The following is a 57,671-nucleotide window of genomic DNA, read 5'->3' on the forward strand; positions in this document are numbered from 1 at the left end:
TACAATACATGGTACCATTATGGTATTCTTTGTATTAACAGCTGGTTTAAGTGGAACGTTTAGTAACTTATTAATTCCATTGCAAGTGGGAGCTAGAGATATGGCTTCGCCATTCTTAAACATGCTTTCTTACTGGTTTTTCTTCACTGCTTGTGTGATCATGATGGGTTCATTCTTTATACAAACAGGCCCTGCAAGTGCGGGTTGGACAGTATATCCACCTTTATCAGCCATACCGAAAGCAATCCCAGGATCTGGATTAGGTATGACGATGTGGTTAATTAGTATGGTGCTTTTCGTAGCTTCATCACTAATGGGTGGTATTAACTATGTGAGTACTATCTTAAACATGCGTACTAAAGGTATGGATCTTTGGAAAATGCCTTTAACAATTTGGGCATTCTTCTTAACCGCAATCTTAGGTATTTTATCATTCCCTGTATTAGTTGCGGGTGTGGTTTTATTAGTGTTCGACCGTAGTTTTGGTACAAGTTTCTACCTATCGGATATTGTTTTCGGTACACAGATTTTACCTAATGAAGGTGGTTCGCCGATTTTATGGCAACACTTATTCTGGTTCTTAGGTCACCCAGAGGTATATATTGTAATTATGCCAGCAATGGGTATCTCATCAGAAATTATTTCAGTAAACTCGAGAAAACCAATTTTCGGTTACCATGCAATGATTTATTCACTAATTGGTATTACCATATTATCATTTATCGTTTGGGGTCACCACATGTTTGTAACCGGTATGAATCCGTTACTAGGTGGGGTGTTTATGATCACTACATTGATTATTGCAGTTCCATCAGCAGTAAAAACATTTAACTGGTTAGCTACTTTATGGAGAGGTAATATTAGATTTACACCAGGAATGTTATTTGCTATTGGTATGGTTTCATTCTTTATCTCTGGAGGTTTAACTGGTATTTGGTTAGGTAATGCTGCATTAGATATTAACTTACACGATACGTATTTCGTAGTTGCTCACTTCCACTTGGTAATGGGTTCAGCGGCAATATTTGGTATGCTTGCAGGTGTTTATCACTGGTTCCCAAGAATGTTTGGTCGCTTAATGGACAAAAAATTAGGTTACTTACACTTCTGGATTACATTTACGTGTGCATACTTGGTATTCTTCCCATTACACTTTTTAGGATTAGATGGAGTGCCACGTCGTTATTACGCATTTACTGAATTTGCTTTCATGGAAAAATGGTTAACTGTGAATGTATTGGTAACATGGTCGGCTATTGTAGCTGGTTTAGCTCAAGTAGCATTCTTGTTTAACTTCTTTTATTCGATATTTAAAGGTAAAAAATCAACACAAAACCCTTGGGGTGCAAATACTTTAGAATGGACTGCTCCAGTTGAGCGCATACATGGTAACTGGCCAGGAGAAATCCCAACAGTATACCGTTGGCCATATGATTATAGCAAACCAGGTGCTGAGGAAGATTTTATTCCACAAACTATTCCTTTCTCTCAAACCATGAGCTCTAACTTGCCACATGATTTTGAAGGAAATACAGAAGCTGAAAAAATCCAGGCAGATTGGGAATTAACTTATAGACCAGCCAAGGACGCAGAATAGCAGGTATTATTCTGTATAATAATATAGATAAGGTATCTGCTGAAGTAATTTAACTTGCAACAGATACCTTATTTTTTTAATCTATCACACATCAAATGATTGCTAAATCTGAAAATAGATTTATTAGATTAAACTTTATTAGTATTGTTGTAACACTAATGGTCATTTTGGCTGGAGGAATTGTTCGCAGCACTGGCTCTGGTATGGGTTGCCCTGATTGGCCAAAATGCTTTGATCAATATATACCACCAACTTCTGCATCACAATTACCTGCTAATTACAAAGAAAAATACGTAGCGCAACGCTTAGCTAAAAACGAACGTTTTGCTAAAACTTTAGAAAAATTAGGCAAAACTGCTTTGGCAGATAGTATTAGACATGATACTTCCATTGCACAACCAGAAGCTTTTAATGTTGCGAATACTTGGACAGAATATGCAAATAGGTTAGTAGGTGTGGTAGCGGGCTTTTGTCTGATTCTATTAGTAGTCTATTCATTCGCCTTTAAGAAGTCAGCTAAGAGAATAATCGTACTCAGCATTTTAAACCTATTACTTATTGGTTTTCAAGGATGGTTAGGGGCTATTGTAGTATCAACTAACTTAACACAATGGGTAGTAACAGCGCATATGTTAATTGCCCTAGTTATTTTGGGAATTTTAATTTATACCTACAATTATGCAAAAATGCTGCATAAAGAGCGCAGTGTAATTATGTATCGTATTTTATGGTTGAAAGGATTTTTAGCTTTTACCATTATCATCACAATCATACAAATTATTTTAGGTACTGAAGTGCGTGAAAGTGTAGATGCAATTGCCAAATCATTACAATTTAATGGGCGAAATACCTGGATTGGTAAAGTTGGTTCGGTATTTTCATACCATAGAGATTTAGCTATTTTAGTAACCGTTTGCAATTTTATTGTATACAAAATGGTGATAGATCGTTTTAGCGGTAAAGGTTGGCCTTTATTAACCGCTAATTATATTATGGTAACGTTGGTGGTTCAAATAGCATCAGGTTTTTTATTATCGTACTTATCGTTACCACCATACGCACAAGCAATACACATATTATTTGCCACACTATTATTTAGCCTACAATATTATTTATACTTATTAGTTTACCGTACAGCTACTTATAAACCCAATTAAATTGAAACAATTTTTTTCAGATTTCTCAAAACTAATCAAATTCAGACTTACCTTTTTGGTAGTGTTTTCTGCGTCGGTTACGTTTTTAATTGGCTCTAAAATTCAGATTGATAGGAATATTGTAGATGGGATTAACTGGACCAATTGGTTAATTCTTATTGTGGGTGGATTTTTGGTTACAGCTTCGGCAAATTGTTTCAATGAGATTATTGAAAAAGATTTGGATAAATTGATGGCTAGAACCAAAGATAGACCAATGCCAGCTGGTAGAATGACCACAGGACAAGGTTTAGTACTTGGTTTAATTATGGGAATGGCAGGAACTTCTTTATTGGTTAAATTGAATCCAGAAACAGGTTTGCTTTCTGTTTTCTCTATTTTGTTATACGCATTTGCATATACACCTCTAAAGCGTAAATCGCCAATTGCAGTATTTGTAGGCGCAATACCAGGCGCTTTACCACCACTTATTGGATATATTGCTGCGATAGGCGGGCAATCAGAAATTGGTTATGTTCCTGTAGATTATCAAATCGCATTAATTCTATTCCTTATTCAATTTGTATGGCAATTCCCTCATTTTTGGTCTATTGCTTGGGTATTAGATGATGATTATAAAAAGGCTGGGTTTAGATTATTGCCAACCAAAAAACGCGATAAAACAAGTGCAGTATTTACTTTTGTAAGTACATTGATTTTGATACCTGTAAGCTTATTGCCAACCTTTTATGGTTTTGGTGGATATTATATTGCCGGGGTATCTATACTAGCTGGACTTGTTTTTAGCTACTTCGCCTACCAAATGATGGTGAAAATGGATTTGCCTAGTGCAAGAAAAGTGATGTTCTGTTCGTTTATTTACATCCCTTTAGTACAAGTGGTTTTATTATTTAATTTGATAGTTTAACAATATTAAAATGGTGCATACTTTGCAACAAAAAGAATTTAAGTTTGATGCCAAACCCAAAAAGTTTGTGGTGTGGTTATTTGTGGTTTCATCTACTATTATGTTTGGTGGCTGGACAAGTTATTACATTGTATTTGCGGCCTCTAAAGGTAAAGGGCATGGCTTAGTATTGCCAGATGCTTTTATGTACAGCACCGCAGTATTGGTAATTAGCAGTGTTACGCTTTTCTTGGCTTCAAGAGCTTTGAGAAATGGGAATAAAAAATCACAACAATTATTTTTATGGCTTACTTTTGCATTGGGGCTAGTATTTGCCTATCTCCAATTTCAAGGTTGGACAGGATTATATCGTAGTGGAGCAGTTTTAATTAATAATAATGCTGCTATTTCATTGATATATGTTGTATCAGGTTTCCACTTATTACACATTTTTGCAGGTATTTGCTTTATTTTAAATGCTTTAATTGGTTCTTATAAAGAGATCCCATTAGAGAAAGCGATTTATCGTCAAGAAATTACCTCTATTTTTTGGCATTTTATAGATATATTATGGATATATCTGTATGTTTTTTTACTTTTGAACAGTTAGATTTTTTAACAAACTATTATACTATTACTAAATGGATTCATTATCGAAATTAGACCAAGTTAAAACCACTCCATGGGCTGGCGGACATTCTCCCTGGAACGTAGAATATGGTAAAATAATGATGTGGTTTTTCTTATTATCAGATGCCTTTACATTTTCGTCATTATTGGTTTATTATGGTGCACAACGTTTTACTAAATTTACTTGGCCTGCACCAGACAAGGTTTTCCAATCTATCCCAGGCGTAGCAGAAAGTGGTGCTCCACTTGTATTTGTGGGTATCATGACTTTTATTTTGATTATGAGTTCGGTTACTATGGTGCTAGCAGTAGAAGCTGGACATCGTCGTGCTAAAAAAGAAGTAATCGGCTGGATGATCGCAACTATTATTGGTGGTTTAATGTTCTTAGGCTGTCAGGCTATTGAGTGGACACACTTACATCATGATGGTTTTTGGTGGGGTTCTATTCCGTCTGCAGAAGAATTAACACATTTCTTTAACGGGCCTGTCTCTACAGTTGCAGCCCAACAATTTGCAAACTTATTCTTTACCATTACTGGTTTTCACGGTTTCCACGTATTTAGTGGTGTGGTTATCAATATCATCATTTTATGTATGACAATTAACGGAACTTTCGAGAAACGTGGTCATTACTTAATGGTAGAAAAAGTTGGTCTTTATTGGCACTTTGTAGATTTAGTTTGGGTGTTTGTATTTACATTCTTCTATCTAGTTTAATTATTCTTTAAAAAAAATATTATGTCAGAACAACACATACATACTACAGATGAGCATGCACATGGTGAGCATGAAGGAATGACGAAGAAAAAGATCTGGAAGGTTTTCGGTATTTTATTACTGATCACTGTGATTGAGTTTATCATCGCTTTGTGGGCAATTCCTCAAGGTCATCTTACACAACATACAGGTAATTATATTTATATCGGCTTAACCTTGCTTAAAGCATTTTACATTGTAGCCTACTTTATGCACTTAAAGTTCGAAAAACTAGGGCTACAATTGGCGCTTTCAGTTTCCTTTATATTTATTATCTATTTCATAACATTAATGCTAATTGAAGGTGGTTATCTTCACGTTCATATGCCAAAGGTTTAATGAAATACCCCATAAAAAAAATATTAATCCTGGTCACCATATTAGCGGTACCGGGATTTTTATATTATTTACTTCAGGAAAAGGGTAAAAATAGATACAAACCCTTAGCTATTTATGGTGCAAAGCAAGTTGCATCAACCTTTCACTCGGTAAGAGGAAAACAAGTTCCGGATACCATTTATCACAAAGTGGAAGACTTTAAATTGGTTAACCAAAAGGGTGATACTGTAAGTTGGAAAAATTACGAAGGCAAAATTATTCTTACTCATCTTTTTTACACGAATGGAGGAATTTATGGGATTGATGTTGCTAATACAGCTTTAAAAACTCTGAATAAAGAATATGCAAAGAATACCATGGTTCACTTTGTAGGTTTAACTATGGATGCTGAACATGACCAACCAGCTGTTTTAGCTGATTACGCCAAAAAACTAAATGCTAAACCTGGTAAATGGGATTTATTGACAGGTGATAGCACAACCATACATCAATTTATTAAAAATGGATTATTATTAGATGCATTGAAATCCACTGAAAACGGACAAACTAAATTTACGTTTAGTAATATGTTTGTTTTGTTAGATCCACAACATAGAATAAGAGGGTATTATGAAGCTACCAATCAAGAAGCATTGTCTAAACTAGATGATGAAATTAAAGTGCTGATTGCCGAAGAGCTAAGAGATATGAAAGATGGCCGATAGCCGATCAAAAGAAATTAAACACAAATGAATACAAATACATCAGTAGAACAAAAATATAATAAATGGATAATTGTATTATCTGTAGCAATACCACTAGTGGTTGCCTTGCTTTTTGGAGTTAATTTGAGAAAGCTAGGTTACGATGTACAACCACTTTCTTTTTTACCACCTATTTATGCAACTATTAATGGGATAACAGCTGTAGTGCTTGTTATTGCAGTTTGGGCAATAAAGAATGGTAAAAGAAAGTTGCATGAAAACCTAATGAAGTTTGCGATATGTCTTTCTGTTTTATTTTTAGGAATGTATGTTGCTTATCACATGACATCTGATTCTACTAAATTTGGTGGTGAAGGGGCTATCAAATACATCTACTATTTTATTTTAATTACACACATCTGTTTATCCGTAATTATTATTCCATTTGTATTGGTAACCTACGTTAGAGCTTTAGCGCAACGTTTTGATAGACATAAAAAGATTGCGAAAATCACATTTCCAATGTGGTTATACGTTGCAATAACGGGTGTAATTGTATATCTCATGATATCGCCATATTATAATTTTTAAAAACAATTTTAGCTTTTAATAGGTATATTTGTAACCATGAAAAAAGGAATAGTTTTTCTATTTATTATCCTATTGAGTTTTTCGTTTAGCCCAGCAGTTAAAGCGCAATGTTCTATGTGTACCATCAATGCCGAACAAGGCACTAAAAATGGAAATACACAAGGAAAAGGACTTAATTCAGGCATCATTTATCTTTTAGCAATTCCGTATCTTCTAATGACAGGAATTGGTGTGTTATGGTATAGAAATTACCGTAAAAAAATGATGCCTACGCATTTTAATCACTAGGTTTCTTCTTCATCAATTTTTTACTGCTATGGGTCATTCTATAAAGAAAACACCTAAACTCTATGCGCTTCTAACTGGAAAATGCCCGCATTGTAGAAGAGGAGCAATATTTACAGGCAGTATTTACGGTTTCAATATTCAACGTACTAATTATAAATGTGCGCATTGTGGACAACGCTTTGAAATAGAACCAGGCTATTTTTATGCAGCTATGTATGTGAGCTACGCCATGAATATGGTTGAAATGATTACCATGGGTTTTGCAACCTATTATCTCTCTGGTGGAAGATTAGATTTCGATTCATTATGGCTTTATGTTGGCGTCATTTTTTTGGGATCACTTTTTTTATCTCCCTTAAATTATCGATATTCACGTATAATTTTACTGCATTTGTTATCGCCTAAAATTAAGTACAATGCTAATTTTGATAAGCCATGATTAAACCAAAAACCTTATCCTTTTTAACTGAACTTGCTGAAAATAACAATCGTGAATGGTTTGCAGAAAACAAATACTTGTATGAAGAGGCAAAAGCAGATTTATTTCCATTCATAGCAAAGCTGATCAAAGAACTCGCTGCAATTGACCCACAGTTCTCTGCAGATACTGAGCCTAAGAAAGCATTAATGCGAATTTACCGCGATGTACGATTTAGCAAAAACAAAGATCCTTATAAAAAGAACTACGGTATTGCATTTGATGTAAAAGGATACGGACCAAATACAGCGGCCTATTACCTTCATTTGCAACCTGGAAATTGTTTTTTTGGGGTAGGTTTTTGGCAACCAGAGTCTTCGGTATTAAAAATGATTAGAGAGGAAATTGATTACAATACTTCTGAATTTTTGGACGTTATCAATGCAAAGGAATTTAAAAGTATATATAAACTTAGCCAAGAAGATAAACTTAAAAAAGCACCAAAGGGATATGAAATTACCCATCCTGAAATTGAATTATTAAAATTGAAAAGCTTTATCGCAATTTATTCAATACCTGATGCAGAGTTTTTTAAACCGACAATCGTTGATAAGTTAATAACTGCTTTTAAAACTATCCAACCATTTGTTTTATTTTTGAGAAAAGCCACTACGGCATAATAAAGCTGGCAGTTAACAATAAAACATACAAACAATTCGTAAATGAAAAATACTTTCCTAGCAATAGCTATCTTTTTATTCGCTTCAACCATTAGTTCTTGTGTAATATTATCACCAAAAAAATATAAAGCTTTATTAGCGAAACAAGATTCTTTAAGTACAGGTTGGACAGAATCTCAACTTAAAAATGAAAGTTTAGAACAGTTAATTGCTCGTTTAAAAACAGATACAACGAACTTAAACGGCCAGCTAAGTGACTTAAAATCTCAGTATGCTGAAATGGATGCCAACTATAATAAGCTGCGCAGCAATAGTTCAACTGAGATTAACAAACTTTCGGATGATTTAAAAAAACGCGAAGAACGTTTAAAAGAAGTGGAAGAGGTTTTGCGTAAACGCGATGAAGCCACCAATCAACTAAAAGCAAAATTACAAGAAGCATTATTGGGCTTTACCAAAAATGGACTAACTGTTGAGATTAAAAATGGTAAAGTATACGTTTCATTAACTGATAAATTACTATTCCCATCGGGTAGTATTATTATTGATGAAAAAGGTAAACAAGCCTTAACACAATTGGCGTCTGTATTAAAACAACAGCCAGAAATCAATATCGCTGTAGAAGGCCACACCGATTCACAAAAGATTACTAACCTTGGTCAAATTAAAGATAACTGGGATTTAAGTGTACTTAGATCGACGTCTGTAGTTCGTTTTTTAACAGACGAACAAAAAGTAGAAAGTGTTAGAATGACAGCAACTGGTAAGGGAGAATATCAACCGTTAGGTCCAAATACTACAGCGGAAGGTCGTAGCAAAAACCGCAGAATAGAAATTGTATTATCACCTAAATTGGATGAGCTATACGATTTGATAAAACAATAAATCTTTTTGTCATTCAGAGCGAAGCGAAGAATCTCTATTAAACAGGTTAGAGATTATTCGCTTTTCTCTTATTAAAAAGGACTTACTAGAGATTTAAAATCACTTAATATTAAGTCTTTATCAGATAATAAAAATTCGCTTGCATTAACTTGTCCACTCCAGTTTATATTTAAAGTTGGATCGTTCCACATCACTCCAATTTCAGAGTTCTTATCGTAATAGTTAGTTACTTTATATGTGAAAATGGTATTGTCTTGCAACGTAATAAAACCATGTAAAAAGCCAGGTGGAACCCACAATTGCTTATGATTTTCACCGCTTAATTCTATTGCAAAATGCTCACCATACGTAGCTGAGTTTTTACGAATATCGACAGCAACATCTAAAACACTTCCTTGTATAACACGAACTAATTTACCTTGCGCAAAAGGAGGCGCTTGTGCATGTAAACCACGTAAAGTGCCTTTCTGAGAAAAGGATTGATTATCCTGTACAAATACTGCATTTATATCTGCTTCGGAAAATAATTTTGCACTATAACTTTCGTAGAAATAACCGCGTGGATCTTTCCAAATTTTAGGCTCAATTACAAAAAGGTCTTTTATGGGGGTCTCTATAATATTCATATTTAGGCTATAAATTCCATTAATGTACGAAAAGCAACAAATCTATTTTCGAATTTACGTTGTAAGTCTGCTGTTAAAGCTGGGGCATAATTTTGCTGATAATCGTCATAATCTTGAACTGTTTCTGCAACATACTGTATGCAATATGTTATGCCTTCGTTTGGTGAATCTAGTACTTTCAATAAGCGGTTGGAAACGAATTTTCCTGTTGCCATTACTTCGGGGATATGGATTTCTAACATCCATTGCAACCACTCTTCTGCAGCTGCATCTTCTATAATTATGGTTACGTTGTATAATAACATAGAGCAAAGATATAATTAAGTCCCTACATTATCACCACGGATATTTCTAAAACGTTTTCGAGCTTCCGCATTAAACATGCTTCCAGGATAATCGTTCATTAATTGCTGATACAGTTTTTTTGCCTCATCCGGATTGTTCAATTTTTTCTCTAAAATATCCGCTAACGTAAATAAGGCATCATCAATCCAAATGCTATTATTTTGAGTTGTTATTAATTCTTTTAACGTTGTAACCGCTTTATTTAGCTCATTAGTTTTGATATAAATTTTAGCTTTCGCCATTAAAATATCATCAATTAAACTATTATTGGGGTAAGCAATATCAATGCTGTCTAATTTCCCCAAAGCTTGATCAGAGAGATTCATAAATTGCATCATTTCTGCATCAGCATACATTTTTAGCGCTAAACTATCGTTTTTACTTTGCAAGTTATCTGATAGTAAAAGACTTAAATTTAAGGCGTCATTTGCAATTAATTGTGTAGTAGATGCTTTTAAAACATCCGCTTGAGATTTCGCATAGTCAAAATCGCCTACATAAAAATTAAGCCTTGCAGAGCGATAACGAGCTTCATTCCCAATTGGCTGATTTTCGAATTGTTTAGCTACTTGTTCATATACCAAGATGGCTTCCCAAGGTTGTTTGGTTAAAATATAAATATCGCCTAAGTCTATTTTTATCTGACCGATATCGGCGTTAGAAATCCCTTTAATCTGTAATCCTTCTTCTAAAGTAGTTTCTGCTTTTTTTAAGTCGTTTAAATAGTAAGCTTGCAAATAAGCTAATCTTTTTAAAGCGAAAAGTGTCTGTGGAATTTTACCATATTTAGTTAAGATTTCTTGGTACTCGTTCACTAAAGCTTGTATTGCTAGTTTATCAAATTTTCCTGCAATTGCTAATTCATATTTAGCGTTAATCAACTCAATTTTAGCGGGAAGATACAACTCATTTTCTGGCCCTTTTGTTAAAATATATTCGTACGCTTTTATAGCAGTCGAAAAAGCTTTGTTAGCAATAAAAGTTTCAGCAGAATTAAACAATAATAATCCATCACCTTTAGTGCGTTTATCTTGTGCAATTAATTGCCGTAGTGCCATTTCATAATCCTGTTGTTGTATGTATTGCCAGGTGAGTAGCTCTGTATAAACTTCTGTTTGTGGTTCTTTTTGTATTTTTTTAAGTAAAGCGGTTTGCAATAATTGATAATCTGTATTATCCTCAAATACTGACGATAAAACATTTTCTGCTTGCGATAATAATTGTGGGGCGCTAGGTAAAGCATTCAAATATTCTTCAATTAGCAATCTTTTATCTTTTTTAAGTCTATAAATGCTAAGTAATTCATAAACAAATAGCTGTTCATTACCAAATAATTTTCTGCCTTGCAAAAAGGCTGAGATTGCCATATCATAAGCTTCAAAACGGTAAAAACTATTAGCTAAATCTCTAAATCTATATTCGTCTTTTGGTGTGTTATTTATGGCATCCTGAAATGATTTATTAGCATCAGCTAAACGACCGTTTTCTTGGTAAACCCTACCTAATGCAATCGCATATTGTGTTTTTGTAGGATTTTGTTTAATCAGTTTTTTGAGAAAACTTTCTGCCTCAGCGTATTTTTTTATTTTAATGAGTGATGTAAAATAAAGTTCGAAATATGTATCGTTCTTCGTAGCATTGAAAAGCTTCTCAAGTAAAACTGCAGCTTTCTCATATTCTGCCTGCTGATAATATTGATAAGCCAAAGCCTCATCTACATTATCTTGTGCATGTAGTAAAAAACATGCACAGGTTAGGAAACAGACTAAGAGAAACTTCTTCATTAAAATGAATAAACGTTTTGTTTAAATTTAAGTATTTGGAGTATAGTTTAGGCTTGATTGCTAAAATAACGAAAATTGTTTAAGCGTATTCTAAATGTTACTCATATTTTATTTGAATAAAGTACAATGTTGCTACATTGAGACTCTGAAGGCTGTTTTAAGAATAAGTAACAATGTTACTATTTAGTGCCTTTGGCAGATAGGGTTGCTTATTTTTGTATACGATTTAACTATGATGATGATCTTGAAGAGATATGTTTGGATAATGCTTGTTGCATCCTTTTTTGCTTGTAAGCAAGAGAATAAGGTTGCGATTATTCCTGTTAATGATTTTTTTAAATCGCAGGATAGAGCTACTTATCGTATTTCTCCTGATGGTAAAAGTCTTTCTTACTTAAAGTCGCAAGACAAAAAGCAAAATCTTTTTGTAGAAGATATTGTTACAGGAAAAGTTATTCAGCTCACGCATCTTCATGAAAAGAACATCAGCTTTTATTCATGGGTAAGCGCTAATGAGTTAATCTATTACAAAGAAAAAGCTGGTGAACGTTTTCAATCTGATCTTTTTATTATCAATAAGGAAGGTACAAAAGAACGACAACTAGGCGGCAACGAAAAGAGTAGAATTAGGGTTTTAGAAGATCAATTAATTGAGGATAAATTTCTATTAGTGCTTTCTAATAAAAGAGATTCTACAGTTTCTGACGTTTATCGTTTAAATGTTAGAGATGGAAAAATGGAAATGGCGGCTCAAAATCCAGGTAATATTACCAATTGGGTGACAGATTCGAGAGGTAAACTTCGTATGGCGGTTTCAAGCGATGGTGTAAATGAAACTGTGTTATACCGAGAAAATGAGGAACAGGCATTAAAACCTATTCTTACAAATAACTTTAAAACAACGCTATTCCCAGTTGCATTTTCTGAAGACAAGCCAAATATTGTTTATGCCATATCTAATGTAAATAGAGATAAAAATGCTTTAATAGAATTAGATTGTACTACAGGAAAAGAGAAAAGTGTACTTTTTGCAAATGATACCTTGAATGTTGTGGATGCACAATATTCTAGACAAAAAGGCAAAATGGCTTACGTAGTTTATGAAAATTGGAAAAAGGAAAAACATTATTTAGATAATGATGCTAAGGTTCTTTATCAGAAATTAGATAAACTATTGCCAAAAACAGAATCAAGAATAATCGATAGGGATAAAAATGAGAATGTATTTGTAGTTAGAACATTTACAGATAGAAATCCTGGGTCTTATTATTTATATAGTGCTAACACGGGTGCCTTAAAAAAGCTGAGCGATATTAATTCTGCTATTAATGAGGAGCAAATGTGCGAAATGAAACCCATAAGTTATATCGCTAGAGATGGTTTAAAAATAAATGGATATTTAACACTGCCTTTAAATTCAACCGCTAAAAATTTGCCTGTTGTAGTAATGCCACACAATGGCCCTGGTCAACGCAATACATGGGGGTTTAATGCAGAAGTACAATTTTTAGCTAACAGAGGCTATGCGGTTTTACAGGTAAACTACCGTGGATCTACAGGTTATGGAAAGAATTTTTATGCTGCAGGATTTAAACAATGGGGCGCTAAAATACAAGACGATGTTGATGATGGTGTGCTATGGTTAATTAATAGAAAGATCGCTAACCCTCAAAAAATAGCAATTTATGGTAGTGGCTTTGGTGGTTATATCGCATTAAATGGTGCTATTAAAAATCCAAAGCTGTATAAATGTGCAGCATCAAATTCTGGAGTACTTAATTTATTTAGCTATTTAAAGTCTATTCCACCGTATTTTAAATCGAACTTGCAAATGTATTACGATGTTTTAGGTAATCCAGATACCGATGTAGATTATATGCGCCAAGCTTCTCCAGTGTTTCACGCCGATAAAATTAATATTCCTATCTTTATTACTCAAAATATTAAAGACCCACGCATTAATTCAAGTGATGCGATACAATTCGTTAAAGAATTAAAAAAACGTAATGTGCCGGTTACTTATTTTGAAAAGGACGAAACGCCTTTTTCTATGAACCGTGAAGAAAGTCGTCAAAAGGTTTACACCGCTTTAGAGCAGTTTTTAGAAAGTAATTTGAAGAAAAAATAATCCGTTAAATCAAAAAATGATTTCAGAAAAGGATAGTGGTTATCGCAAGAATTTTTCACTGATAGTAACGTTTATTGTCTTAATTTCTATCTTATTTATCCTTTCTCTTTTCTTAGCATTTAACTTTAGTAAAAAGAATATAGAAAATGATTTTGTATCGGCCAAAGCCAACGTACTCGAAGAAAGTATTAAGCCATACAATGATTTCTTTTTAAACAAGCTTCCTGAAATCTCATACTACAACGGTTATCTAGATTCGGCAACTGCTTCTAAATTTGTAGATACAGTATTATTGCAGTATCCATTTGTATCTAAAGTGATTTTTTATGATACACAAGTAAGAAATGTAAAATATGAAGAAAATGGTCTTAACATAGGCGATTTTTCCATAGGGATGAAAAGTGTATATCAGTTTGGAAGCCTAGTGCCTAAAGATTCGATAAAGCTTTTTGGTGAAAATGAGGTCCATAAAAATGTAAGTTTAGATGATTTTACAGCTCTTTCTATAAAACTGATCAATTTTATTCAAAAATTAGATACCACTAAAGTTCCAAGTCAGGAGGAGTTATTTAGTAATTTTACAAACACACGCTCCAATCACATCGATTATTTTAATATACCTAGTCATGAGTTGTTGAAAACCTATAAAAAAATGGTAACAACTAAGCTAGAATCAAATCCTGTATATGAGCAAGATATGCTCTCTTTTGAGTTGGATCCCTACAAAATCAAGATCAAGAATTCTAGACCTTTGTTATATCAAAACATCCGAATTGAGCCTGTAACCTACGATCCTTTAGATACTTCATCAGAATATATTACAGGAGAAATTACTTTGGGAGGGGCGTTTTCAGATTATAAACTCTATTTCATTTCATCTAAATCTTTCGTAAAAAAAGAAATATTTAGCTATTTTTTGCCAATTGCTGCATTATTATTGTTGGTTTATGGGGTTTTAGTATTGGTTGCTTTTTTAATTTATAGAAACTTAAACATCAATCATAAAATGTTTAAGCTACAATATGATTTCGTGACTAATCTTACACATGAGTTTAAAACGCCAGTAAGTGTGATTAAGATCGCTGGGAATAATATTAAAAGTGCCACAAGTTTAACCCAGCGTGAGCAGCAATTATATGGGAAAATATTAGATGAGGAAGCTGATAAACTGAATGGTTTGATGAATAAATTGCTGGCATTTACACAAATAGAAAATAAGGCAATTACCTTAAATCAGGATGAAATAAATATGGTGGAATTTATTGAAAGTACAATTGATGTACACCAATTAAAACATCCAGATTTTGAATTTACCTATGAGGTTTCTGGCTTTAAAACATTTATAACAGATCCGGTTTTATTGGGTAGTTTATTCGATAATTTGGTAGAGAATTCTTACAAATACTCCCCTCCAGATCGTAAAAAACTACACATTAGTGCTCGGTTAATTAAAGATAGAGTTGTACTTCGATTTAAAGATGCTGGTATAGGTATTCCATCATCAGAAATAAATAATATCTTTAAAAAGTTTTACCGTATTCAAAACCGATACAATCAAAATGGAAGCGTGGGTTTGGGTTTGGCTTTTTGTAAGGAACTTGTTAACTTTATGAACGGTGAAATTTCGGTAAAAAGTGTTGTAGATAAAGGAACAGAGTTTAAAATTGTACTACCCTATACTAATTAAATGTTGTAATGTTTTAACGTTGTAATGTTGCTGGTCAGCTTTCCAACTTTTCAACCTTTCAATCTTAAAACAAAGAAATATGTCTAAAGGAATTAAAATACTGATAGTTGAAGATGATGAAAATTTACGTTTTTTAGTAGTTCATCGTTTGCAAGCAGAAGGTTATCAAGTACTAGAAAATAGCGATGGTGTAACTGCTGTAGAAACAATTATGGCAGAAAAACCTGAAATTGTACTATTAGATTGGATGTTGCCTGGCAAAGAAGGTGCAGAGGTTTGCGAAGAAGTACGTAAACAAGGATACGAGGGGTTAGTTATTATGATGACTGCAAAAGCGCAAGATGTAGATAAAATTGATGCCTATAATTTTGGCGCTTCAGATTATGTAACTAAGCCTTTTAATATGGATGTTTTGGTAGCGATGTTAGATAGTAAAGTTAAGTTTTTACTGAACAATGATCGCTCAGAAATTCATCGTTTTGGTAACATGGAGCATCATCCAAACATCCATACGTTATATCGCGATGGTAAAAAAATTGAGCTCACTATCTTAGAGAATAGAATATTATTATACTTTTTACGCAATCCTAATAAAGTAATTAATCGTGATGAATTGATGTTGGTTGTTTGGGGTTATAACTCTGATGTGAATACACGAACACTTGATATGCACATTGTTAGATTACGCAAAAAAATAGAACTTAATCCAGATAATCCTCAGTTGTTACAAACAGTACGTGGTATAGGCTATCGCTTTAACGCTGGATAATATTTCTCCTGAATTTCTTAACGATTTGTGATCCTTGATCAGATTTATGTAGATGAAATTCAGGGTTTTTTATGCCTTTTCATTTCATTAAACGTGTACTACCGAACTTAAATAGTGAATGGCAAACAAAATTACAAATTGTAAAAGCATTGTTCCATCTAAATAGAAAAAGTAGTAATATTCGTTTCTTTTAAAATTCGATTTAAAAATCAACCATCCTGTTAAGAAAATAGTTAAAGCTAAACCAATTACATCTAGATTAATGTGTTTAGTGAAAAGAACTAGCAAAATTAAATAGGCCCCAAGTAAAGCTTGACAAAAGATCCAGGCTTTTTTTTCGCCTAACATTACCGGAATAGTCTTCAATTCATAAAGTTTATCCTGAAAAAGATCACGAATATCAAAAGGAATGGTAATTGCGCAAATAAATAGAAAACGCTTAGCCACCAATAATAAAGTTTCTCCCAAAGGGATAACTACATTACGGTTATTTTCAAGTTCTACAATTGGTAAAAGTACACAACTTATCGACCAAACAAATGCTATTAAAAACAGTTTGATGCCTGGTAAATTTCTTAATCCAATCTTTTTTTGATTTAAACTTAAAAAAGGAAAGTTATAAGCGACTGCAATCAAGCCCACAAAACCCATTAATAATTTAGCCTGAAAACTTAAATACAGTAAGCCTAAAGGGATGATACAAAGTATAGCAATTAATGTGATAGAGATGATTAATCGGTGATGAGAAAAAATCCATCGTACTCTTTTGAACGGTGATTTTTGCGGCTCTTTTGGCTTGGATAACAACATACTTAAATTGTATATCAACAAGGTTGAGAAGAAAACGAATGCTAAAACGTAAATATCCGGTGGAAGCTTTAAGAGATAATAGGTGACTAAACCTTGAGCAACGGCGCAAACAGCAATGAAAAGATTGCTAAAAAGCAGAAAATCTAAAATAGAAAAGAGTGCTTTTTTTAACATAGTATAATCTAGCGATTAGTAAATTGGTTGGTTTACTAATTAAGATCGCTTTAATTCAAATATCGTAATTTCTGGTAAAATTCCTACACGTCCTGGATATCCCAAAAAGCCATAACCTACGTTCACATATAGTTGTTGTGCTTTTTCTTTGTAAAGTCCAGCCCATTCTTTGTAAATATATTGCACTGGGCTCCATTGAAATTCTTTTAGTCTAACACCAAATTGCATACCGTGAGTGTGGCCGCTAAACATGGCGTCTATATCTTGATATTTTTCTAAAACTTCACCACGCCAATGCGATGGATCATGTGAAAGGAGTAATTTAACTGGCAAATCTTCGGTGTTTTTATGCGCTAATTCCATCTTCCCATATTTAGGAAAACGGCCCATCCCCCAATTTTCAATGCCTAAAATACCAATTTCTTCGCCATCAACTTTTAAGCGCCTATTTTCGTTCATTAATAAGTCGTAACCCATTAATTTATGAGTTGTAATCATGTCTTGTAAGTTTTTAACTTTTGCTGGAGAGTTTTCCCTTCCAAAATAATAATCACCATAATCGTGATTACCTAACGTAGAATACACACCTAATGGCGCTTTAACTTTAGAGAAAATATCTTGATATTCTCTTACCTCATTCGTTAAGTTATTGACTAAATCGCCGGTAAAAAAAATGAAATCTGGCTTTTCTGCTAAAAGCATTTCTACACCACCTTTAACCGCTGTTTTATTGTAAAAGCTACCAGAATGTATATCTGATATTTGTCCTAATTTAATACCGTCAAAAGCTTTTGGTAAATTAGGAAGAACGAGTTTTACCCTTTTTATTTTATAATCATAAGCCCCAGAAATAATGCCCCAACTTAAAGAACTTAGCGGAACTGCCGCTGCTACAAGCCCAGCTTTTACTAAAAATGAAGAGCGACTTATGGGTTCGCCAACAATAGCTTCTTTAACAGGGTGATCAGCTTTTTTTCGTATTAATCTAAATAATTTAATAAAAAATCGTCTTAAATCATCGATAAGCAAAAATGGAAGCATAAAAACTTTTCCAACGCTTAATAGGAAAAAAGCAACTAAGATGATAGCTCTAACTGTTAATAATAAATTTAGATAAATGGCTGCAAAAACACCAATTACTAATAAAATATTAATCGTCCACCAAGCAATAGTAAAATTCCTTTTGGTTTTGACCGACCATTTTTTGAAAACGCTAATAATAGCTTTGTAACAGTAAAAATCTAATAAAAGAACTATTAAACAAAGTATAGTTAAAAATCCTGTTCTTCCCATTATGGCTTAAAGTGATGTTATAATAAATGTATGTTGAAATAATTAACGTAAGCAATTTGATTATCTAAAATCATCTTCGTCCTCATCGGTTAAATCTACATTAAAAAGGCTATCAAACATATCTGAAAAACCAAAACCACCAGTTAAGAAATTTTTGCTTAATTGTGAAAATTCTGCCAAACCATGCAATACAAATTCCATAAGCAGAAGTGTTTGGTTTTCGCTTAATTTTGGATGAAATTTCTGAACTAATTCATGCAATCCCTCCACGTCCATTAACCTTTTTTTGTACTGATCCGATTTCAAATCATCAGCAATATCGATCGTATTACCTTCGGTAAACCATTCGGTAATTTTTGTATACGGATTAGCAGTTTTACTTTTTTTAGCTCTTTCTGGATCTGGGAAATAACGAGCAAATAAATGTTTAATCGCTTTTCCTATTAACGTATGTGCAACTTTAGCCGGGCCTTCTAATTCGCCCTCGTAAACTAATTCTATTTTACCAGTAACCGCTGGAATAATTCCACTTAAATCTGCTAAACGTACAAAAGTAGATTTCTCATGATTGATCAACATTCTTCGCTCTGCATTACTAATTAAATTCTCGTATGCTGAGATAGTTAAGCGGGCAGAAACACCAGATTTTTGGTCAATAAATTCGCTTTTACGTGCCTCAAAAGCAACTTGCTCAATTAAATCTTTTACTAATCCATCAACTTCAATTAAACGTTGTTCATCAGTCAATTTTGCTTCTTGAAAAGTAATTTTTCGGGAAATTTCTACTGTTTTTGGGTAATGCGTTAAAATTTGACTTTCAATTCTGTCTTTTAAAGGGGTTACGATGCTACCGCGATTGGTATAATCCTCAGGATTTGCTGTAAATACAAACTGAATATCTAGTGGTAAATGCAGTTTGAAACCACGAATTTGAATGTCTTTTTCTTGGAGCATATTAAACAAGGCCACCTGAATACGAGCTTGTAAATCGGGTAATTCGTTAATTACGAATATTCCACGGTGTGCTCGCGGAATTAACCCAAAATGAATTACACGTTCATCATTATACGTTAATTTTAAAGTTGCCGCTTTGATCGGATCAACATCACCAATTAAATCAGCGACGGTTACATCTGGCGTAGCCAATTTTTCTGTATAGCGTTCACTACGGTGCTGCCATAAAATTGGGGTATCATCACCTTTGGTAGCAATTTCGTTTTTAGCATACCAAGAAATAGGATTTAACGGATCGTCAAAAATCTCACTTCCTGCAACGTAAGGAATATATTCATCTAACAGATTTACCATTAAACGTGCAATTCTGGTTTTCGCCTGGCCGCGTAAACCCAATAGCAAAACATTATGCCTTGATAAAATAGCAGTTTGCAATTCTGGAATAACGGTTTCATCGTAACCAAGAATTCCCTCAAAACCAAGCTCTTTTTGCTGAAGTTGTTTAATCAGGTTTTTCCTTAATTCGTCTTTAACGCTAAGTGAAATATAGTTTGAGGCTTTTAATTCGCCTAATGTTTTAATATCCATTTGATGTATAAATGTTGCTGGCTTTTAGTTTCCTCTAAAAGTTTTTCTTCTATTTTTAATATAATCTTCAAAAATGTATTCACCCAAACCAGTTAAAGAACTATAAAAAGCTCTTCCACCATTAATTTGTGTAAACTGTCTTACAAACTGTTGCAAATAGGGGTCTTGTGCAATCATAAACGTAGTGATTGGAATGTTTAAACGTTTGCATTGCGCTGCCATATTTAAAGTTTTGCCAATTACTTTTCTATCCAAACCCATACTATTTTTATAATATCGACCATTTTCCTTTAAACAAGTTGGTTTTCCATCTGTAATCATGAAAATCTGCTTGTTGTGGGTTTTTCTACGGCGTAATAAATCGGTAGCTAATTCTAACCCTGCTAAGGTATTGGTATGGTAAGGGCCAACTTGTAAATAGGGCAAATCTTTAATGGTGATTGGCCAAGCATCGTTCCCAAAAACTACAATATCTAAGGTGTCTTTCGGATATTTTGTTTTAATCAGCTCTGCTAAAGCCATTGCCGTTTTCTTTGCTGGTGTAATTCTGTCTTCGCCATATAAAATCATAGAATGAGAAATATCTATCATTAATACAGTGGATGTTAACGTCTTATAATCTTTTTCTTCGACTTCTAAATCTTTTTCAGTTAACGTGAAATTACTAATGCCATGATTTATTTGCGCATTTTGGATAGATGCTGTCATGTCGATTTGATCTAAACTATCACCAAAATTGTATTCTCGTCTATCGGCATTTTTTTCTTCTCCAATACCTGAAATATTGCTGTTATGATTTCCCTTTCCAGCTTTTTTTAATTTGCCAAAGATTTCTTCTAAAGCAGATTTTCGAATGGTTTGTTCAGTTTTTGCAGTAATTTTAACTTCACCATTTTCCTCTTTGAGATAGCCTTTTTCTTTCAAATCCTCAATAAAATCGCCCATGGCATATTCATTATTGGTGAATTTGTATTGCTTATCGAGTTCGTTCATCCAAGCCAAAGTTTCTCCGGCATCGCCAGCGGTATAATTCAGTAATTCGGTAAAAAGCTTAAGCAATTCATCGAAGCCACCTTTAGGCAATTCATTCGGTAAAAACTTAGAAAATTGAAATCCTTTCATTAGCTATATAAACGTAGTACCGAAGGTAAAAGTTTGAGAATGAATTAATGTTATGGACTTGTAAAAATACCTTACTATATTTAAAGATGAAACAGATGAAAAAATTAATGTTCGTGCTGATTTGCTTATTTTCTTTACAAGCTCAAGCACAAAAAATTAATGATAAACAAGCTATTTTGAACCTTTTAGAAAAGCAACGTGGCGATTGGAATAAAGGAAACGTGGAAGCTTTTATGCAAGGGTATTGGAAAAGTGATAGTTTATTGTTTGTTGGTAAAAGCGGAGCGACTTATGGCTGGCAAAAAACATTAGATAATTATAAAAAAGGATATCCAGATAAAGCTGCAATGGGTTTTTTAACTTTTGGAATAAAAAAAGTAGAGCTTTTAACCAAAGATAGAGCGTTTGTTTTGGGAAGCTGGAATGTAAAACAGGAAAAAAATGAGTTAAAAGGATATTTCACACTTTTGTTGCGTAAAATAAACGGTGTTTGGAAAGTTGTGGTAGACCACTCTAGCTAAAGATTAAAAATAAAAAAGGTCAAACATTTCTAGCTTTGACCTTTAACAATCTTATAAAAAATCTATTTCGGGTTTCCGTTTTTTAAAGCTCTTTCTGCACGTTTAATAGCTAATTTTTCTCTCCATTGTGCATAAGGAGCTTTAAAAGTCATTTTCAATAAACTATCTACACCACCTTTAACGGCTAAATTGAAAATACTTGCTGCTTTTCTACTTAAAGATGCATCCCAAGCTCTTAAACTTAAAGAGAAAGAACCATCCAAATACTTCATCCAATGCCACATACCAGTTGGCATAAATAAAGTATCACCATGTTCTAGAAAAACTTCGTAACCTTCTACCCCTTTTAAAGCTGGGAATTTTTCGAAATCTGGATTTGCAACATCATAATCCTCTAACGCATACGTCGCATTTGGAATACAGTATAAGCGTTTTTTCCATTTATTATCAAATAGAATGATATGTTTTCTTCCGCCAAAATGCGTATGGAAAAGATGAGGTAAATCTATATCGTAATGTAAAAAAGTAACAGAATTAGAACCTCCAAAAAACATAGCCGGCATGCTTTCTATAAAACCGCCCATTAAATCTTTAGGAATTTTAATGTCATTAATTAAACTTGGAACATGCTTAAACAAATTAAAAAAGAATATCCGTAATTCTGTAGGCTCTCTTTTAATCAAGTCCAAATAATCACCAAATTTCATGCTGGCAATAGAAGCATTAATTGGTTTGGTAGGATCAGCCTTAGAATTATCCACTAAGTTGACTTCGATATTTCCACCAATTTCTTTTAAATAATCAGTCGTCCATTTTTCACGGGCAGGCCAATCTTTAGTTAATCCTTTAATAATTAATGGTTTCCCGGCATCGAGATAATTTTTTTTGAAATCTTCTCGGCTAATCGTTTCAACGGTGTCAACTGGTTTTAAAATAAAGCTCATAATGTGCAATAAAGTAAATTTAGGAAATCAAAATGCATTGCTAACCTACTACATGCAAAAGTGTAAATTAAATTTTAAAAAAAATATGATTAATCTCACAAATGTTAAGACGATGATAATTCGATGTAAAATTAAAAAGCGCTCTGAAATTCAGAACGCTCTCTCTTAACTGTAAATTAGGGTAATTAATCTTTTATTTTGGCATTAAAACAGTGTCGATTACATGAATTACGCCATTGCTTTGAAAAACATCTTTTATGGTAACTTTCGCCATTGCACCTTTTTCGTCTTTAAGCATTAAATTTTTACCTTCCATCCAAGCCCACAATTTACCGCCTTGTACAGTAGTTAATTCTGCTTTACCACCACCAGCTTTAATTGCAGCAGCAATTTCTTTGCTTCCCATTTTCCCAGCTACAACATGATAAGTTAAAATTGTAGTTAACATTGTTTTGTTTTCTGGTTTTACTAACATATCTACAGTTCCTGTAGGAAGTTTTGCAAATGCATCATTAGTTGGCGCAAAAACTGTAAATGGGCCAGCGCTTTTTAAAGTTTCTACTAAACCTGCAGCACCCACAGCCGCAACCAGTGTCGTGTGATCTTTTGAATTCATAGCATTTTCCACAATGTTTTTTGTTGGATACATTTCAGAACCACCAACCATTGGGTTTTTTTGTGCCTGAACTTGTGTTGTGAATGCCATAGCTACTACGACAATTGCAGATAGGAATATTCTTTTCATAATTTTTTAATTTGATATGAAAGCAGATACGCAGAATAAAACCTGATGGATTGAAAAGGATTTAATTAAATTATTAAATTATTGATTTTCAATTAATTAAATTTGTATAATGAAGATTATATAACTTTCGCTTTGCGGATTACTTTAGAAAATAAACGAGGGAAAAAGCGTTTAAGTAATACCCCTTTTACTTCTTTGCCGCCAATATAAACCTCTTCTTTTTTGGCTTCAATCGCTTTTACAATTTGTTCGGCACAAACTTCTGGAAGCATGCCATTTTCTTGAGCGTCATCCATAGTGCCTTGTGCTGTGCCATTTGCTGTTACTGCATTGATAGTCACTTTTGTTTTGATAAAACCTGGGCAAGCGAGCATAATGTGAATGTTAGGATTGTCAATTTCTATACGAAGCGAATCGAAATAACCATGTAAAGCGTGTTTTGATGCAGAATAAGCGGAGCGGAAACGAGTGCCAAATTTACCTACTAAACTGCTTACACAAACAACGCTACCACGTCCTTGCGCTAACATTTGGGGTAAAACGGCTTTACTTAAAATTACCGTGCCCCAAAAATTAACATCCATCAGGCGTTTTTCAGTTTCTAAATTAGTTTCTAGTGCTAAACTTCTTTGACTAATCCCACCGCTGTTAATTAAAATATCAATTCTTCCAAAAATTTTGATGGCCTCATCTGCTTTGCCTTTTAAGGAATCGTTATCAGCTAAATCAAGCGATAACACATGTACATTAATTTGATCTTTACAATTGGATTTAACTCTAAAAAGCTCATCACGGTTACGTGATGAAATGATTAATTTTGCACCTGCTTTATTGTATGCATATACTAATGCTTCACCAATACCAGATGAAGCTCCAGTAATCCACACAATTTTATTTTTCATCTGCATTGGGCATAGAATTTTTTAATGCATCATTTTCTAGAACTTTTTCTTCCATCGATTTCTCTGTAACTACCTTTTCTTTTTTGGAAGTAATGTGTATGAATTTTTCATCGTATTCTGGTCTTAAAGTTCCCATCCATCTATCCCAAAATAAAAAGTACAAACCATAATTGCCTTTAAAGAATTGATGGTGCATATTATGAGCAGTTCCGGTACTTATCCATTTACCAATTTTGCTTTTTTGAAATTTTGCTGAAAATAATTCATACCCTAAATGACCATAGACATTGTAAACAAACACAATCGTAAAAAATACGGCTAAATGTATTTGATGAACAGGCATTACAAAAATAATAACCACAAATATGCCTGTTTCCACTACCGCTTCTAACGGATGAAAAGAGTACGCCGTCCAAGGAGTTGGACTAGTAGATTTATGGTGAATTAAATGAAAAAGTCGAAATAGTTTTGGATGGTGCATCATCCGATGAGTCCAGTAAAAATAGGTGTCATGAATAATCAACATTAACGGAAAAGCAAGAAAGAAATAGACCCAACCATAATCACTTATATGCTGATAGAGTAGGGTATAAGGTCTTATTTTGTCATTTTCTAAAAAAATTACCGGTAAAGCCCCAAAAATTACAATGGTAATAATCGAATAGAAAATATCCCGTTTGTGATCAGACATCTTGGGTATTTTCTTTTGTAAGCGTCTTCCGCTAAATCGTTCATGAAACAACACATAGAAAATCAAAAAAGCAATTCCAGCGATTAAAAAATAACGGGTTCCTACATCAAAAATATATTTTAGAAAATTTTCTGGGGTCATAACGGCTATTAAAAGAGGATGTTGAGCAAAAATAAGGAAAATGCCTTACATTATTTTATTCGTCAACTGCAAAAAGTTCTGACGCAATACCATCTGCAAATAATTTACCTCCATAAGTAAGATTGATGATGTTATTGCTTAAAACTAATTGTTCTTTTTCAATAAATGGCTTGATTTGTTTGAGTGTTTGTTCTGTGTAATTTTTGCCAAAGTCAGCAGTTATCTTTTGTAAATCTATTCCCCACATGGTACGAATTGAAGTCATGATATATTCATTAAAACGTTCATTTTGACTTAATTCTTCAATACCTTCTGCTAATTTTTGCGAGGTTAAAGCACTTAAATATTTTGCGTTATTAGCTACATTAATATATCTGTTTTGTCCATCAAAACCATGTGCAGAGGGTCCAATGCCTAAATACGAAACGCCTTTCCAATAATTAGTGTTATGAACGGCATATTTGCTTGGCAAGCTATAATTTGAAATCTCATAATGCTCAAAATTATTCTTAGTCAATTGATCTGTTAAGATTAAAAATTGAGCAGCACTTTGTTCCTCATTTATAGGTGCTTGTTTTCCTTTTTGTATCGCGTTAGCTAAAGCTGTACGAGCTTCAACAGTGAGCGAGTAGGCTGAAATATGTGGAGTTTGTAAGGCTAAAATGGTTTGAATATTAGTCAACAACTTTTCGTCCGTTAATAGAGGATAACCATAAATTAAATCAATACTTAGATTTTCAAATCCAGCATCCTGACTTCTTTTGATGCAATTTATCGCCTCATCCGTATTATGCGCTCTGTTCATCCAAACTAAATCTTCGTTAAAAAAAGATTGAATACCGATGCTAAATCTATTAATTGGAAGTTGACGTAGTTCGCTTATTTTTCTGGTATCAAGATCATCAGGGTTAGCTTCAATTGTAATTTCGGCATTGGTCGATATGGAAAAACATTCTGTGAGTGTATCGAAAATCTTCTGGAGTGATGCTGTAGACAAAACAGAAGGAGTACCGCCACCAAAATAAATGCTCCCGATTTGTTCTGTTATGCGATCTTTTTTAAGTCTGATTTCTGTGCAAATTGCATCTGTCATTTCATCCACATACTTAAAAGAAGTAGAAAAATGGAAATCACAATAAGTGCAAGCCTTTTTACAGAAAGGAATATGGATATAAATACCAGCCATGCTATGAACCTTGGGTTAAGAGCCATAAATCGGGATAGATTTTAGGTGCTATTTGCTTCATAATCAGTTGATAATATTTTTAATGTCTCTCTTAACTTTTTGCATTTTTTCTTTCTTTAGCTTACTTTTGTTACTGATATGTTACTCGGTCTGATTTTTGAGTAACAAAAGTAACAAAGTTGTTTTACCTATCCCACATCCGCCATGGTAACCGTAAGATACAAGAAACTAAACGATGATAAATACAGCGCCTACCTGGATATCTATTCTGGTACCGGACAAGGCAAAGGTAAGCGCAATTATGAATTTCTCAAGATTTATGTGACAAAGGATTATTCCAATCCGAGTGTCAGGGTCGCAGAAGTCGACAAGGACAAGATGAAGGTCATCAAGGCGATTCGGAATAACCGTGAGGACAAAATGAGCTTCTCGGAAAATGGTTATCAGCAGACCGCCAAGATCAATTACAACCTGTTGGATTATTTCAGGGATTGCCTTGCCAAGAAATACTACTATAGACTGGAATGCGTGACCATACAGCTCGAAAAATATGCAGATGGCGAAAAGGTCTTTTTCCAGGATGTGGATGAGGATTTCCTGTCCGCTTTTCAGGACTACCTGCTTGGAGTGGTCAGCCAGAATACGGCCAGCTCCTACATGAATACCTTCAGGCAGTATTTCAACAAGCTGGTAGTAAAGGGGATTGTGCAGGCTTCCCCATTTCCGAACTTTAAGATCGTTGGGCTTGCGGAGACCGAGATCACTACCTTGACCATAGAAGAGGTACGAGCACTTGCCAGTTGCATTCCAAAGAAGGGAAACAGCCAGGTAAGGCAGGCATTCCTGTTCTCCTGCTTTACGGGGCTTAGGTTTTCGGACGTCAAAAAACTGACCTACGAAGAAATCCAAGGAGACCATCTGGTCTTCCGTCCAGCAAAGACTACGCAGAAGATTGTACGGGTACCCCTGCTGGAGGATGCGGGTACCATTATCAAAAACCTGCTCAGGCATCCCAAGAACGACAAAGTGTTCTGGGGACTTCCTTCCAGCCAGGTGGTGAACGTTTACCTCAAGTTCTGGGGACTGGAGGCTGGTATCAAAAAGAGCCTGCACTTCCACGCCGCAAGGCACACCTTTGCCACAATTGGCTTAACTTTTGGTATAGATGTCTACACCATGCAGAAATTATTGGGGCACTCCAAAATTGAAATGACGCAGATCTATGCAAAGATAGTTGACGAAAAAAGAAAATCCGAGATGTTAAAATTTCCAAGCCTGTTAGATGAAAAGAGTACTATTTGAAATCCTGCTGTTGATCGTTTTCTTCGGTTTCTTTCTGCGCTTTCCTGAAGTGCGCCTGCCGATCGTGTCCGGGATTATTGCCCTCGTGGTCTGGATCGTGCCCGTTCAACTATTGTTGTCAGTAGGTATAGAGAATTGGGTGAACGAATTCGGCGGCAAGTTCCTTGCCCTACCATTGGAAGAACGGATGGCTCAGATCCGTTCCACCTTTGCAGGCCTGTCCGAAGTGGAAGCCGTTAAGCTTAGGTGGTTCTATTTACAGGCCTGTATCTTTCATTACATCTTAATGCTAATGGTGGCGCTCGCCTTTATCACGGTTGCCATCTTCTTTCTTATGGGAGGAATGACCAGTGATGACCTCACCACCACTACAACAGGGATATTAGCAGCAATCCTAGTTTGTGCCGCGGGGTACTTCTTATTGCCAAAACTTTATCCAGCTATAGTAAAAAGGAACCTTGATGAGACTTACCACCTTTTCCAGAAAAAGGACTGGCAGAAACGGTTGTTCCGAGAGGAGGTTGCCATGGCTGAGCCCTATGTGCCAAAAACATTCTACGATTTTTGGCTACAGGGCAAAAACATTGACGACAAAAAGGCTGCTTTTGCCTCCTTTATCGAGACCGTCAATGCACAAAGTTCCAATGGGAGACTGCTGACCTTTAACGATGTCGATAAGCTGGAGATAAAGTGTGTTGTGCATGCCAAAGGCCTGAGCAAATCCCTTGCTGGATTTCTAAAATACTGCATTGAGGAGCGGGGCGTGCTTTCCGACGAAATCCTTCGCCACCGCTATCGTGAACTGCTAAGGGATGTATTCAGTTTGGAAGAACTGAAAAACCTTGTCTTTTTAGAAGGGCAGCGCTACAAGAGTACTCCGGTAGAATATGTAGAAGTCTATAGGGCAAAATAGCTTTTTCCAGATTCCAATATCATTTAATAAAGTGACTTTGTTCGATTACAAAGAGCTCATACGATTGCCATCAAACGTTCGTGAAGGCTTGTATTTATCTATTTTTTTGCTTCCGTACATTAACAGGAAAACAAATGAATATAAATCAGGACACAAGGCTTATCGACCTCAAGGTCTCAGACCTTATCGAAATTCTAAACCAGAACCAATTACCGACTCCTACACTCTCGCCTGTTGCCCAAGAGGACGAGATCGGGGGATACGAAGTTGCCGAAAAGATTACAGGTTATTCAAGGCAGACCCTTTACCAGCTTAAATCGGCTGGGCAACTGCCCTACCTATCATTGCCAAGCGGAGGGGTAAGGTTTTCTAAGAAGACCCTATTGCAATGGCTGCTTTCCCATAAAAGGCTTACCGAATCAGAGGCGGCAGATAAAGCGCTCGATTTTGAGTTCAAACGAAAACTCAGGAGAAGATAACTGATGAAAGAGCTTAGTTTTGAAGTTAATTGCAGCGGCGATTGCGAGGGAGCCTTCTTTTGGCATTTGCAGGGAGCAAGTTTGTGTTTTTGTTCCACAAAAACCCGTCCGCTGCGCCGGACTAAAACTTGCTTTTCGCTCCCGATGGTCGCAAAAAGAGCCACTGATAAATTGACCCTTTAACTATGGAAAAAGAGCAGTCAAAAAGAGCAAAAGGTGGACGGCCGCTAAAGAAGATCAAACGGGAACGCAACGTCAGGGTGAGACTTACGGTATCGGAGCACCTGAGGATTGAGCACAAGGCCAAATTGGCGAAGATGACAATCAGTGAATGGGTCAGAGCATCCGCTGTGACTGCGAAAGTAAGTGCGCGTCTTTCGCCCGATGAACTGGGGCACTTTAGGGTGCTTAGCGGGCTTGCCAACAACCTTAACCAACTGACCAAGCTCGCCCATGTGCAGGGATTATTAATAGTGCAGCGAAAGTGCCGTGAACTGCTCGGGTCAATCGATCAGTTGCTTACAAAATTAGGCGGAAATGATTGGTAAGGTGTTGTCGGGCAGGAGCTTTGGAGGATGTGTCCGCTATGTAATGCTAAAAGAGGGCGCATCGGTACTGCTGGCCGATGGGGTGAGGGAAGAAATGCCTAGGCATGCCGTCCAGGACTTTAACTTGCAAAGAAAGATGCGTCCTGGACTGGGAGAGGCGGTCGGGCATATTTCCCTTAATTGGAGTGTAGTTGATAAACCCAACCTCGATAATGAAAGAATGATCGGCTTGGCGAAGGAATATCTGGGAAGGATGAAGATCTGCAATACACAGGTTCTCATCGTAAAGCACAACGACCGTGATCATCCGCACATCCATATCGTCTACAACAGGGTTGCTAACGATGGGCGCACCATTTCTGACAAGTACCTTAAGAAAAGAAACGTCGAGATATGCAAGTTGATGACAATGAAACATGGTCTTTTTATGGCTGAGGGAAAGAAGCAGGTCAACAGGTCAAGGCTTATTGGAAGTGATCATATCAGGTACCAGATCTATGATGTTTTAAAGCAACAACTTAAAAAATGTGCTGATTTTGATGACCTTAAAACTGCATTGGCCAGTGCTGGGATTAAAATAAATTATAAATCCTTAGCTGGAACAAATCAGGTACAGGGAATTTCATTTGAAAAGGATGGATGTTCTTTCAAGGGTTCGGCAATCGACAGGTCAATGGCATTTGCCAAGATTGCAGGTCAACTGGAAGAAAACAAACGAGCTGAAAAATTAAAGCAAATAGACCAATCCAAAACAAATTTAGGCCTTGGCATTTAAAATATAAACCATATGAAAGACACAACAACGGAGCAACTGGAATCAATCGAACAGGTATTGGAGGTGGTCGTCGCAAAATTCGTTTCACTGGAGACTTCTGTTAAGGAGCTGATCGAACTTGAACCGCCCGATTACGAAGAGCAATTTGAGCAGATTTTTAACGTGCTCGACATCGCCAAACGCAACTATGAGGCACAGCGACTTGGAGAGCTGATGAAAGTCCTTGAACGACGTATGGCGCAGGTTCCCGAAAAGACGGTTATCAGACATCACCATCATTTGGAGGCAAAAACAAAATTCCAAGTTATAGGCTTTCTGCTTATATTTTTGATCCTTGCGGTTTGCATAGGTTCATCGGTGAGCCTTTTGATCAGGAACGACCAACTTTACCGCGATGGTGAACAGTTCAAGGTCGTAAAGGCTTATTACCCGACAATTGCAGCTCCAATTGGTAAGGCATATGAAAATGACCGTGTTAGGCTAATGCAAGCGACAGATTCAATACTGAATGCAAAAAAGCATTCTAGGCAAGTGGTACAAGCAAACGGCAGCAAAAGGAAACGTAAATAAAACAGCATTAATTGTCATTTTTGGCCGCAAATTAGGCAATAATTAGAAAAATATGTACTTTAGTATAAATCAAAGGATAATGAAAACTCAACTTGTAACAGATTATAGCGGCGAGCCGGTGGCAATGGTGGTCGATTATAAGGCTTGGGTAAAGATTGCCGAGCAGCTTCATCTTCCAATAGAGAAAATCCCAACCGTTAAAGAGCGTAATCCATTGGACTGGTATAAGTTGACCGAGATGGCAAATTCAGTGCTCAACGGCGTTATTGCCTATGCCAGCCGTGAGCGGCGCAAGGAACTAAGCCGTATCAGTCCCGACATCGAAGTTGTAGAAAAGCTAACCTCCCTTCGTAACGAAGTGGCCGAGGCCAACCGCAATTCTTTGAACTTTCGGAGCCTGGAACGCATGGAAGAGCTTATCGAAAAGTACGGTCCGATCTTGCGAAGTGAGAATTCCCAGCATCTAGGGCTTTCCAGATAACCAGTTATGCCGATCCTGGAAACATTAAAAAAACTGTACCAGCTTTCCGAAAAAGATTTTGTTGCCATCCAACAGGATATCATTGATATCTATGCATATACTGTATCGGCGATCAGAAATCCGACGGTAATTATTCTGGGTGGGCAGCCTGGGGCTGGCAAGACAGAGCTTGAAAAAGAGGCACGATTGGAGCTTTTTGACAACGTAGTTACTTGCAATGCTGACCTGTTCCGTGATTTCCACCCGGATGCCAGCCTGATCCGTTCAAAGCATTCTGAATATTATCCCGAGATCACATCAGACTATGCCCAACGGTGGAACAGGGGCCTGCGTGACCATTGTGAGAAGCATAAGCTCAACTATATTCTGGAAACCACTTTTTCGTCGGGTGAGTTGATGAACGAAACCATTGAAAGTCTTAAATCAATGGGATACGTGGTAGAAATCAAACTGCTTGCGGTACATCCCAAACTTAGTTTTTTGGGCACACAGCTAAGGTATGAACATATGATTGCAATCGAAGGGTCGGGGCGAGCGGTTTCGATTGCCGCACACGAGGAAAGGTTTGTAAATATTCCGAACACACTTGCAATGGTACAGCAGGCAGGTTTGTATGATGAGCTTTGCATATATGGGAGAAACGTTGCCAGTGGACAAAATTCATTGACCCATGGAATTCAAGTGCTGGAAAGAAATCCAAAAAATCCCCTTGCCGTCTTCAGGGCTGAGATTGAGAAGGAATGGCCACATAAAATGGTGGTCTACTTTGAGCAAATCCTAGAGGAATTGCTCGACATAAAAATACAGCGGAAATGTGGCAGCGAGGAAATTAAAGATATTACAGCTTCCCTTGAACGCAAAATCCCCTTAAGCTGGCCGGAAACTGATAAGGATATTTCTATTGAAATTAAAAAGGTGAAGGGTAGAGAATACCCAGAGCGCGGAACTGGCTTGGGACTTTAAGGAACTGGCGATAGCTTTCATATTGTTTGGTCCTAAATTATCCGTGTGAGCCGTAAAATATCAAATAGCAAGACTATGTATTTCGATAACTATAAAGATTTTCCCGATGCCCAGCTTGATATGAAACTGCTCTGGGAATACGATTTGGATAAAATCGACCTTAATAGCTCGCGTAACGTTGTAGTCCAACGGGTGATTGAACGCGGATGGCCACAGGACTGGTATTTCATCCTCAACTACTATGGTATTGCGGCAGTCATCGAATCTATCAAGCAAATTGGATACCTAAATGATAAGGACATGTATTTTGTCAGCCATCAGTTTGGTATCCCTTTAAGTGAAATGAAATGCTACGAGAAGAAACAGTCAGGTAATCTAAACGGGAACTTTTAACGACTTTGAGGGATATACTCTGTTGGCAGTAGTTCATGGAATTACAGCTCAGTTATAAGTATAGATTTTTTCTTAAGCATAGCAGCGGTCCATCCTTAAGCTTCCGGCCTTTTTGTACGCAAATTTCTGAACAATCCATTTTCCGTCAAGGCTAAACCCTAACGGGTTTGCGTCATAAAAATCTTCCCTGCTCGCTCCGCTCACGAGGTATTTTTATTCGCAAAGCCTTGCCTTGGAAAATGGATTGGATTCAGGTGAGCTCCTACCAAAAAATTGGAACCTTTTCCGCCGAAAAATGTCAATTCCTGAAATTGTCCTTCATGCCGAGATATGTCCTTCCATTGTGGTTGAAGCCGGTGGTGCATTGATGATAGCCGAATCCAATGCCAAGCCAAATTATACAAAACCATTTTCCGTATGTCGTTGTTACCTATATTTCCGCCGTTGTATAGCCTACAGTTACCCGTTTCCCTCTGTTTTCGCTCTTACAAGGTGAGGACTTTGTAAAGCATGAAATTGAATGTTTAAGGAGGCTAATGTGTACACAGATTAATACTTTTTAAGTTAACTGGATAAAATTCTGTGACTTCTAGATATGCTTGTTGATAACCTCGTAAAGTACCGATAGATCGAAGGGCTTTCTGATATAGTCGTCAAACCCCAATCTTCTCGACTCTTCACGGATATTGTAATTGCAGCTTAACGCGATGATCGGCAGATGCGGATATTTTTGTTTGATCTTCATGAAAATCTCCATCACCCCCTGTCCACTGAGCTTATAGTCCAGCATCACGACATGCGGGCGCAACCTATCGATGGTATCCAAAAAGCCCTCCTTAAAATCTTGGATAGTAAAGACCTGGAAACCCTTTGCCCTAAGTGCTAGTTGCAGTACATCCAGCACGGCTTCATCGTTATCCTGTATAAAAATCGTCTCCATTGCTGTAATTGTAGATGCTGCATCATAAATGAATGCAATGACCAAAGTCCGGTTAAAGATGCGAAAAAATCTGATATCCTTAAAAACTGATTTATATCATGGCAACAGGTGATATTTAGCTGGGAGATATGGGATTTCCAATCGTATTTTTGTTGTGAATCAAAAGTATAACCAAGCACATGGCCATGGAGAAAAGAAGGACATCCGATAAAGGAGAATCGTTTTGGGGCAAGTACAAGCGGTTCGCTGTCACCGAAATCCTTTTGTACCTGATCATGGTGGTCGGCATCGCAGTCGGCCTTTTGATACTGACATGATCATAGCATTAACAGCCAAATTTCCAAAGCATGATAAACGATTGCGATACGTTCGAAAGCCCCATACTTCCCGCTATACTACCTATGGATTATTATGATAGCGACCAGGTGTTCGACAGCTATTTTCCCGATCAGGCCCAAAGGGTGTCAGAGATACATTGGACCCCTCTTGCTATGGCCAAGGAAGCGGCCTCATTTCTGAGCGCTGTACCAGGTTCGAAGATACTGGACATTGGCAGTGGGATCGGAAAGTTCTGCATTGCGGGCGGCCATTTTTTCCCGGATTCGGAGTTCCACGGCGTGGAACAGCGAATGGACCTGGTAGAGGTTGCCATTAGGGCCAAGAGAAGAAGCATGGTGGACAACGTCCATTTTATGCATGCCAATTTTACCCAGTTGAGCCTAAATGGCTACGAGGGCATCTATTTTTACAACTCATTTGCAGAAAACCTCAGCTCTCTTTCCCGGATCGATGAAGCAATTGAATACTCGTATTCACTATACGAATATTATTCTAATTTTCTCTATAATAAACTGTCAAAGGTGGCCAAGGGAACCAGGCTTGCCACCTACTACGGGGACGAGAACGATGTGCCCACAAATTTCGAACTGGTGGGACAACACCCGCAGAAGCCCCTGAAAATGTGGATATGCAAATAGTACAATATATTAGACATTAACAATGGAAATCAGAAAAATAAAAGTGGCAAACCCTATCGTGGAGATGGATGGTGATGAAATGACCCGTGTAATATGGCGCTTTATCAAAGATAGGCTCGTACTTCCCTATTTGGAGGTTGACATCAGGTATTTTGACCTTTGCCTCGAAAACCGTGATCTGACCAACGACCAGGTAACCATCGATGCTGCTGAGGCGATAAAGAAACATGGCGTGGGGATCAAGTGTGCCACCATCACCCCAGATGAAGCGCGTGTAAGGGAGTTCAAGCTCAAACAGATGTGGAGATCACCTAACGGCACTATACGGAACATCCTTGATGGAACGGTATTCAGGGAGCCGATCGTCATTGAAAATATTCCAAGGCTGGTTCCGAACTGGACCAGTCCGATCTGCATCGGTAGGCATGCCTTCGGCGACCAGTATAGGGCAACGGATTTTCTTACCAAGGGCAAGGGAAAACTGACCATCACCTTTACGCCGGAGGATGGGAGTGGACAGGAGTCCTTTGAGGTATTCAATTTTGAGGGCGATGGCATAGCAATGGCCATGTACAATACCGATGAAAGTATCTATGGTTTTGCAAGGGCATGTTTCAACCAGGCCCTTGCAAAAAAATGGCCGCTCTATCTCTCTACCAAGAACACGATCCTGAAAAGGTACGACGGTCGTTTCAAGGATATTTTCCAGGAGGTCTACGAAAACGAATTTTCTGGTGCCTTTGCAGATGCGGGCATTACCTACGAGCACCGGCTGATCGATGATATGGTTGCCTCTGCACTGAAATGGAACGGAAGTTTTGTCTGGGCATGCAAGAACTATGATGGAGATGTCCAGTCGGATACCATCGCACAGGGCTTTGGTTCCCTTGGGCTGATGACCTCCGTACTGATAACCCCCGATGGAAAGGTAATGGAATCCGAGGCGGCCCATGGAACGGTGACCCGACACTTTAGGGAACACCAGGCCGGAAGGCCTACCTCCACCAATCCCATTGCATCAATATTTGCCTGGACAAGGGGGCTTGCCTTCAGGGGGAAACTAGACGGGAACCAGGCACTGATCACTTTCTGCAATATCCTGGAACAGGTCTGTGTCGATACGGTAGAGTCCGGGAAGATGACCAAGGACCTGGCCAACTGCATCCATGGAAGTTCTGCGGAACATGTGCGCGATTATCTTTTCACCGAGGAATTCCTGTCGGCAATCGAAGAAAACCTGCACTTGGCTTTTCTTGGGAATGATCATGGCCTATAATTGTGGTCTGTAAATAAACTGAAATGAACGGCATACCATTTATCATATCTTTTGAACAGGTATCCTATCTGCTGTACTTTGTAGCTATCGGCAGCAGAAAAACAACCTTCGAGATCCACCTGCAGGGAAAAAACCATCTTTTGGAGCTGGATCCCACGGGCAGCTGGGTCGAAACTGCCCCGGACGCTGAATGTCCGCTGGACCCCGCTCTGATAAATAAAGTGGTCCGGGTTTTTAAGTGCAATTTCCAATAGAACATTGTTTTCCTAAAATAACATATACTCCCAAAAACCGCAGGCAGCCTAATTTGGAGAGAGATATGATACGCAAAACTTGCAATGACAAAGAACAAACTGCCATAGCTGATAATTATCAGCTATGCTTTGCTGAATTTTCACGAACTTAGTCCTGGCAGTATATCCATCATTTACATCACCTCATTCTTGCAGGATGCTAAACCGAAATTGTTATGCTTAGGCACCTTGGTGCAAAACGGACCCCTGAACATAACCTCAGGCTTGCTACGCTATTGGGAATGACAGCCGGTTTTGTGAACGCAGCAGGGTACCTGGCGTTCAGTATATTAACTACCAACGTGACCGGGCATGCTGCACTGTTTGCGGAACGTATTGCCTTTCAGGACTGGGCAACTGCCCAGGTCATAGCACTCTGGATGGTGCTTTTTCTTGCAGGAGCATTTGTTTCTACCTTCATACTCTCCCTGATTGGATACAACCAGCGCTACTCCTACTCGGTTCCCATCGTGTTCGAGATTTTAATTTTGGCCTTCTCTGCAGTCTATGGTGGTAGATATGATGGGACGCTGCTTTCCAAGGAAGTTTTTGCTGGAAGCCTGCTGTTCGCAATGGGGATGCAGAATTCCCTTGTTTCGATGATTTCTGGATCCGTCGTGCGTACAACCCATCTCACCGGTACCTTTACCGATCTGGGAATTGAACTTGCCCAGTCTGTCCGTGGTGATGTTGCCGATCCGGCGGCACTTCGTTCAAAGATCAAGCTTCGGCTGGCCATTATCTTTTTCTTTATGCTTGGTGCCATAGCTGGGGCCTATCTTTTCAAACAGTTCCAGTTCACTTCCTTCTATGCCCCGATAGTGCTGCTTATTTTGGTACTTGTCTATGATGTGTTCAGGATCAGGGCCAAGCGCTACTACAACAGGACCGCCATTGCCGTGAGAAAAAAAATAAGGCGAAGGCAGCCCTGATAAATATCAGTTCCGCCCTTGATATTTATCTTAAAAAATGGAGATGACTTCAGGTATTTTTGAATTGAAGGGACAGATGCCCTAAAGCGAAATTTCATCTCAAATTATTGGTTAACGAATGGGCAACTTAAAAAATTTCTTCAGGGACGATCAATCGTTCGATAGGCTATATCCCGAACATTTCCGATGCATATCTAAAAAACACTGGACACCGCTTTTAGTGGCCCAACAGGCAGCGGAGTTCCTAGCCTGGCCCGATGCCAAGATCCTGGACATTGGCAGTGGTGTTGGAAAGTTCTGCATGATAGGGGCGAAAATGTACCCTGGAACAGTTTTCTTTGGGGTGGAGCAACGGCAAGAGCTGGTCAGTTGTGCTGAAGATGCCAGGAAAACCTTGGGTTTGCAAAACGTGGAATTCATCGCGGTCAACCTGGTCCAGCTTGATTTCAGCGGTTTTGACCATTTTTATTTCTACAACCCGTTCTTTGAGAATATTGATTTTGCCAATAGGATTGACGACTCGGTCGAGACTTCAGTAGCACTCTATGCCTATTATACCCTATACCTTCGGACCAAACTGGACAATATGCCAGTAGGAACAAGGGTTGCCAGTTACCAGGGCCCTGGAAATGAGGTATCCGAGAACTATTTGCTTTCCCAAAGCCTACTTGGCGGACTGTTGAACATGTACATTAAAACCAGATGACCCGCCAACTGATATTATCAACATGATAGGAACCTATTTTGGGAATGATGCGCATTTCGACTTCCTTTATCCCGAACATATTATACAATTGTCTACCGTGCACTGGACTCCGTTGGACATTGCAAGAAGAGCGGCGGCATTCCTGTCCGTTCCAGGGGGAAGGATAATGGACATCGGTTGCGGGGTAGGAAAGTTCTGCCTGACGGCCGCATTTTTCCATCAAAACTGTACCTTTTACGGCATAGAACAACGTAGGGAATTGGTAGAGATAGCCCAAGGGGCCCAATCAAGCCTGGGCCTGACAAATATTGATTTCATCTGTGGAAATATCGCAGAAATAGACTTGGCCCCCTATACAGGATTATATTTCTTCAATTCCTTCTATGAGAACATCGACACCCAAAGGGGAATTGACGCGACGGTGGCAAGAAATGAGGATCTGTACAAGTTCTACACGAAATTGTTGTTCAGGAAGCTTGAACAGCAACCCTCTGGGTGCAGGCTGGTGACCTACCACACCTCCAAAGAGCAGGTCCCTGCCAGTTTCGTCCCAACAGGAGAATTCTTTCACCCCAAGGTCAGGATGTATATAAAAAGATGAACCTTCCCTATTGGTAGGCTGGTGGCACTTTGAAATGGGCTTCTCCAGAGCCCGTGAGGGTTGCGTGGCTGTTAAGTCCAACTTTGTGGCATGCTTTGTCCTGTTGAGGGATGGGGTAAACAAAAAAATATGTCGTATCTTCGCGTCATGAGCATTGCAGGGATTTTTCCGATCGATAAATGGAATTTCAGTACCAGCGCTATCCTTAATGTACTGACGGAGAAGGAATACGACTTTTTGATTTCCAGACAGATCGGGCAAAAATACGTAAAGGGAGAGGTCGTGTTCAGGGAGGGGGTTGTACCTTCCGGAATCTACCTTATTGTCAAGGGAAAGGTCAAGAAGTACAAGGTTGACCATAGTGGCCGGGAACAGATCATCTATGTGGCCAGTCAAGGTGAGTTCATAGGATACCATGCAGTGCTAGCCGAGGAACGCTATCCTGACTCTGCGGCGACCATCGAGGACAGTGTCCTCAGTTTTATCCCCAAAGAGGACTTTTTGCAGGTCCTGACTAGTTCGCCTCTGTTCAGTTCCCGTATGCTCAAAGCCCTTAGCCACGAGTTTACCGTTCTGGCCAACAACATATCTGTGTTTTCGCAGCGTTCGGCGATAGAGCGGCTTTCCATTTCCCTGATTTTTCTCCGTGAAAAGTATAAGAACGACCTGAACGCCGAAGGTGAGATCCTGATCAATATTTCACGTACCGACCTTGCCAATCTGGCGGGACTGGCCAAGGAAAATGTTATACGGTTGCTCAAAGAGCTCAAAGAAGAGGGTATCCTTCATACCGACGGCAGGAAGATCTGGATCTCCAACCTGGAAAAGCTGATCGTACGTTCCAACTATCGCTAGCTTAGATTTCTTTCCACACCCCAGAGAAAAGCTGATTAATATCAGTCCTTGGACTGACATTGGTTAAGAATGGAGAAGCCCTTATGGCCTATCTTTGGACGTCCAATAAGGTCATTGCAGTGATAGTACAACAGCATTGCCGTTTTTCCCATGACCCATAAAAATAAATGAACAAGACCCAGTACTCTGCCATGGCCAATGCCAAATGCCCCCGATGCAGGGAAGGAAAGATGTTTGCCAACACCATGTATGGCTTTCACTTACAGAAAATGAACGATTGCTGCCCTAATTGTGGCTTCCGGTTCGAACGGGAACCCGGGTATTTTTATGCCGCGATGTATGTCGGCTATGCAATGAACGTCATCGAACTATTATTGGCATGTACCGCAACATATGCCTGGACAGGCAACCTGACTTCGTTTGCGCTATACATGACTGTCCTCAGTGTTTTCCTGGTCATTTTGTCTCCGTTCAACTATAGGTATTCTCGGGTGATCCTGTTATTCTGGTTGACCCCTGGGATAAAGTATGATCCAAAAAAATAGTAATAATAGGATAGTAGAAACAATGCTTACCCTATCCCTCCCATAGTTAAGTTGAGCTTCGTTTGCCATTGTCCGGCCTGTCTGGCTTTTAATCAAAACTTCAAAAATGAGCAACTCAAAAAACCATAATCAAGATGCCTTGGACTATCATGCCCAGGGACGTCCCGGAAAGATCGAGGTCGTACCCTCCAAGCCCACAAATTCACAACGTGACCTGGCCCTGGCCTATTCACCGGGGGTAGCCGAGCCCTGTATGGAAATTTTCAGAAATCCGGAAGATGTCTATAAATACACCACCAAGGGCAATCTGGTGGCCGTCATCAGCAATGGTACAGCCGTTCTGGGGCTAGGGAATATCGGGCCGGAGGCCAGTAAGCCGGTCATGGAGGGAAAGGGGTTGTTATTCAAGATCTTTGCCGATATAGATGTCTTCGATCTTGAGATCGATGCAAGCACCATCGACCAGTTTGTAAATGTCGTGAAAGCCTTGGAACCTACTTTTGGAGGAATAAACCTGGAAGATATTGCCGCTCCTATGTGCTTTGAAATCGAACGCAGGCTAAAACGGGAAATGAATATCCCGGTGATGCACGACGATCAACATGGAACCGCCATCATTACGAGTGCAGCATTATTGAACGCCTGTGAAATTCAAAATAAAAGACTGGATAAGATCAAGCTCGTTGTAAGTGGTGCAGGGGCAGCAGCAGTTGCCTGTATCAAACTGTACCTAACACTGGGCGTAAAAAAGACAAATCTGTTGGTGTTCGACAAGGATGGCATTGTGAACAAAGACCGGACAGATCTTGATCCGATGCGGATGGATTTTGCGACTTCACGTACGGATATTTCATCAATGTCTGAAGCAATGAAAGGTGCTGATGTATTTCTCGGCCTCTCGGCAGCCAATGTAATCTCGGAAAAAATGGTACGTTCGATGGCCAAAAACCCTATTGTTTTCGCCCTGGCAAACCCAGATCCCGAAATAGCCTATGGACTAGCCATAAATTGCCGTAGCGATATTATCATGGCCACGGGACGATCCGATTATCCCAACCAGGTAAACAATGTGCTCGGGTTCCCCTATATTTTCCGGGGGGCGCTCGATGTCCGGGCAACCGCGATTAATGAGGAAATGAAGATCGCCGCCGTTAGAGCTATCGCCGATCTGGCCAAGCTACCTGTTCCAGAGGTGGTCAATTTGGCGTATGGATCCAAAAACCTGAAATTTGGAAGAGACTATATCATTCCAAAACCCATCGATTCCAGGCTAATCGGGATCGTCTCCATCGCCGTTGCAAAGGCGGCCATCGCCTCGGGGGTGGCTGGTAAGCATATTACCGATTGGGCGGCCTATCAAGAGGAACTTCAGTTTAGACTGGGTGCCGATGATAAAATTCTAAGGAATATCTCAAATATGGCCAAATCTGCGCCCAGACGTGTCGTACTTGCCGAGGCAGATAACTATAAGATATTAAAGGCGGCCCAAATCGTCAAGGATGAAGGAATAGCGATACCAGTCCTATTGGGTGATGAAATTGCCATCAGAAAACTAATGCTGGAGCATGGTATTGAACTTGGGGATACCCAAATCATTGATCCCTGGAAGGGTACAGCTGATTCCGAAGCCTTTGCCATACATCTGTTCAATCGTCGTCAAAGAAGTGGGACTACAATGTACGAAGCCAGAAAACTTATGCGTGACCGCAATTACTTTGGCGCGAGTATGGTAGAGTTCGGGCGTGCTGATGCATTGATCTCTGGGTTGACCAAAAATTATAAGTCAACGTTGAAACCAGCGCTTCAGGTCATAGGCACTAGACCTGGAGTAAACAAAATTGCGGGGATGTACATGATGCTGACCAAAAAAGGGCCTGTGTTCCTTGGAGACACTACGGTAAATCCAGATCCTTCCCTTCGGGAATTGGTTGACATTACCGCATTGATCTATAAAAAGGTCAAAGAGTTTAATATCGTTCCGCGAATTGCCCTGTTGTCGTATTCTAACTTTGGGTCTAATACTGGAATAACCCCTGAGAAGGGCAGGTTGGCCACTGCCTTGTTGAAAAAGGAGTATCCAGATATGATAGTGGATGGAGAGATGCAGGCCAACTTTGCCATGAACCCTGAATTATTACGTGCCAATTACCCCTTCTCTCCACTTAACGGGAGCCCTGCCAACACGTTGATTTTTCCAAACCTGGAATCCGGTAATATCGCTTACAAACTTTTACAGGAACTGGGCAGTTTGGAAGCCGTTGGACCAATTCTGATCGGAATGAACAAGTCGGTCCATGTTTTGCAAATGTACAGCCCCGTAAGAGAGATTGTAAATATGATCACCCTTGCTGTGGTCGACGCCCACTAATTAAAAGGCCTTGGCGTGCATATCGAATTAAGGATATAATTGGGGCGCCCTCAATTTATTTTCCATATTATCGATGGAAAGCAAAACAGGGCCGATAGCAATTATGGTGTCGAAGTGAGGTATGAAACCAGATGGGCTATGCTTTGATCCACATTTTCAGCAGACTATTTTCAGAAGTCTCCACAAGCATGTAATTTGCGGGGATCTCTCCAGCTTCTGCTTGGAAAGTTACCAGCCTGGTTCCTGAAGGCCTGGTATTTAACATGTTGAACATAAACTGTGTATAGTAGTTATATAAGTTGTACGAGGTCTCAATTGTCTCATCAATCTTGTTGTTCTGATCGATATTTTCCCAAAATGAATTATAAAAGTAGAAGTGGTCGAAACTTTCAAAATTTACCTGGGTGAAATTAGCGTGGATAAAATTAGCGTTTTGAAGTCTTACATAGTTTTTTGCCTCTTCTGCAAAATGGACGAGTTCATGTCTTTGTTCAACTCCATAAAAGGAAGTCAATGGATAGTGAAATGCTGCGGTAAGGCAGAATTTGCCTATCCCGCTACCAATATCGAGTACCTTGGAACTGGGCAGGGCAAGGAATTTTGCCGCTTTGCGGGCGATACGGATTGGGGTCCAATGTTTCTGTGATATCAGTTGCAAATGTTCGGGATATAGCCAGTCAAAGCTGCTATCATTTTTGAATAAGGAAGAATTCATTTTGTCTTGACTGGTTTAGTTTGTACTATGATGTCTCTGCATAACTTTCAATTGGTGCACAGGTACAAATTAAGTTACGGTCACCCAATGCGTTATCTATTCTGCTAACTGATGGCCAAAATTTATTGTCTCTTAGAGAGTCGCTTGGGAACGCTGCTTTATCTCTACCATATGGTTTATTCCAATGGTCTTTTAAGCACTCATTCATCGTATGAGGTGCGTTTTTTAGCACATTATCGTTTTGACTATATTCATTTTGGATAATCTCATCTATTTCCCTTCTTATGGAAATCATTGCAGAGATGAATTTGTCCAGTTCCTGCTTACTTTCACTCTCTGTCGGTTCAATCATCAATGTGTCGTGAACAGGGAAGCCAACGGTTGGGGCATGGAAACCATAATCCATTAATCTCTTTGCAATATCCCCAACTTCAACAGTGGCGGTTTGTTTAAATTGAGAACAGTCAATAATAAACTCATGCGCACACCTGTTATTTTTTCCTGTAAAAAGTATCTTATAATAACCTTTCAAAGCATCCTTTAGGTAATTGGCATTTAGTATAGCTATTTTGGTCGATTCCAAGAGCCCGTCGGCACCAAGCATTTTAATATACCCATAAGAGATCAATAATACCAATGCGCTTCCAAACGGAGCAGATGATACAGCAGAAATTGAGCTTTCGTTCTTGTTCGAAGAAATGTGTGAGGGTAAAAAAGGTACCAAGTGCTCTGCAACGGCAATGGGCCCCATGCCCGGGCCACCACCCCCATGGGGGATAGCGAACGTTTTATGTAAGTTAAGGTGGCAAACATCCGCTCCGATATGGCCAGGACTCGTTAATCCAACCTGTGCATTCATATTTGCGCCGTCCATATAAACCAAGCCGCCATTGTCGTGAATGATTTTTACAATTTCTCTAATGGATTCCTCATAGACACCATGTGTAGATGGGTATGTAACCATTAAACAGGCCAGCGTTTCGTTAAATTGCTGCGCTTTATCACGAAGGTCATTTACGTCGATGTTTCCCTCCCGGTCACAAGCTACAATAACAATTTTAAGTCCAGCCATGGCTGCTGAAGCCGGATTGGTTCCATGCGCCGATGAAGGAATCAGTGTTATATTTCTATGTTGGTCCCTGTTGGCTTTATGATAGGCTTTAATGACCATCAATCCCGCATATTCACCTTGGGCACCCGAGTTCGGCTGGAAACTTATGGCTTTGAAACCTGTTATCTCGCACAGATCTTTGCTCAACTCATCTATGACCTCTAAATATCCCTTAGCTTGGCTGAGTGGTGCGAATGGATGGATTTCTGTAAATTCAGGCCATGTAAGAGGTAGCAGTTCCGATGCTGCATTCAGCTTCATGGTACATGATCCAAGCGAAATCATGCTGTGGACCAGGGACAGGTCCTTATTCTCCAAACGCTTAATGTAACGCATCATCTCTGTCTCGCTATGATATTTATTGAATACCGGATGTTGCAGGAAACTGGAAGTGCGGATAAATTTAGTCAGTGATAAGGGTGAGGACTCCAATTCACTGATACTTTTTATGGTAATGCCTTTTGCTTTAGCAAAAACGTCTAATAATTCCTTTAAATCTTCCGGTGTTGTAGTTTGGTCAACAGAAAGTGCAAACCGTGCATCATCAACATATCTTAGGTTAACTCTCCTTTCTTCTGCAAGTGGCCTTATTACGCTAACATCCCCTTCAAATACTAAAGTGTCGAAGAATGCTTCGTTACATGACCGATAGCCCATTTTGGTTAATTCATTGAACAAAATGCAAGTGTTAAAATGTATTTCATAAGCAATGGATTTAATGCCTTTTGGACCATGGTATACTGCATACATACCTGCAATTATAGCAGGCAATGCCTGCGCAGTGCAAAGATTAGAAGTTGCTTTTTCTCGTTTAATATGTTGCTCACGTGTTTGTAATGCCATTCGGTAGGCAGTTTTACCATCAGCATCTTTTGATACACCGATGATCCTGCCTGGTGCCATTCTTTTATAACGGTCTTTGCAAGAGAAAAATCCAGCATGGGGACCACCAAAACCTAATGGCATCCCAAACCTCTGGCTATTTCCCACAACGCAGTCCGCACCCCATTCTCCCGGAGGGTTTAGAATGGCCAGGGCCAATAGATCCGAGGCGACACAAACCTGAATGTTCTGTTCATGAGCTTTTGTCACCATTTCCTGAAAATCAACGACTTCTCCGTTAACATCCGGATATTGTATCAACAGGCCAAAAAAGGTATGGTCAAGGACTATAGAACTGATGTCCCCAATGACAAGCTCGATGCCTAGTGGCTCCGATCTTGTTTCAAGAACATCAATAGTCTGTGGAAAGCAGTTCTGCGAAACAAAGAATTTGCTCGCCTTTCCCTTATCCGCCAGCTGTGCGTGAAAAAACATCAACATAGCTTCTGCTGCAGCCGTTCCTTCATCTAAAAGTGACGCATTTGCAATTGGAAGACCAGTTAGCTCGCAGATCATTGTCTGATAATTTAACAATGCTTCAAGTCTTCCCTGAGAAATTTCAGCCTGATAAGGTGTATAAGCGGTGTACCAGCCTGGATTTTCAAAAATATTTCTTTGGATCACGGCGGGCATAATAGTGCTGTAGTATCCGAGGCCTATATAGCTTTTGTAAAGTTCATTCTTTGCTGCAATGTTCCTCAATGATTTGATGTACTCATACTCCGATAGCCCTTTGGATATTTTTAATGGCCGGGTATGCCTGATTTCCTCGGGAACAATTTGGTCGATCATTTCATCCACAGAATTTGCCCCGATAACCTTCAGCATATCTTTTATCACTGCATCATCTGGTCCGATATGTCTATTTTTAAACTGATATATAGAGTTCATTTTACTATTTTGCTTTTTGTAAACTATCTTTTAACGAAGGGGAGATTGGCTATCCTTGCCCCATGAAACTGATTGCGTATTTCTATGTAGACAATTGTTCCCAGTTGGGCATAATCGATATTGACATAGCCCATGCCTATACCGGTTTTTAATGTGGGGGATTGGGTACCCGAAGTAATATGACCAATGATTTCATGTTCCGCGTTAAAAATTCTATAACCATGACGTGGAATCCCCCTATCGAGCATTTCAATCCCGATCAGCTTCTTTTTTGGTCCATAGTCCCTTTGAACCTGCAGGATATCTTTGGCCGTAAAATCTTTGTTCAATTTTGTGATCCACCCTAAACCAGCCTCCAGTGGAGTGGTGGTATCATCGATGTCATTTCCGTAGAGGCAGAATCCCATTTCCAAACGTAAGGTATCCCTTGCGCCCAGGCCGATGGGACGGATCCGAAATCCCCTTCCTGCCGAAAAAATTGCATCCCACAACGCTTTTGCCTCGCTATTTTCAACATAGACCTCAAATCCGCTGGCACCTGTATATCCAGTGTTTGAAACGATAACATTGGGAACCCCATTTAATTCAATACTATTAAAATGGTAGTAGGGAATCTCCGAAAGATCAGTTTTTGTAAGTTTTTGTAGCGTATCAATTGCATAGGGGCCTTGTACCGATATCAGTGAAATTGCGGCTGATCGATCGGTAATGTCCGCCTGGTATAGATTGTTCAGATTGAGCCAGCCCCAGTCTTTTTCTATGTTTGAGGCATTGACAACAAGCATGTACGATCCATGATCCAGCATATAGACCAGTAGGTCGTCGATAATTCCACCATGCTCATTGGTCATGCAGGTATACTGGACCTGTCCAATTTTTAACTTCGAGGCATCGTTAGTCGTAACCCTCTGGATCAACTCTAGTGAATGCTCGCCCTTGATCAGGAATTCGCCCATATGTGATATGTCGAAAATACCTACAGTTTCCCTTACCGCTTCATGTTCTGCATTGATCCCCTCGTACTGGATGGGCATATTATATCCTGCAAAGGGTGCCATTTTTGCTCCAAGAGCTCTGTGTACTTCAGTCAGTGCCGTATCTTTCATAGCCCTTAATGTGCGTTCGCTCCAATTAAACTTTTATATGCGTCCGCCGATAGCAGGGATTCCTTTTCCCCCAATTTGTTTACATAGATCTTGATCATCCAGGTTCCATAAGGATCCTCATTCACTAGTTCAGGATTCTTTTCGATATCCTGGTTTACGGCAACTACTTTACCCGTAACGGGCATAAACAGATCTGATACGGTTTTGACCGCCTCGACCGTTCCAAAAACTTCATCTTTGTTGACTGTTGAATTCAAGGTTGGTATATCTACATAGACGATGTCACCAAGTTCTTTTTGGGCGAAATTTGTAATGCCGATCAGTGCATATTGGTCATCAAAACTGATCCATTCATGGTCTTTTGTGTAAAGCAGGTTGTTGGGAAACTCCATATTAATTGCTATTTGTACTTAGTATTATTTTTATTTGATTTTTTTGCTTGACAGATGATATTGAATAAAACTGTGCTAATGGTATCAATATTGATCCCTTAGCGATTTATACCAAATGGTTTTCTCATTATGCTAGCGAATTATGTCCAACTTGGGTGTCGTATTTTCCGGATGTTAGATTTTGTTTGATCTCTCTAAATACCTCAACCGTCCTGTCGACCTCTTCTTTGGTGTGGTCAGCGGTCGGGATCAGCCTTAGGATGATCATTCCCTTTGGAACCACGGGATATACAACCAACGAACAAAAAATATCGTGTGATTCCCGTAGGTCCCTTACCAACGCAGTTGCCTGGTCGATCGAACCCTCCAGATAAACTGGTGTGACAGGGGATTGCGTATTGCCAATTTCCAGCCCTGCTTCCGTAAGACCCTTTTGTAGCTGTAGGGTGATGTCCCACAATTTGCTTCGTAGCTCCGGTTTCTCCCTGATCAGACTAAGCCGCTGGTGCAACCCAAATACCAATGGCATCGGTAATGCTTTGGCATAAATCTGAGAACGCATATTATATTTCAGGTACTGTATGATTTCTTTTTTGCCTGAAACAAAGGCACCAATGGCGGCAAAAGATTTTGCAAAGGTGGCAAAATAAAGATCGATGTCATCCTGAATACCCTGGGCTTCACCAGTTCCAGCTCCAGTTGCTCCCATAACACCTATGCCATGTGCATCATCGACCAGGAGGGTAAAGTCGTATCGTTTTTTAAAGGCACAGATCTCCTTTAGTTTACCCGTATCCCCGCGCATGCCGAAGACCCCTTCGGTAATGACAAGTATGCCACCTTTGGTCACATCAATTAGTTTTTGCGCCCTGATGAGTTGTTTTTCAAAATCTTGGATGTCGTTATGTTTGTAGACAAAACGTTTACCTATATGCAACCGCAAGCCGTCTATGATACAGGCATGGGATTCCGAATCGTAAACAACAACGTCATTGCGGTCAAGGATGCTGTCAATTATCGACAGCATGCCCTGATACCCATAGTTAAGCAGAAATGTATCCTCCTTGTCTACGAAGGAAGAAAGTTTCTCTTCCAGCATTTCGTGCAGAATGGTGTTGCCGGTCATCATCCTTGCGCCCATCGGATAGGCAAGTCCATATTGTCTGGCCCCTTCCTCATCCGCTTTCCTAACTTCAGGGCAATTCGCCAGGCCCAGGTAATTGTTCAGACTCCAGACCAGTTTTTGTTTGCCGTTAAAAAACATGTGGTTGCCAAGTTCACCCTCCAGTTTTGGATAGGTAAAATATCCGTGTGCATAATGTGCATGTTGTCCTAAAGGACCTAATTTTAATAAGTTTTTTTCTAATAAGTTCATCGTCTAAATTTTGTCTTGACCTGCTGCCATAATTATGTGCCCGATCTTTTGCAAGTGTCCAGTGTATGCCTAAAACGTATCCGTTATGGCGTTTTGAATGATTATTTTTGATGTGACAATAAAAAACTAAATGGAATGGTCAAATGCAAATCTATTGGCTAAATCAGAGCTTTTTATTGTAAGAAATCAATGGTGGAAGTGATATTTATCAGTTTTCCCGTTGTAACTTTTTGCTTATTTTTGGAATAATGCCTTATTACGCTAGTCGTCGGCACTATTGTGATGTAGCTTTTAGAAAGTAACCTATGTTAAAACGTCAATTATTGGAGTTTGCACATATTATTCTACTTGAGAATATTTTAATTTTGTACATTCAGCGCCTTTACCAGCCATAAATATGAAGATCGAAGAACAACTGCTTATTAGAAGCCAAAAAAAATGTGAACTGTGCGCAGCAGATGATCGCCTCAATGTTTATGAGGTGCCGCCTCAAACCAATAACTCTGTAGAAGAATGTGTCTTGTTATGTGGCAAATGCCTATCGCAAATTGAAAAGAAGGAAATATTAGATAGTAAACATTGGCAATGCCTGACTACAAGTATGTGGAGCGAAGTTCCAGGTGTACAGGTGGTCAGTTGGCGCATGCTAAATAGGTTAAGACAGGAGAGCTGGGCAATTGACAACCTCGATATGATGTACCTAGATGAGGCTACACTTGCTTGGGCCAAAGCAACTGGAGACCATGAAAATGATTCGGAAGTTGAATTCCATACGGATTGTAATAACAATCAACTGGAAAATGGTGATGCCGTCGTCTTGATAAAAACGCTGGATGTCAAGGGCTCAAGCTTAAGTGCAAAGCTTGGGACAGTAGTAAAGAACATTAGGCTCGTTGACGATAATAAACAGCAGATTGAAGGCAAGATAGAAGGTCAGCTGATTGTTATACTTACTAAATTTGTCCGTAAGCTAAACTAAAACCTTTTAGAAGCAGTTAATTCAAAGTTAAATTTTGTCAAATAAAAATAGCTCCCATCTATGACAATGCTAACGCTATGTGTCCCGAGGTGCAGTTGTTTCTAAATGACAGAATTTAGACTGTAATCGAACAACTTTGGGTTGTAATTAAATAGTGGCTGATCAATAAAGAAATTGGATTTTAAAAGAGGGTTTGATGTTACTTATTTGTTACCCTTCCTGTACAAGTATTTGATAATCAATATTTACTTCAATACCAGCCATTGCAACAAAGGTAAACGCAATTATGAATTTCTTAGCATTTAGATAAATAAAGGATTATTCTAATCCTAAAGTGAGGATAATAAAAAAGGGGACAACACGTTTCAAAGGCCACTAAGAAAAAATTACGCTCATGATAGTACCCTCAATGACCTTAACTGAAATTCACCATGAACTCTTTAAGGATTTTTGCACGCTAAAAAACAAACTCATTTATTGTAAGAAGGATTTTCAAAGAAAGGTTTTAAAAGCTAGTCATTATCCACTTACCTACTCATATGAATGTTATACTAAAGTGAAAAAAAATCTTTTTAATATCAGATTTACGGCAATAAAAAGAAGTGGAAGAAAAAATCCGAGTGTTGCTGTGTATGGATTATACAATCGTCCAGAGGGAATTTATGCAGCTACATTATCTCTAGAAGAGCATAGAACAACTATTTATCCACCTCATTTTTTTAAGAGATATAGAGAACGTATTGAGAATGATTTTGTTTCTAGCAACAAAGATATCATAAAGCGTTATTTTGCCACAGATTGGGGATATGCATTTTCTATTATAAATAAAGAAATCGAAGCAGTTTACCATAGTTTTGAAAATAAATCCACAGATGATAAAGTAGGTTTTGTTTGTGTAACCTCTGCGGGATATTGTTTTGGTGAAGCACATGGCGACAATATTTTCATTATGAAAACCATTGTGTCAGAGGATATGCTTTTTGACAGTCAAAAGGAAGTTTTCAGCAATCTTAGAAAAGATTTTATTAAGGTGAGTAAAGAACTGTATGGTATTAATATTCCTAACTAGCAGAAAGATATATTAATTTGGCACCACAAGCCATTATCAATATCAAGTTAAGATTTAAAAAAGAGAGCTTTTATAAAAACAAAATAATAAAGCAGTAAATTTGTGGCTATTAGACATAGCGCTATAGTTGTTCATTTGTAATGTTAAAAAAAAGGTTTTTACTTATTTTATTGTGTTTTAGTGCGTTATTGGTGCCAATAAAAGCACAGCAAATATCTTTAACAACAGATAGCATTTCTAGAATTTCACTAATAACAGATAGTTTAGATTCTGCTCAAACTGTAGTTGTTGCAGAAGATACGATTACACCTCGTAGCTTAAGATCACTTGATTCTCTAACTAAAGCACTCATCACAGATAGTTTAAAAAAGGGATTTGGTTATCCAAAACTAGATTTTAAAGTCCTGATTAAAAATTTCCTACTCAATTCTGTAAATAATGATCCACGCCAACAAGGAGATATTTTAGCCAAAGGCGATATTTGGATATTAGCCTTTATCTCTTTTCTTTTGGTGCTGTTTGCGATTTTAAAAAATTTCTTTTCTAAACAGTTAATGGCAATTATCTTATCCTTTTTTAGCAATCGAGCTTTAGGTAATTTAAATAAAGAAGACAACCTCTTTACATCCTGGCCTTTTTTGCTGCTTTTTGTTCAATTCGGCTTTACTATCGGAATGTTTTTTTATCTAGTCGCTCAATATCAAAAACTAGATTATATTGCAAATGGCTTTCAATTTTTTGTAACAATTTCAATAGCCATTATAGTCTTATATGTGTTAAAAATTTTATTGTTGCGAGTACTTGGCTATATCTTTAATATCCAAAAACCGGTCAACGAATATATTTCTATATTATATTTAAGTTATTTTAATGCCTCTTTATTGTTCACGCCTTTAGTTATCGCATTTGCTCTTTCTCCACTAAAACATGGCTCTTTTTATATTGCAACGGCTATTGTTTTAATATTAGTTATCTTTGTTTTTCAATTTATTAGGGCGGGAGTAAATATTTTATCTCATTATAGGTTTTCAAAAGTCTATTTATTTTTGTACTTTTGCACCCTCGAAATTTGCCCTATATTAATATTAATCAAGGCAATAGGATTTTAAAGAGGTAATTAGTTAAAATGCAGGAAAAGAAAGAAGATAGGTTACGTAAAGTTAAAAGTATACTAATCACTTTACCAAAGCCCGAAACAGAAAAATCACCTTATTTTGATCTGGCTAAAAAGTACAATTTGAAAATCGACTTTCGGTCATTTATTCATGTTGAAGGAGTTCCAGCCAGAGATTTTAGAAAAGACAAAATCAACTTAGCAGAATTTACTGCAGTTGTTTTTACAAGTCGTAATGCAGTTGATCATTTCTTTAGAATATGTGAAGAAATGAGATACGAAGTGCCAGCAGACTTGAAATATTTCTGTATTTCCGAATCTACAGCCTTATATCTTCAAAAATATATTCAATATAGAAAACGTAAAATTTTCTTTGGTAAACAAACTGCTTCAGATTTAGCAGAGGTTCTGAAAAAACATGCTGGAGAGAAATTTTTATATCCTTGCTCTGATGTAGCTACAGAAGACACGATGAACTTCTTGCAAAAAAATGGTTACGATGTTACTCCAGCAGTTTTATTTAAAACTGTAGTTAGTGATTTATCTGATTTAGCAGAAGTTTTCTATGACGTAATTGCGTTTTTCAGTCCATCAAGTATACAATCCCTTTATACTAATTTTCCAGACTTTAAGCAAAACAATACTCGCATAGCTGCATTTGGTTCAAATACCAATAAAGCTGCAACCGATGCTGGGCAAATTGTAGACATTGCTGCGCCGAGTCCAGAAGCTCCTTCTATGATTATGGCAATAGAAAATTATATAAAAAAATCTAATAAGTAATTTTTTGTAACATGTGTCGTTACTTCAGCAATATTTGAAGAATTTCTCTAGTTAACAACAATTTTCTTCACCTTAAATCTTAGTTGAGATAATGTGTAATTTAAACTAATTAACTTAATATTAAGTTGTTATAATTTAAATTAGTAGCGCAAGGTGTCGTGTATTTATTTGTGTAAATAATTGTTTATATCAAGGATTTTCGATAAAATTGCTATAAAATAATATGATACTGCTTTAACGGATTTTATGAGAAAAATATATTTTCTTGGTTTTTTGATTATCTCTAGTTTACTTTTTAGCTGTAAAAGTGGACAGCAAGGAGAGCTAGTTGGCGCATACAACAAAAAATTTAAGAATAAAACAATTCCTTATGGGATGGTTTTTATCCCTCCAGGAAGAACGTTGATTGGTATGACTGATGAAGATATTAGTTTTTATCAGGGTACACCAAGTCGTATGACTTCATTTCCTGCTTTTTACATGGATCAAACAGAAATTACAAATGCAGAATACAGACAATTTGTAAATTGGGTGAGAGATTCTGTTGCTGTAACTACATTAGGTCAATCTGGTGCACCAAATCTATACATGCCACAACCAGTTGCTGCAGCAGGAACTACAGTGTCAGGTCAGCGAAACATTAATTGGAAAGCTATAGGCAAAAGCGGTGTACTTTGGGGAAAAAATAGCGCATACAAAGCTAGATTGCAAAATATGTATTACTCGGGTAACGATGCTTTACCGGGTAAAAATGAATTTGATATTCGTAAATTTAGATATGCATACAGTTATTTAGATCATGATTTAGAAGCGGCAGGCAGAAACGACCCAAGCAAAAGCAGACAAGATTTTATACAAACATATACGGATAATCCTACGCCAGGTAAAGCAAATGAACACCCTTCAGTTAGTGTTTATCCAGATACCTTAGTTTGGAAATTAGATTTTTCTTATGCGCAAAATGATCCAATGGTTGATTCATATTTTAACCATCCATCGTACGATGGATATCCAGTAGTAGGTGTAACTTGGGAACAAGCAACTGCTTTTTGTAATTGGAGAACAGTTTTGTATAAGAATATAGCATCTGCTAGAAAACTTCCTGAAAATGGAAGATTAAAATACCGCCTACCAACTGACCAAGAATTTGAATATGCTGCTAGAGGAGGAAGAACTCAAACTAAATACCCTTGGGGTGGCCCATATATTAAAAATACTAAAGGCTGTTTGCAAGCAAACTTTAAAGTAGGTAGGGGTAATTATACCGATGATGGTGGTTTATATACTGTAGATGCTAGAGCTTATATTCCGAATGATTATGGGTTATATAACATGGCGGGTAATGTAGCCGAGTGGACAGTAACAGCATATAACAGATCGGCTACAAGTTTATTATCTGATTTTAGCCCTAATTATGTAAATACAGCTAAAGGTGCTAAAGTAGTAAGGGGTGGTTCATGGAAAGACATGGGTTTCTTTTTACAAAATTCTGTAGGTACATACGAGTATCAAGATAAAGCAAGATCATATATCGGTTTCCGTTGCGTTTCTGATTATCCTGGTAATGCATTAAATTAAAATTTCAACAAGCAACAAATAAAAAACTTTAAACAAAATTATGGCAGCAAGAAAACAACCGGGTTGGTTACACGTGGCAATTTCCTGGGGAGCGAGTATAGTAATTATAGGTGCATTATGTAAAATTATTCACTTTGGTGGATCATGGGCAAACGTAATTATTGGAGTTGGTTTGGGTGTAGAAGCATTATTATTCTTCCTAACAGGATTTTTTCCACCAGAACCAGAGTTGCCTTGGGAACGCGTTTATCCTGAGTTAAATATGGGATTTGCAGGTGAATTGCCAAAAGCTACTGCTAGACCAGCAGTTTCTTCAGGATCTTCTTCAACAGCAGCATTAGATAGTATGTTAGATAATGCTAAAATTGGACCAGAGTTAATCGAGAGTTTAGGAAATGGCTTACGCACTTTTGGTGATAAAGTAGCTACTATTTCTAACGTGAGTGATGCTGCAATTGCAACGAACGAATTTACTGGAAAAGTAAAAACAGCTTCATCGAGCTTTGATAATTTAAGTAATGCTTTTGAAAAAGCAACTTCACAATTAGTAGAAATGGGAGAAAGCAATGTTGATTCTAAAGCTTACCATGATCAAGTAAATAATTTAGCTAAGAATTTATCTGCCCTAAATGCGGTATATGAATTGGAATTACAAGATTCAAGCGCTCATTTAAAATCGATGAACAAGTTCTACCAGAACTTATCTTTAACAATGGGTAATTTCAATGAATCAATGGAAGACTCTAAACAATTTAAAGAAGAAGTAGGTAAACTAGCTAAAAACTTAGCATCATTAAATGCGATTTATGGCAATATGTTAACCGCGATGAACCAACCACGTATATAATTAGTTTCTATTATTTAAATCAGTAAACAAAAATCTAATTTAACATGGCTGGAGGAAAAGAAACGACAAGGCAGAAGATGATCAATATCATGTATTTGGTATTGTTAGCTATGCTTGCTTTAAACGTTTCAGATGCAATCTTAAATGCTTTTAAGAACATTAACGATAGTTTAGATGCCTCAAAAACGAATGTAAGCTCTAGTTTAGAGCAAACTTTTAGCGCATTTGAAGAAACAGAATTAAAAAATAAGCCCGAGCGTGCTCAACCACTTTGGGAACGAGCTCAAAAAGTAAAAACTTATGCTGAAGAGTTGAATAAAGAAATTCAAAGACTTAAAGATGAGTTTAAAGAAAAGGGTGAAGGAATTGATCCAGAAACTGGAGATTTTGTGTTAAGAGATAATTTAGATATTGCTCAAAACATCATGATCAATAAAAAAGAAGGAGAAAAGTTAAAAACGAAAATTAACGATACTAGAGCGAAATTAATTGCACTATTAGATGAAAAAGATAGGTCAAACGTATCATTTTCTTTAGAAGCTAAAGATCCTTTAAAAGCAGTGAATGGCAAAAAATGGGAAGATGTTAATTTTGGAGAAGGAACTCCATTAACAGCTGCTAATACCATTTTAACTAAATTACAAGCGGATTTGAAAAATGCAGAATCGGAAGTAGTTAGAAAGATTTTTGGTAAAATGAGCGAAACTACAATTATCATGGACGAATTTAAAGCTGTCGCAGTTCCTTCTAGCAGCTACGTAATTCAAGGCCAACCGTATAAAGCTGACATTTTTTTAACCGCAAGAGATACGAAATCAAATCCAGAAATTTCTGTAGGTGGTAGCAATTTAGGTGTAGTAAAAGGTATAGCTACCTATACTGGTGGTACAGGTTCTGTGGGTGAATTTACTTGGAAAGGAACAATTCGTGTGAAGAAAACGGACGGTACCTATGCAACATATTATACTGATCCGATGAAATACCAAGTTGCAAAACCATCGGCAACTGTATCGTCAACTAACTTAAATGTAATTTACGCAGGTATTCCTAACCCATTTTCAATTTCTGCTCCAGGGTTTTCTTTGGAAAGTATTAAAGCAAGTATTTCTGCAGGTTCAATGACAGGTGGTTCAGGTAGGTATACTATTAATGTGCCAGGTAGTTTAATTGGTAATGAAGTTACTATCAGTGTTTCGGGTAATAGCAATGGAAAATCATTAAGCTTAGGAACGAATAAATTTAGAGTAAAAGCAATTCCTAATCCAACAGCTAAATTTGCTGGTAAGATGGGTGGTATTATTTCTGGAAATACAATTGCAAGAGAAGGTCAAGTTTCAGCAGCTATTGAAAATTTTGAATTTGATATCAAAGTTAGAGTTACTAAATTTACCGTAACAGTTGTTAGACCACGCCAAGATGCTCAGGTTTATTATTGCACAGGTGATAATTTTAGTGCACAGGCTAAAGCTGCATTATCTAATTTGCCATTTAAATCGGTAGTTTATATTGATAATATTGTCGCTCAAATGCCAGATGGTCGTGCACCAATTTTAAATTCAATGGCATTTACTGTAAACTAAAAATTATGAAAAAGATATTTTTTCTAGCTATATTTCTTTTAACCATTGGTTTCGCGTATGCGCAAAACCCGATTACGCCTCCATCAACTGCCGATAAAAAGGTAACACCTAAAAAGAAAGGCCCAAAAAAGGATGGCTTTATTTATAGAGAAGAAAGCGTAGCGGATACTGTAGTGCCTTATGCACCTGTAAATAAAGAAGATGTGGTTTACACAAAGAGAGTATGGCGTGAAATAGATCTTCGCGATCGCGGTAATCAAGTATTAGCTTCTCCTAAAGTTAGTTTATTAGGGATTATTTATGACGCAGTTAGTAATGGTGAATTAGATCTGTATTCTAGTGAAGATGAAGATTTTAAAGGTGAGCCTCTGGGACAGAAAAAAGGTAATGATCCAAAAATTACAAATAGTTCTGCAGCAGATACTGCTTTTTTAGGAGTGAATCCAGGCACAAATGAAATCAATAGAGCAAACAATGAGTTTTTTGCCGCAAGCTTTACTACACTAAGAATTAAGGAAGATTGGATATTAGATATTAAACGTGGGATTTTCGAACCAAGAATAATTGGTATTGCTCCAGTTAGAATTGATGTTAAAACCCAAGTTGACAATAATGGAAATCCAGTTCCTGATCCTACAACAGGTAAACCAAGAGCGGATACATTAAAAACTGTAGCTGGCTGGTTGTATTTTGATGATTTAAGAGAAATTTTAGTGAAGCATAAAGTTGCGAATAATCAAAATGATAACTCTGGAATTAACTTCGACGATGTATTTACTAGAAGGTTGTTTTTTAGTAATATCACTAAAGTATCTAATGCCGCAGATAATAGAATTGAAGATATTTTATTTAATCCTAAAGAGAGATTATTAGAATCTGAACGTATTAAAAAGGCAATGGCTGATTTTGAGCAAGGTCTTTGGGAATATTAGTCCCTAAATGTGATTAAAAATTTTAGAAAACCTCGATTTATTCGAGGTTTTTTATGCTTTAAAATAATTACTTAGTGC

The 57,671-nt window shown here is 37.8% G+C and carries 60 protein-coding genes (2 of these 60 cut by a window edge); 41 read left to right on the forward strand and 19 right to left on the reverse strand.

Translation table 11 applies throughout. The features are described 5' to 3' along the window. The 12 genes from WC622_RS00505 to WC622_RS00560 all read left to right on the forward strand — a co-directional run. Positions 1 to 1,597, forward strand: the 3' portion of a protein-coding gene (locus WC622_RS00505) for a cbb3-type cytochrome c oxidase subunit I (protein WP_372816226.1). 293 nt of this gene lie to the left of the window's left edge; the window shows 1,597 of its 1,890 coding nt (coding positions 294-1,890); its start codon lies off the left edge, out of view; it ends in the stop codon at positions 1,595 to 1,597. Positions 1,598 to 1,692: 95 nt separating this feature from the next. Beyond that, entirely contained in the window at positions 1,693 to 2,754 is a 1,062-nt protein-coding gene (locus WC622_RS00510; RefSeq protein ID WP_372816228.1) for a heme A synthase, read from the forward strand. Between the two features lies 1 nt (position 2,755). Beyond that, complete coding sequence (gene cyoE / locus WC622_RS00515) at positions 2,756 to 3,661, forward strand: heme o synthase (RefSeq protein ID WP_372816230.1); 906 nt, start codon at positions 2,756 to 2,758, stop codon at positions 3,659 to 3,661. A 10-nt stretch (positions 3,662 to 3,671) separates the two neighbouring features. Then, positions 3,672 to 4,250, forward strand: a complete 579-nt coding sequence (locus WC622_RS00520; protein WP_372816232.1) for a heme-copper oxidase subunit III — start codon at positions 3,672 to 3,674, stop codon at positions 4,248 to 4,250. A gap of 31 nt (positions 4,251 to 4,281) precedes the next feature. Next, entirely contained in the window at positions 4,282 to 4,989 is a 708-nt protein-coding gene (locus tag WC622_RS00525) for a cytochrome c oxidase subunit 3 (protein WP_372816234.1), read from the forward strand. Positions 4,990 to 5,010: 21 nt separating this feature from the next. Further along, positions 5,011 to 5,367 (forward strand): cytochrome C oxidase subunit IV family protein, encoded by a 357-nt coding sequence (locus WC622_RS00530; protein WP_372816236.1) that lies wholly within the window; start codon positions 5,011 to 5,013, stop codon positions 5,365 to 5,367. Then, positions 5,367 to 6,071: an SCO family protein gene (locus tag WC622_RS00535; protein ID WP_372816238.1), complete on the forward strand. Its 705-nt coding sequence runs from the start codon at positions 5,367 to 5,369 to the stop codon at positions 6,069 to 6,071. Before WC622_RS00530 ends, WC622_RS00535 begins: the two co-directional genes overlap by 1 nt. 24 nt (positions 6,072 to 6,095) lie before the next feature. Then, positions 6,096 to 6,641: a DUF420 domain-containing protein gene (locus WC622_RS00540; protein ID WP_372816240.1), complete on the forward strand. Its 546-nt coding sequence runs from the start codon at positions 6,096 to 6,098 to the stop codon at positions 6,639 to 6,641. Between the two features lie 36 nt (positions 6,642 to 6,677). Beyond that, positions 6,678 to 6,929, forward strand: coding sequence for a hypothetical protein (locus WC622_RS00545; protein ID WP_372816242.1), 252 nt, complete (start codon positions 6,678 to 6,680; stop codon positions 6,927 to 6,929). A 28-nt stretch (positions 6,930 to 6,957) separates the two neighbouring features. Then, positions 6,958 to 7,368, forward strand: a complete 411-nt coding sequence (locus WC622_RS00550) for a DUF983 domain-containing protein (protein WP_372816244.1) — start codon at positions 6,958 to 6,960, stop codon at positions 7,366 to 7,368. Further along, the gene (locus WC622_RS00555; protein WP_372816246.1) at positions 7,365 to 8,027 is read left to right on the forward strand and encodes a DUF2461 domain-containing protein; all 663 of its coding nucleotides are present in this window, start codon (positions 7,365 to 7,367) and stop codon (positions 8,025 to 8,027) included. The genes WC622_RS00550 and WC622_RS00555 overlap by 4 nt, the downstream gene beginning before the upstream one ends. 42 nt (positions 8,028 to 8,069) lie before the next feature. Next, positions 8,070 to 8,912 carry an OmpA family protein gene (locus tag WC622_RS00560; protein WP_372816248.1) on the forward strand — a complete coding sequence of 281 codons (843 nt, stop codon included), beginning with the start codon at positions 8,070 to 8,072 and terminating at the stop codon, positions 8,910 to 8,912. A 71-nt stretch (positions 8,913 to 8,983) separates the two neighbouring features. On the opposite strand, the gene rfbC is transcribed toward WC622_RS00560, so the two are convergent. From rfbC to WC622_RS00575, 3 genes are read right to left on the reverse strand one after another with little or no spacing between them, the layout of a single operon-like run. Continuing rightward, the gene (rfbC, locus tag WC622_RS00565; RefSeq protein ID WP_372816250.1) at positions 8,984 to 9,538 is read right to left on the reverse strand and encodes a dTDP-4-dehydrorhamnose 3,5-epimerase; all 555 of its coding nucleotides are present in this window, start codon (positions 9,536 to 9,538) and stop codon (positions 8,984 to 8,986) included. 2 nt (positions 9,539 to 9,540) lie between these two features. Further along, complete coding sequence (locus tag WC622_RS00570) at positions 9,541 to 9,843, reverse strand: DUF4286 family protein (RefSeq protein ID WP_372816252.1); 303 nt, start codon at positions 9,841 to 9,843, stop codon at positions 9,541 to 9,543. A gap of 15 nt (positions 9,844 to 9,858) precedes the next feature. Next, positions 9,859 to 11,667 (reverse strand): tetratricopeptide repeat protein, encoded by a 1,809-nt coding sequence (locus WC622_RS00575; protein ID WP_372816253.1) that lies wholly within the window; start codon positions 11,665 to 11,667, stop codon positions 9,859 to 9,861. A 232-nt stretch (positions 11,668 to 11,899) separates the two neighbouring features. Here WC622_RS00575 and WC622_RS00580 point away from each other — a divergent pair, with 232 nt between their 5' ends. From WC622_RS00580 to WC622_RS00590, 3 genes are all read left to right on the forward strand, one after another. Next, positions 11,900 to 13,795 (forward strand): prolyl oligopeptidase family serine peptidase, encoded by a 1,896-nt coding sequence (locus WC622_RS00580; RefSeq protein ID WP_372816255.1) that lies wholly within the window; start codon positions 11,900 to 11,902, stop codon positions 13,793 to 13,795. Between the two features lie 16 nt (positions 13,796 to 13,811). Beyond that, positions 13,812 to 15,482, forward strand: coding sequence for a sensor histidine kinase (locus tag WC622_RS00585; protein ID WP_372816257.1), 1,671 nt, complete (start codon positions 13,812 to 13,814; stop codon positions 15,480 to 15,482). Positions 15,483 to 15,561: 79 nt separating this feature from the next. Next, positions 15,562 to 16,251, forward strand: coding sequence for a response regulator transcription factor (locus WC622_RS00590; protein ID WP_372816259.1), 690 nt, complete (start codon positions 15,562 to 15,564; stop codon positions 16,249 to 16,251). An 87-nt stretch (positions 16,252 to 16,338) separates the two neighbouring features. On the opposite strand, the gene WC622_RS00595 is transcribed toward WC622_RS00590, so the two are convergent. The 4 genes from WC622_RS00595 to WC622_RS00610 are packed head-to-tail and all read right to left on the reverse strand — an operon-like array spanning position 16,339 to position 21,192. Next, positions 16,339 to 17,235: a hypothetical protein gene (locus WC622_RS00595; protein WP_372816260.1), complete on the reverse strand. Its 897-nt coding sequence runs from the start codon at positions 17,233 to 17,235 to the stop codon at positions 16,339 to 16,341. Positions 17,236 to 17,274: 39 nt separating this feature from the next. Beyond that, entirely contained in the window at positions 17,275 to 18,528 is a 1,254-nt protein-coding gene (locus WC622_RS00600) for a metallophosphoesterase (RefSeq protein WP_372816262.1), read from the reverse strand. Between the two features lie 60 nt (positions 18,529 to 18,588). Further along, a complete protein-coding gene (locus tag WC622_RS00605; RefSeq protein WP_372816264.1) occupies positions 18,589 to 20,070 on the reverse strand; it encodes a sigma 54-interacting transcriptional regulator in 1,482 nt (493 codons plus the stop codon). Positions 20,071 to 20,094: 24 nt separating this feature from the next. Further along, positions 20,095 to 21,192, reverse strand: coding sequence for a VWA domain-containing protein (locus WC622_RS00610; protein WP_372816266.1), 1,098 nt, complete (start codon positions 21,190 to 21,192; stop codon positions 20,095 to 20,097). A gap of 95 nt (positions 21,193 to 21,287) precedes the next feature. On the opposite strand from WC622_RS00610, the gene WC622_RS00615 reads away from it, so the two are divergent. Next, positions 21,288 to 21,713 carry a DUF4440 domain-containing protein gene (locus WC622_RS00615; RefSeq protein WP_372816268.1) on the forward strand — a complete coding sequence of 142 codons (426 nt, stop codon included), beginning with the start codon at positions 21,288 to 21,290 and terminating at the stop codon, positions 21,711 to 21,713. A gap of 62 nt (positions 21,714 to 21,775) precedes the next feature. On the opposite strand, the gene WC622_RS00620 is transcribed toward WC622_RS00615, so the two are convergent. The 5 genes from WC622_RS00620 to hemW form a co-directional block, all read right to left on the reverse strand. Beyond that, on the reverse strand, positions 21,776 to 22,657 hold the full coding sequence (locus WC622_RS00620) for a cupin-like domain-containing protein (protein WP_372816270.1): 882 nt from the start codon (positions 22,655 to 22,657) through the stop codon (positions 21,776 to 21,778). Positions 22,658 to 22,850: 193 nt separating this feature from the next. Further along, positions 22,851 to 23,402 carry a fasciclin domain-containing protein gene (locus tag WC622_RS00625; protein WP_372816272.1) on the reverse strand — a complete coding sequence of 184 codons (552 nt, stop codon included), beginning with the start codon at positions 23,400 to 23,402 and terminating at the stop codon, positions 22,851 to 22,853. 116 nt (positions 23,403 to 23,518) lie between these two features. Continuing rightward, positions 23,519 to 24,304 (reverse strand): SDR family oxidoreductase, encoded by a 786-nt coding sequence (locus tag WC622_RS00630; RefSeq protein ID WP_372816274.1) that lies wholly within the window; start codon positions 24,302 to 24,304, stop codon positions 23,519 to 23,521. After that, positions 24,294 to 25,136 carry a sterol desaturase family protein gene (locus WC622_RS00635; RefSeq protein ID WP_372816276.1) on the reverse strand — a complete coding sequence of 281 codons (843 nt, stop codon included), beginning with the start codon at positions 25,134 to 25,136 and terminating at the stop codon, positions 24,294 to 24,296. The genes WC622_RS00630 and WC622_RS00635 overlap by 11 nt, the downstream gene beginning before the upstream one ends. A 55-nt stretch (positions 25,137 to 25,191) precedes the next feature. Beyond that, a complete protein-coding gene (hemW, locus tag WC622_RS00640) occupies positions 25,192 to 26,322 on the reverse strand; it encodes a radical SAM family heme chaperone HemW (RefSeq protein WP_372816278.1) in 1,131 nt (376 codons plus the stop codon). Positions 26,323 to 26,526: 204 nt separating this feature from the next. Between hemW and WC622_RS00645 the strand changes: the two genes are divergently transcribed. From WC622_RS00645 to WC622_RS00685, 9 genes are all read left to right on the forward strand, one after another. Then, positions 26,527 to 27,624, forward strand: coding sequence for a tyrosine-type recombinase/integrase (locus WC622_RS00645; RefSeq protein ID WP_372816280.1), 1,098 nt, complete (start codon positions 26,527 to 26,529; stop codon positions 27,622 to 27,624). Next, on the forward strand, positions 27,605 to 28,537 hold the full coding sequence (locus tag WC622_RS00650; RefSeq protein ID WP_372816282.1) for a hypothetical protein: 933 nt from the start codon (positions 27,605 to 27,607) through the stop codon (positions 28,535 to 28,537). Before WC622_RS00645 ends, WC622_RS00650 begins: the two co-directional genes overlap by 20 nt. A gap of 134 nt (positions 28,538 to 28,671) precedes the next feature. Beyond that, the gene (locus WC622_RS00655; RefSeq protein WP_372816284.1) at positions 28,672 to 29,016 is read left to right on the forward strand and encodes a helix-turn-helix transcriptional regulator; all 345 of its coding nucleotides are present in this window, start codon (positions 28,672 to 28,674) and stop codon (positions 29,014 to 29,016) included. Between the two features lie 185 nt (positions 29,017 to 29,201). Further along, positions 29,202 to 29,564 (forward strand): plasmid mobilization protein, encoded by a 363-nt coding sequence (locus WC622_RS00660; RefSeq protein WP_372816286.1) that lies wholly within the window; start codon positions 29,202 to 29,204, stop codon positions 29,562 to 29,564. Continuing rightward, positions 29,554 to 30,339: a relaxase/mobilization nuclease domain-containing protein gene (locus WC622_RS00665; RefSeq protein WP_372816287.1), complete on the forward strand. Its 786-nt coding sequence runs from the start codon at positions 29,554 to 29,556 to the stop codon at positions 30,337 to 30,339. The genes WC622_RS00660 and WC622_RS00665 overlap by 11 nt, the downstream gene beginning before the upstream one ends. A gap of 12 nt (positions 30,340 to 30,351) precedes the next feature. Continuing rightward, a complete protein-coding gene (locus tag WC622_RS00670; protein ID WP_372816289.1) occupies positions 30,352 to 30,909 on the forward strand; it encodes a hypothetical protein in 558 nt (185 codons plus the stop codon). Positions 30,910 to 30,988: 79 nt separating this feature from the next. Then, the gene (locus tag WC622_RS00675) at positions 30,989 to 31,390 is read left to right on the forward strand and encodes a hypothetical protein (protein WP_372816291.1); all 402 of its coding nucleotides are present in this window, start codon (positions 30,989 to 30,991) and stop codon (positions 31,388 to 31,390) included. A 6-nt stretch (positions 31,391 to 31,396) separates the two neighbouring features. Continuing rightward, a complete protein-coding gene (locus tag WC622_RS00680; RefSeq protein WP_372816293.1) occupies positions 31,397 to 32,353 on the forward strand; it encodes a zeta toxin family protein in 957 nt (318 codons plus the stop codon). Positions 32,354 to 32,428: 75 nt separating this feature from the next. After that, the gene (locus tag WC622_RS00685) at positions 32,429 to 32,746 is read left to right on the forward strand and encodes a DUF6922 domain-containing protein (RefSeq protein WP_372816295.1); all 318 of its coding nucleotides are present in this window, start codon (positions 32,429 to 32,431) and stop codon (positions 32,744 to 32,746) included. Positions 32,747 to 33,335: 589 nt separating this feature from the next. On the opposite strand, the gene WC622_RS00690 is transcribed toward WC622_RS00685, so the two are convergent. Continuing rightward, positions 33,336 to 33,686: a response regulator gene (locus tag WC622_RS00690; RefSeq protein WP_372816297.1), complete on the reverse strand. Its 351-nt coding sequence runs from the start codon at positions 33,684 to 33,686 to the stop codon at positions 33,336 to 33,338. Between the two features lie 347 nt (positions 33,687 to 34,033). Here WC622_RS00690 and WC622_RS00695 point away from each other — a divergent pair, with 347 nt between their 5' ends. The 8 genes from WC622_RS00695 (at position 34,034) to WC622_RS00730 (ending at position 42,239) form a co-directional block, all read left to right on the forward strand. Further along, positions 34,034 to 34,663, forward strand: a complete 630-nt coding sequence (locus tag WC622_RS00695; RefSeq protein ID WP_372816299.1) for a methyltransferase domain-containing protein — start codon at positions 34,034 to 34,036, stop codon at positions 34,661 to 34,663. A gap of 28 nt (positions 34,664 to 34,691) precedes the next feature. Then, entirely contained in the window at positions 34,692 to 35,939 is a 1,248-nt protein-coding gene (locus WC622_RS00700) for an NADP-dependent isocitrate dehydrogenase (protein ID WP_372816361.1), read from the forward strand. A 469-nt stretch (positions 35,940 to 36,408) separates the two neighbouring features. Continuing rightward, complete coding sequence (locus WC622_RS00705) at positions 36,409 to 37,164, forward strand: YoaK family protein (protein WP_372816301.1); 756 nt, start codon at positions 36,409 to 36,411, stop codon at positions 37,162 to 37,164. Positions 37,165 to 37,282: 118 nt separating this feature from the next. Beyond that, the gene (locus tag WC622_RS00710) at positions 37,283 to 37,870 is read left to right on the forward strand and encodes a methyltransferase domain-containing protein (RefSeq protein WP_372816302.1); all 588 of its coding nucleotides are present in this window, start codon (positions 37,283 to 37,285) and stop codon (positions 37,868 to 37,870) included. A gap of 22 nt (positions 37,871 to 37,892) precedes the next feature. Then, entirely contained in the window at positions 37,893 to 38,471 is a 579-nt protein-coding gene (locus WC622_RS00715; RefSeq protein ID WP_372816304.1) for a methyltransferase domain-containing protein, read from the forward strand. A gap of 90 nt (positions 38,472 to 38,561) precedes the next feature. Then, the gene (locus tag WC622_RS00720) at positions 38,562 to 39,326 is read left to right on the forward strand and encodes a Crp/Fnr family transcriptional regulator (protein WP_372816306.1); all 765 of its coding nucleotides are present in this window, start codon (positions 38,562 to 38,564) and stop codon (positions 39,324 to 39,326) included. A gap of 269 nt (positions 39,327 to 39,595) precedes the next feature. Beyond that, positions 39,596 to 39,871, forward strand: a complete 276-nt coding sequence (locus WC622_RS00725; RefSeq protein WP_372816363.1) for a DUF983 domain-containing protein — start codon at positions 39,596 to 39,598, stop codon at positions 39,869 to 39,871. Positions 39,872 to 39,977: 106 nt separating this feature from the next. Then, the gene (locus WC622_RS00730) at positions 39,978 to 42,239 is read left to right on the forward strand and encodes an NADP-dependent malic enzyme (RefSeq protein WP_372816308.1); all 2,262 of its coding nucleotides are present in this window, start codon (positions 39,978 to 39,980) and stop codon (positions 42,237 to 42,239) included. 136 nt (positions 42,240 to 42,375) lie between these two features. On the opposite strand, the gene WC622_RS00735 is transcribed toward WC622_RS00730, so the two are convergent. The 5 genes from WC622_RS00735 to WC622_RS00755 all read right to left on the reverse strand — a co-directional run bounded on the left by WC622_RS00735 (position 42,376) and on the right by WC622_RS00755 (position 48,711). Beyond that, the gene (locus tag WC622_RS00735) at positions 42,376 to 42,954 is read right to left on the reverse strand and encodes a class I SAM-dependent methyltransferase (protein ID WP_372816310.1); all 579 of its coding nucleotides are present in this window, start codon (positions 42,952 to 42,954) and stop codon (positions 42,376 to 42,378) included. A gap of 25 nt (positions 42,955 to 42,979) precedes the next feature. Next, entirely contained in the window at positions 42,980 to 45,838 is a 2,859-nt protein-coding gene (gene gcvP / locus WC622_RS00740) for an aminomethyl-transferring glycine dehydrogenase (protein WP_372816312.1), read from the reverse strand. Between the two features lie 23 nt (positions 45,839 to 45,861). Further along, positions 45,862 to 46,944 carry a glycine cleavage system aminomethyltransferase GcvT gene (gene gcvT / locus WC622_RS00745; protein ID WP_372816314.1) on the reverse strand — a complete coding sequence of 361 codons (1,083 nt, stop codon included), beginning with the start codon at positions 46,942 to 46,944 and terminating at the stop codon, positions 45,862 to 45,864. A 5-nt stretch (positions 46,945 to 46,949) separates the two neighbouring features. Continuing rightward, entirely contained in the window at positions 46,950 to 47,336 is a 387-nt protein-coding gene (gene gcvH, locus WC622_RS00750; RefSeq protein WP_372816315.1) for a glycine cleavage system protein GcvH, read from the reverse strand. A gap of 127 nt (positions 47,337 to 47,463) precedes the next feature. Beyond that, on the reverse strand, positions 47,464 to 48,711 hold the full coding sequence (locus WC622_RS00755) for an aminotransferase class I/II-fold pyridoxal phosphate-dependent enzyme (protein ID WP_372816317.1): 1,248 nt from the start codon (positions 48,709 to 48,711) through the stop codon (positions 47,464 to 47,466). Between the two features lie 397 nt (positions 48,712 to 49,108). Here WC622_RS00755 and WC622_RS00760 point away from each other — a divergent pair, with 397 nt between their 5' ends. The 8 genes from WC622_RS00760 (at position 49,109) to gldN (ending at position 57,593) form a co-directional block, all read left to right on the forward strand. Further along, on the forward strand, positions 49,109 to 49,690 hold the full coding sequence (locus tag WC622_RS00760; protein ID WP_372816319.1) for a PhnA domain-containing protein: 582 nt from the start codon (positions 49,109 to 49,111) through the stop codon (positions 49,688 to 49,690). A gap of 409 nt (positions 49,691 to 50,099) precedes the next feature. Next, positions 50,100 to 50,759 carry a hypothetical protein gene (locus WC622_RS00765; protein ID WP_372816321.1) on the forward strand — a complete coding sequence of 220 codons (660 nt, stop codon included), beginning with the start codon at positions 50,100 to 50,102 and terminating at the stop codon, positions 50,757 to 50,759. A gap of 140 nt (positions 50,760 to 50,899) precedes the next feature. Beyond that, on the forward strand, positions 50,900 to 51,868 hold the full coding sequence (locus tag WC622_RS00770; RefSeq protein WP_372816323.1) for a DUF4271 domain-containing protein: 969 nt from the start codon (positions 50,900 to 50,902) through the stop codon (positions 51,866 to 51,868). A 17-nt stretch (positions 51,869 to 51,885) separates the two neighbouring features. Next, positions 51,886 to 52,656 (forward strand): uroporphyrinogen-III synthase, encoded by a 771-nt coding sequence (locus WC622_RS00775; protein WP_372816325.1) that lies wholly within the window; start codon positions 51,886 to 51,888, stop codon positions 52,654 to 52,656. 246 nt (positions 52,657 to 52,902) lie between these two features. Further along, positions 52,903 to 54,234, forward strand: coding sequence for an SUMF1/EgtB/PvdO family nonheme iron enzyme (locus tag WC622_RS00780; protein ID WP_372816327.1), 1,332 nt, complete (start codon positions 52,903 to 52,905; stop codon positions 54,232 to 54,234). 40 nt (positions 54,235 to 54,274) lie between these two features. Next, positions 54,275 to 55,081, forward strand: coding sequence for a gliding motility protein GldL (gldL, locus tag WC622_RS00785; protein ID WP_372816329.1), 807 nt, complete (start codon positions 54,275 to 54,277; stop codon positions 55,079 to 55,081). A 44-nt stretch (positions 55,082 to 55,125) separates the two neighbouring features. Continuing rightward, positions 55,126 to 56,661 carry a gliding motility protein GldM gene (gene gldM, locus WC622_RS00790; RefSeq protein WP_372816331.1) on the forward strand — a complete coding sequence of 512 codons (1,536 nt, stop codon included), beginning with the start codon at positions 55,126 to 55,128 and terminating at the stop codon, positions 56,659 to 56,661. Between the two features lie 5 nt (positions 56,662 to 56,666). After that, positions 56,667 to 57,593, forward strand: a complete 927-nt coding sequence (gene gldN, locus WC622_RS00795; protein WP_372816333.1) for a gliding motility protein GldN — start codon at positions 56,667 to 56,669, stop codon at positions 57,591 to 57,593. Positions 57,594 to 57,644: 51 nt separating this feature from the next. On the opposite strand, the gene uvrC is transcribed toward gldN, so the two are convergent. Further along, a protein-coding gene (gene uvrC, locus WC622_RS00800) for an excinuclease ABC subunit UvrC (protein WP_372816335.1) crosses the window boundary here: on the reverse strand, positions 57,645 to 57,671 show its 3' portion. It continues 1,773 nt past the right edge of the window; the window shows 27 of its 1,800 coding nt (coding positions 1,774-1,800); its start codon lies beyond the right edge, outside the window — the gene reads right to left on this strand; its stop codon occupies positions 57,645 to 57,647.

Origin of the sequence: Pedobacter sp. (assembly GCF_041662865.1) — a bacterium.
GTDB lineage: Bacteria > Bacteroidota > Bacteroidia > Sphingobacteriales > Sphingobacteriaceae > Pedobacter.

Coding starts and splice junctions, on each gene's coding strand:
- WC622_RS00510 (WP_372816228.1), top strand. CDS start 1,693: ATGATTGCTAAATCTGAAAATAGATTTATTAGATTAAACTTTATTAGT.
- WC622_RS00520 (WP_372816232.1), top strand. CDS start 3,672: ATGGTGCATACTTTGCAACAAAAAGAATTTAAGTTTGATGCCAAACCC.
- WC622_RS00525 (WP_372816234.1), top strand. CDS start 4,282: ATGGATTCATTATCGAAATTAGACCAAGTTAAAACCACTCCATGGGCT.
- WC622_RS00530 (WP_372816236.1), top strand. CDS start 5,011: ATGTCAGAACAACACATACATACTACAGATGAGCATGCACATGGTGAG.
- WC622_RS00535 (WP_372816238.1), top strand. CDS start 5,367: ATGAAATACCCCATAAAAAAAATATTAATCCTGGTCACCATATTAGCG.
- WC622_RS00540 (WP_372816240.1), top strand. CDS start 6,096: ATGAATACAAATACATCAGTAGAACAAAAATATAATAAATGGATAATT.
- WC622_RS00545 (WP_372816242.1), top strand. CDS start 6,678: ATGAAAAAAGGAATAGTTTTTCTATTTATTATCCTATTGAGTTTTTCG.
- WC622_RS00550 (WP_372816244.1), top strand. CDS start 6,958: ATGGGTCATTCTATAAAGAAAACACCTAAACTCTATGCGCTTCTAACT.
- WC622_RS00555 (WP_372816246.1), top strand. CDS start 7,365: ATGATTAAACCAAAAACCTTATCCTTTTTAACTGAACTTGCTGAAAAT.
- WC622_RS00560 (WP_372816248.1), top strand. CDS start 8,070: ATGAAAAATACTTTCCTAGCAATAGCTATCTTTTTATTCGCTTCAACC.
- rfbC (WP_372816250.1), bottom strand. CDS start 9,538: ATGAATATTATAGAGACCCCCATAAAAGACCTTTTTGTAATTGAGCCT.
- WC622_RS00570 (WP_372816252.1), bottom strand. CDS start 9,843: ATGTTATTATACAACGTAACCATAATTATAGAAGATGCAGCTGCAGAA.
- WC622_RS00575 (WP_372816253.1), bottom strand. CDS start 11,667: ATGAAGAAGTTTCTCTTAGTCTGTTTCCTAACCTGTGCATGTTTTTTA.
- WC622_RS00580 (WP_372816255.1), top strand. CDS start 11,900: ATGATGATGATCTTGAAGAGATATGTTTGGATAATGCTTGTTGCATCC.
- WC622_RS00585 (WP_372816257.1), top strand. CDS start 13,812: ATGATTTCAGAAAAGGATAGTGGTTATCGCAAGAATTTTTCACTGATA.
- WC622_RS00590 (WP_372816259.1), top strand. CDS start 15,562: ATGTCTAAAGGAATTAAAATACTGATAGTTGAAGATGATGAAAATTTA.
- WC622_RS00595 (WP_372816260.1), bottom strand. CDS start 17,235: ATGTTAAAAAAAGCACTCTTTTCTATTTTAGATTTTCTGCTTTTTAGC.
- WC622_RS00600 (WP_372816262.1), bottom strand. CDS start 18,528: ATGGGAAGAACAGGATTTTTAACTATACTTTGTTTAATAGTTCTTTTA.
- WC622_RS00605 (WP_372816264.1), bottom strand. CDS start 20,070: ATGGATATTAAAACATTAGGCGAATTAAAAGCCTCAAACTATATTTCA.
- WC622_RS00610 (WP_372816266.1), bottom strand. CDS start 21,192: ATGAAAGGATTTCAATTTTCTAAGTTTTTACCGAATGAATTGCCTAAA.
- WC622_RS00615 (WP_372816268.1), top strand. CDS start 21,288: ATGAAAAAATTAATGTTCGTGCTGATTTGCTTATTTTCTTTACAAGCT.
- WC622_RS00620 (WP_372816270.1), bottom strand. CDS start 22,657: ATGAGCTTTATTTTAAAACCAGTTGACACCGTTGAAACGATTAGCCGA.
- WC622_RS00625 (WP_372816272.1), bottom strand. CDS start 23,402: ATGAAAAGAATATTCCTATCTGCAATTGTCGTAGTAGCTATGGCATTC.
- WC622_RS00630 (WP_372816274.1), bottom strand. CDS start 24,304: ATGAAAAATAAAATTGTGTGGATTACTGGAGCTTCATCTGGTATTGGT.
- WC622_RS00635 (WP_372816276.1), bottom strand. CDS start 25,136: ATGACCCCAGAAAATTTTCTAAAATATATTTTTGATGTAGGAACCCGT.
- hemW (WP_372816278.1), bottom strand. CDS start 26,322: ATGGCTGGTATTTATATCCATATTCCTTTCTGTAAAAAGGCTTGCACT.
- WC622_RS00645 (WP_372816280.1), top strand. CDS start 26,527: ATGGTAACCGTAAGATACAAGAAACTAAACGATGATAAATACAGCGCC.
- WC622_RS00650 (WP_372816282.1), top strand. CDS start 27,605: ATGAAAAGAGTACTATTTGAAATCCTGCTGTTGATCGTTTTCTTCGGT.
- WC622_RS00655 (WP_372816284.1), top strand. CDS start 28,672: ATGAATATAAATCAGGACACAAGGCTTATCGACCTCAAGGTCTCAGAC.
- WC622_RS00660 (WP_372816286.1), top strand. CDS start 29,202: ATGGAAAAAGAGCAGTCAAAAAGAGCAAAAGGTGGACGGCCGCTAAAG.
- WC622_RS00665 (WP_372816287.1), top strand. CDS start 29,554: ATGATTGGTAAGGTGTTGTCGGGCAGGAGCTTTGGAGGATGTGTCCGC.
- WC622_RS00670 (WP_372816289.1), top strand. CDS start 30,352: ATGAAAGACACAACAACGGAGCAACTGGAATCAATCGAACAGGTATTG.
- WC622_RS00675 (WP_372816291.1), top strand. CDS start 30,989: ATGAAAACTCAACTTGTAACAGATTATAGCGGCGAGCCGGTGGCAATG.
- WC622_RS00680 (WP_372816293.1), top strand. CDS start 31,397: ATGCCGATCCTGGAAACATTAAAAAAACTGTACCAGCTTTCCGAAAAA.
- WC622_RS00685 (WP_372816295.1), top strand. CDS start 32,429: ATGTATTTCGATAACTATAAAGATTTTCCCGATGCCCAGCTTGATATG.
- WC622_RS00690 (WP_372816297.1), bottom strand. CDS start 33,686: ATGGAGACGATTTTTATACAGGATAACGATGAAGCCGTGCTGGATGTA.
- WC622_RS00695 (WP_372816299.1), top strand. CDS start 34,034: ATGATAAACGATTGCGATACGTTCGAAAGCCCCATACTTCCCGCTATA.
- WC622_RS00705 (WP_372816301.1), top strand. CDS start 36,409: ATGCTTAGGCACCTTGGTGCAAAACGGACCCCTGAACATAACCTCAGG.
- WC622_RS00710 (WP_372816302.1), top strand. CDS start 37,283: ATGGGCAACTTAAAAAATTTCTTCAGGGACGATCAATCGTTCGATAGG.
- WC622_RS00715 (WP_372816304.1), top strand. CDS start 37,893: ATGATAGGAACCTATTTTGGGAATGATGCGCATTTCGACTTCCTTTAT.
- WC622_RS00720 (WP_372816306.1), top strand. CDS start 38,562: ATGCTTTGTCCTGTTGAGGGATGGGGTAAACAAAAAAATATGTCGTAT.
- WC622_RS00725 (WP_372816363.1), top strand. CDS start 39,596: ATGAACGATTGCTGCCCTAATTGTGGCTTCCGGTTCGAACGGGAACCC.
- WC622_RS00730 (WP_372816308.1), top strand. CDS start 39,978: ATGAGCAACTCAAAAAACCATAATCAAGATGCCTTGGACTATCATGCC.
- WC622_RS00735 (WP_372816310.1), bottom strand. CDS start 42,954: ATGAATTCTTCCTTATTCAAAAATGATAGCAGCTTTGACTGGCTATAT.
- gcvP (WP_372816312.1), bottom strand. CDS start 45,838: ATGAACTCTATATATCAGTTTAAAAATAGACATATCGGACCAGATGAT.
- gcvT (WP_372816314.1), bottom strand. CDS start 46,944: ATGAAAGATACGGCACTGACTGAAGTACACAGAGCTCTTGGAGCAAAA.
- gcvH (WP_372816315.1), bottom strand. CDS start 47,336: ATGGAGTTTCCCAACAACCTGCTTTACACAAAAGACCATGAATGGATC.
- WC622_RS00755 (WP_372816317.1), bottom strand. CDS start 48,711: ATGAACTTATTAGAAAAAAACTTATTAAAATTAGGTCCTTTAGGACAA.
- WC622_RS00760 (WP_372816319.1), top strand. CDS start 49,109: ATGAAGATCGAAGAACAACTGCTTATTAGAAGCCAAAAAAAATGTGAA.
- WC622_RS00765 (WP_372816321.1), top strand. CDS start 50,100: ATGACCTTAACTGAAATTCACCATGAACTCTTTAAGGATTTTTGCACG.
- WC622_RS00770 (WP_372816323.1), top strand. CDS start 50,900: ATGTTAAAAAAAAGGTTTTTACTTATTTTATTGTGTTTTAGTGCGTTA.
- WC622_RS00775 (WP_372816325.1), top strand. CDS start 51,886: ATGCAGGAAAAGAAAGAAGATAGGTTACGTAAAGTTAAAAGTATACTA.
- WC622_RS00780 (WP_372816327.1), top strand. CDS start 52,903: ATGAGAAAAATATATTTTCTTGGTTTTTTGATTATCTCTAGTTTACTT.
- gldL (WP_372816329.1), top strand. CDS start 54,275: ATGGCAGCAAGAAAACAACCGGGTTGGTTACACGTGGCAATTTCCTGG.
- gldM (WP_372816331.1), top strand. CDS start 55,126: ATGGCTGGAGGAAAAGAAACGACAAGGCAGAAGATGATCAATATCATG.
- gldN (WP_372816333.1), top strand. CDS start 56,667: ATGAAAAAGATATTTTTTCTAGCTATATTTCTTTTAACCATTGGTTTC.